Below are 56797 nucleotides of genomic sequence, written 5' to 3' on the forward strand. Positions count from 1 at the left end.
ACACGTGCAGCTGACGGATACTAATCGATCGAGGACTTAACCTTAAAGTTATGAAGTACGGTTGAACTTGAGTTCAGCGACAATGTTGGTTTTATCCGGTTTTGAGCGAACAAAATGATTTATTTTGAAAAAACGCTTGATTTATTCACCAGATTTGATATAATAAATCTTGTCTTGTGAAAAATAGTCCAGTGATGATGGCGAAGAGGTCACACCCGTTCCCATACCGAACACGGAAGTTAAGCTCTTCAGCGCTGATGGTAGTAGGGGGCTTCCCCCTGTGAGAGTAAGACGTCGCTGGGCTGTCATTTCTAAAATGACCGTGATGAGTGGAAAACACTTATTGCAGCATTATTCCGCAGTAGCTCAGTGGTAGAGCAATCGGCTGTTAACCGATCGGTCGTAGGTTCGAATCCTACCTGCGGAGCCAATTGGAGAGCTGTCCGAGTGGCCGAAGGAGCACGATTGGAAATCGTGTATACGCTAACCGCGTATCAAGGGTTCAAATCCCTTGCTCTCCGCCAGATTTATTACCTACTTACATATGGCCCCTTGGTCAAGCGGTTAAGACACCGCCCTTTCACGGCGGTAACACGGGTTCGAATCCCGTAGGGGTCACCATTTTACTAAAATGGTTAATCGCAGCTCCCGTTAAAATTGGGAGAAGCGAGCAGAACAAGGAAGCGATTGAGAGAGGGAAGGAGCGTACAAAACAGTACGTGACTGACCGAGCGAATGAAGCTGACGCAGTAATGAGAAGCTTATCGCAATTTTAACTTGGAGGATTAGCTCAGCTGGGAGAGCACCTGCCTTACAAGCAGGGGGTCGGCGGTTCGAACCCGTCATCCTCCACCATAATTTCTTAAACAGAATGCGTAGGATATAAAGTTCCTACAACTAACATTATCGCGGGGTGGAGCAGTGGTAGCTCGTCGGGCTCATAACCCGAAGGTCGCAGGTTCAAATCCTGCCCCCGCAACCAAAAGGTCCCGTGGTGTAGCGGTTAACATGCCTGCCTGTCACGCAGGAGATCGCCGGTTCGATCCCGGTCGGGACCGCCATTTTTATGTGGCTCAGTAGCTCAGTCGGTAGAGCAAAGGACTGAAAATCCTTGTGTCGGCGGTTCGATTCCGTCCTGAGCCACCATTTTATTTTAATAATGTTGCCGGTGTAGCTCAGTTGGTAGAGCAACTGACTTGTAATCAGTAGGTCGTGGGTTCGACTCCTATCGCCGGCACCATGCTCTTGGTGGGGTAGCGAAGTGGCTAAACGCGGCGGACTGTAAATCCGCTCCCTCCGGGTTCGGCGGTTCGAATCCGTCCCCCACCACCATTTTTTACAGGGGCATAGTTTAACGGTAGAATAGAGGTCTCCAAAACCTTTGGTGTGGGTTCGATTCCTACTGCCCCTGCCATTTCTGTTTAAACCAATACTATGGCGGTCGTGGCGAAGTGGTTAACGCATCGGATTGTGGTTCCGACACTCGGGGGTTCGATTCCCCTCGTCCGCCCCATTCTATGCAGTCTGCAATTTTAAAAATATTATTATGGCGGTCGTGGCGAAGTGGTTAACGCATCGGATTGTGGTTCCGACATTCGGGGGTTCGATTCCCCTCGTCCGCCCCATCTATACTTTGGGGTATAGCCAAGCGGTAAGGCAACGGACTTTGACTCCGTCATTCGTTGGTTCGAATCCAGCTACCCCAGTTATGCGGAAGTAGTTCAGTGGTAGAATACGACCTTGCCAAGGTCGGGGTCGCGGGTTCGAATCCCGTCTTCCGCTCCAACTTTCTTACGGCGGCATAGCCAAGCGGTAAGGCACGGGTCTGCAACACCCTTACCACCGGTTCGATTCCGGTTGCCGCCTCCATACTTCATGTATGTCGTAAGTAAATTTTTATTATGCCCGAGTGGTGGAATGGCAGACACGTCGCACTCAAAATGCGATGCCGCGAGGCGTGCCGGTTCAAGTCCGGCCTCGGGTATCCACAAGAAAAGATGCAACCTTGGTTGCATCTTTTCTCTTTTCCGTTTTGGGAATTGATTCAAACAACAACGCTCCTTCCGCTTTCACGGATAGGAGCGTTTTCTATGGAATGGAGTTATAACCTGAATGGGTCGGTTTTCTTTAGTAAGAGGGAAGGGTTCTTTTGATCAACCACATAGCAGGAAGCTTCCCCTCCGCTAATGGACGTGAACATATTACCGCATGCTGTTGTCAATTGCAGCGCTTCCTCCCGGGCCATTGAAGGACGTATAAAAAGTACATGCATTGCTTCTATTGACTCTTCGGTGACCGCCGTTCTGACAGAGTCTACATAAGGGCTGCCGAAAGGGCTGTAATCGTCTTTCAATTGAAGAATGTGGTTCAATGAATTGAAGCGGCCGTTCAAACCGTCGTAACCTTCATCTTCCCCTCCCACGGTCAAGTGGATATCTCCGACGATTTTAGTAAGATCGTAAATGCCCGCTGGAATTTCGTATTGCAGGGAGAAGAATGTATTGAGATCGACCGCTGTATGTACTGTCTGCAAGTAATTCTGTTTTTTGATCCTTCTGTATAGGGCTTCCACAGATGGGCGGTATCGATTAGGGTCTGCCCCAAAAGTTTTCCAAGTCTCACGCCATTCTTTGACTCCTTGGAAATCCGTTAATGGTTTCTTGTCCAATTCGAAATAGAGCTGTTCCTGGAATAATTGGAGCCTTCCTTTTAGCATTTGGGGAGATTCAGACACGGTAATTTTGGTATAATGGATAATGCCCAATTTCAAGCTGGGCACCTGTTGAAAGAGATTTTTATCAATAGTTATTTTCATTCACATCACCTTTGTCATCATTTTATTAATAATCCTATCATAAAGGAGGCGGAACGTTGTGAATGTCGCTCAGTTACAGTCGTCAATAAAAGAATATGCAGCGAGTATCGGTATCGATAAGATCGGCTTTACGACCGCAGCCCCTTTTCTAGAATTAAAAAACCGTTTGCGGCGTCAGCAGGAATTGGGTTATCAATCCGGTTTCGAGGAAAGCGATGTCGAGAAACGGACGGAACCGCTACTTTTGCTTGATCGCGCCGAAAGCATCATTTCCATAGCCGTCGCCTATCCTTCTAAAATGACAGACGCGCCGAGGGGGAAGAAGGGGGAAAGGCGAGGTATCTTTGCAAGGGCATCTTGGGGGATTGATTACCATCATGTCCTCCGCGAAAAGCTGCAACTTTTGGAAACGTTTATTTCCGAAAAGCTGCCGAATGCACAAATGCGTTCAATGGTGGACACGGGGGAGCTTGTCGACCGGGCTGTTGCCGTAAGGGCGGGAATCGGCTGGTCCGGTAAAAATTGTTCAGTGATCACCCCTGAATTCGGCTCGTATGTCTATCTCGGGGAAATGATTACGAATATCCCATTTGCGCCTGACGTTCCGATGGAGGACCAATGCGGGGATTGTACGCTTTGTTTGGATGCTTGTCCTACGGGCGCCCTCATTCAAGGGGGGCAGCTCAATGCGCAGAGGTGCATTGCCTTTTTGACACAGACGAAGAAGCCGGTTCCCGAGGAATTCCGTGCGAAAATCGGAAACAGGGTCTACGGCTGCGATACTTGCCAAACCGTTTGTCCGAAAAATAAAGGGAAATACAATTTACATCAGCCGGCATTTCAGCCGGAACCTGAATTGGCGAAGCCGCTCCTCTTGCCGATGCTTAGCTTGTCGAATCGTGAATTCAAAGAGACTTACGGTCATATGTCAGGGTCATGGAGAGGGAAGAATCCTATCCAGCGGAATGCCATCCTTGCGCTTGCTCATTTCAAGGATGAGACAGCCGTGCCGACATTGGCAGACCTGCTTGTAAAAGATCCTCGGCCGGTCATCCGGGGAACGGCTGCATGGGCACTCGGACAGATTGGAACGAGCGAAGGCATGGAAGCCGTTGAAATGGCGATGCAGAACGAAGAGGATCCGGATGTGCGGATCGAGATGGAAAAAGTATTGGAAACTAATTGAAGGAAGTGCTGAAATGGCGATACATGTCGCATTATTTGAACCACTGATTCCAGCGAATACCGGGAACATCGCCCGGACATGTGCAGGGACAGGAACGAAGCTGCATCTAATCAAACCGCTTGGATTTTCCACTGATGATAAAATGCTTAAGCGTGCAGGCCTTGATTATTGGCAATACGTTGATATTACGTATCATGAGGGCATTCAGGAGTTTCTGGAAGCATTTCCGCAAGCACAGTTTTTCTTCATTACAAAATTCGGGGAGAAGACCTACTCGGACTTTGATTTTTCGGACCCATCCAAAGATGTCTTTTTCGTTTTCGGAAAAGAGACGACCGGATTGCCTGATGAAGTGATTGAGCGGAACAAAGAGACTTGTCTGCGCATCCCGATGAACGATCATATCAGATCATTGAACCTGTCTAACACGGCAGCAATCCTCATATACGAAGCCTTGCGCCAACAGTCATTTTTAGAGTTGAAATAAAAAAACGGGACAGCCATTCAAGGCATGTCCCGTTTTTATTAATTCTTATTTTTTCACTTTACCTGGTTTATCTTCGTATCCACCTGTGAGAATCGCTGATAGGAATGCAAAGCAAACGCCCATGATAAGGATTAGTTTCATCAGATGTACCTCCTGTAAAATCATTAGTCCTTCATACAGTATACCCCAAACCATTATAAATTGAAATGACTGTACCTAAAAATTGTGTCAATCCGATTAACATTGAAATTCCTTCATTCGTCAAAGATACGGATTCAAGGTACAATGAAAGAAAACCTACTAGGAGGAATGCAGAATGAATATATTCGATGGCATGGTGACACTATCGAACGGCGTAAATATGCCCCAGCTTGGTCTTGGGGTATATAAGATGACTGATTCCGAAGAGACGATACGGGCGATCTCGTATGCCCTGGAGGTAGGCTGCAAGGCTATTGACACAGCCGCGATCTATGAGAATGAGAAAGAGACGGGCGAGGCAATCCGGCAATCGGGGATTCCTCGGGACCAGCTGTTCATCACGTCAAAAGTATGGAACACCGACCAAGGGTATGACGCTACACTAAGAGCGTTTGAAGCCTCTTTGGAAAGGCTCGGAATGGACTATTTGGATCTGTATTTGACCCACTGGCCTGTTGCGGATAAATTCGTGGATACATACCGTGCAATTGAGCGCCTTTACGAAGAAAAACTGATCCGGGCAACAGGCGTATCCAATCATCATATCCATCACCTTGAGGAAGTCTTCAATGTTGCCAATGTGAAGCCGATGGTGAATCAGATTGAATTGCATCCGCGCCTCACACAGGAGCCTTTGCGAAACTTCTGCAATGAACATGGCATCGCCGTCACTTCATGGTCGCCTCTGGCTAGGGGACAGCTCATGGAGGAGCCGACGTTGCAGCAGATCGGATTGACGTATGGGAAGACTCCCGCGCAAGTCATCATTCGATGGCATTTGCAGCATGGATTGATTGTCATTCCTAAGTCGGTGACGCCGGCACGGATCCTTTCAAATATCAGTGTGAATGACTTCGAGCTGACGCCGGAGGATATGATGAAGATCGATGCATTGAATCGCGATGAGCGGACGGGAACAAATCCCGAGAAGTTCGACGAAGAATGAATAGATCTATCAATAGAAAAAACCGCGGAATAGGATCCGCGGTTTTTCATTTGAGTTCAATTGTTGTCTGTTCTTCTGTAAATGGATGCTTGAAGGAAACTTTCTTCGCAATCAATCGATAGTTCCCATCTGCAGTTTCGCTCCCGCCATAAAGTGTATCGCCTATGACAGGATGCCCGATATGGGAAAAGTGGACGCGGATCTGATGGGTCCTTCCTGTTTCCAGACTTGCTTCCACGACTGTCGCCTCATCGTCCCGTTCAATGACTCGGAACCGGGTGACAGCATCCTGACCGCCAGGGGAGACCCGGCGCCTAGTTGGATGATGGCGATCCCGTCCTATCGGGTATTGAAGCGTCCCTCTCATCCGTTTTAATCGGCCATCGACTTCTGCATGATAGATGCGCGTGATGGCACGTTCCTCGATCATCCTGTCGAAAAGCGCTTTTGCAATCGGATGCTTCGCAACGAGGACAATCCCTTCCGTCCCTTTGTCGAGGCGGTGGATATGCTCGGCATAGGCGCCGCCGTTCCTTGCGACATGGGCAATGATGGCATTCATGAACGTCCCGCCTTCATCCTGTTCATCGGGATGGATGGCCATTCCAGCAGGCTTCAGACCGGCGATGAGATGTTCATCCTCGAATAGGATTGGAACTGTGGCATGTTCATCCGGCTTGTAAGATGATGCGGCATCGTTGAAATGAAAGACGAGTTCGGTCCCTGCTTCCAAGGGAGTCCTCCACTCGAGAGGTTGTCCGTCTGGATCCGTGACCGCTTTATCCATCCGTAATTGATGAACGATCTTTTTGCCGGCTTTCCAATCATCCCGAAGAAGCTCCTCAATTGTCTGTCCGTCCCGGATCATCCGGTAACGGAAGGCTGTAATCAACTTATCTGTCATTTTTTATCGTACTCATCAAAGAAGGCTCGGATATTTTCATCCACCGGTTCTGGCGGCAATCCAACCGAGCGGGAAACTTCTTTTCCATCTTCATAATGGATGAGTGTAGGCCATGATGTGATGCCGTACGGCTGCGATTCACTTGGAAACTCCAGCATATTGTATTGATACACATGGATCCCTTTCTCTTTCGCAATCGGCATGAGGATCGGCGTCATCTGCATGCAATACGGACATTCAGGAGAAAAGAAGTACGCAGTGACGGACTCTCCGGAAGAGACCTTTTCGTATAGTTCATCTGGTAGGACGATATTGCTGTAATTTTCATTGCCAAGCAAATCGATCGTTGCTTGTTTAAGTTTCTTAGTACCATATGGATTGTCCTTCAGCTTTTCTTTGTTCGCTTGGTTGTTCAATACGATGATTAACGCGAAGATGGCGACGATGACACCGCCGATGATCAGTAATTTCTTCAATTTAGTTAGACTCCTTTTGCCATTTCAATAAGAAGAGGCTTGTAATGAGGATCAGCACGAATGCCGTCAAAGCCATGAACGGGATAGTGATGAAACCAAGGTAATTCACATACTGGCCCGTACAGGAAACATTTCCGCAAGCCGGTGCGCTGTCTTGCAGAAAACTCAGTTTCTGGAGTCCATAATGGTATAGTGAAATGGAACCCCCGACAATCGAAAAGACGGCTGTCGTCAATGCAATTTTAGCGTTTTTCTGAAATAAAGCGACACCTGTCATCAAAACAATCGGATACATAAGGATGCGTTGATACCAGCATAGAGTGCAAGGTTCATAACCCCTTATGAGGGAAAAGTACAAAGATCCGAATGTTGCGATGAGAGAAATAGTAAAAATGAAAACAAGGCCATTCTCCAACCGTTTGTGCATATTGTCAACTCCTGTTTCTACGACTCCACTTTGATTATACGGTGTGGGTGTATTCATGTAAAATAATCGGAACCACATGACTTTTCATAGATGATTATGGGTAGATATTATGTAGAAAGGGTGAACTTTGGATGAGTGAAGAAATTGATTTATCATCATTTGAAATGAGCATGATCATCCGCGAGATGAAAGAGGATGACATCGAAAAGATATTAAGAATGCAAGAGGTGTGCTTCCCCGGCATGGAGCCTTGGGAGGAGGAACATTTGAAAAGCCATCTGTCCATCTTTCCGGAAGGGCAGTTCGTCGCTGAGCTCGATGGGGAAATCATCGGTTCCTGTTCAAGCTTGATCATCAATTTTGATGAATATGATGACCGCCACTCCTGGGACGATATTTCCGCAAAAGGCTATATTACGAATCATAACCCTGAAGGATACAATCTGTACGGAATCGAAGTGATGGTCCATCCTGACTACCGCAGGATGAAGGTCGGACAACGGCTGTATGATGCGAGGAAAGAGCTTGTAGAGCGGCTGAATTTGAAATCAATCATCATCGGCGGCAGGATACCGAATTATCATCGGTACGCTGCTGAAATGTCTGCGCGCGAATACGTGGAGGCAGTGACGCGGCATAAAATCTACGACCCTGTCCTCACATTCCAGCTATTGAATGATTTCACGCTAATGCGAATCAATCCGAATTACTTGCCCGACGATAAAGCTTCCAAACGATACGCGACGCTGATGGAATGGAATAATGTCGATTATAAGGCGACGACGAAACGGCATTATAAGACAAGCTATCCGGTCCGCATTTGCGTCGTCCAATATTTGATGAGGAAAATATCGTCGTTCGAGGAAATGGCGAACCAATGTGAATACTTTGTGGACGTCGCGTCAGATGCATATTCGGATTTCGTCGTCTTCCCTGAAATCTTTACGACACAGCTCATGTCCTTCCTGGACGAGCCGTCGCCAAGCAGGGCAGTGCGCAAGATGACGGAATATACGCCGCAGTACATCGAATTGTTCACAAATCTTGCTGTCCGCTACAATGTGAACATTATCGGCGGCTCCCATTTCGTCGAGGAAGAGGATGAGGAGATTTACAATATCGCCTACCTTTTCAGAAGGGATGGGTCGATCGAGAAGCAATACAAGATCCATATTACGCCGAATGAACGGAAATGGTGGGGGATCAGCCAAGGCGATGAAATCAAGGTGTTTGATACCGACTGCGGAAAAATCGCGATCCAAGTCTGTTATGACATCGAGTTTCCGGAGCTTGCGCGAATCGCTACTGATAAGGGAGCGAATATCATCTTCACCCCGTTCTGTACGGAAGACCGACAAGGATATCTGCGCGTCCGTTATTGTGCACAAGCACGCGCGATTGAAAACCAGATCTACACAGTCATTTCCGGGACAGTCGGCAATTTGCCGCAAACGGAAAATATGGATATCCAATATGCGCAATCAGCCATCTTTTCTCCATCCGATTTCGAATTTGCGAGGGATGGAATTGTAGGAGAAACGAATGCCAATTTGGAGATGGTCCTGATTGGGGATGTCGATCTCGAGATATTGCGCCGCCAGCGCCAGGATGGAACGGTGAAGCAGCTGAAGGATCGGCGACATGATGTTTACCGGGTCGTTTATAAGAAAGATCAGTGAAATCAAAAACGGCATCTCCCGCAGATAGAGGGAGATGCCGTTTTCATTTACGTCTAGACTCCGGGCGCCAGAAGCTCGGGTCATAAGTCAAAGCTGCTATGTGGCAAAAAGCGCCACGCCGCATCTTCGCCATATGCCCGTCGCCTCTAGGCAGGCGCCCTGCGCTTTTGTTATGATTCAACTTGCAAGTCAGCTGATCCATTCGTTTTTTCATTCTTCATCGCTTCCAAGTAAAGGATATGATGTCCTTCCACGTCCTTCACGGTGAACTCATACCCTTGTTCAATGATCTTTTCACCAGGGACCGCTTCGAAACGTTCGGACATGAACCATCCGCCGATCGTGTCGATATCCTCTTCATCGATATCGATGTCAAGGACGTCATTCACGTTTTCAATTAACATTTTCGCGTCCAATATATAATGGTTTTCATTGATCATCTGCACTTCAGGCACTTCGTCCATATCGAACTCATCCTGGATTTCTCCGACAATCTCTTCTAAAATATCTTCGATTGTCACGAGTCCGGAAGTTCCTCCGTATTCATCCATAAGAATGGCCATATGGATCCGTTCACGTTGGATTTTCAGCAATAGATCGCCGATCGCCATCGTTTCGATGACACGGATGATCGGTTGCATATATTCACTGACAGGCTGATCTCCCGTTGAAGGGTCTTTGATGAACGCCGTCAGCAAGTTTTTCATATTTACCAAGCCGATGACATGGTCCTTGTCGCCATCCGTGACAGGGTATCGTGTAAATTGCTCAACGCCCATCATTTCGAACATTTCACGCAATGTGACGTCTTTTTCAATCGTCATCATTTCGGTACGCGGCACCATAATCTCTTTCGCGACCCGGTCGTCGAACTCGAAAATCTTATTGACGAATTTATATTCCGACTGGTTGATTTCCCCGCCCTTTAGGCTGTCGGTCAGAATCAGTCTCAGCTCATCCTCGGAGTGAACCATTTCCGTTTCCGAAGCCGCTTTGAAACCGAATAGGCGGATGATGGAACGTGCTGCTCCATTCATCCCTTTAATGACAGGGAACATGAGGAAATAAAATAATATGAGCGGTTTCGCTGATGCGAGCGTAATGGCTTCCGCCCGTTGAATTGCGATCGTTTTAGGAGCCAATTCACCAACTACCACATGTAAAAATGTTACGACAGTAAATGCAATGATGAAAGATAGGATTGTCGCAGCATGCGGGGCAATTTCAAAATGGGAGAAAACCGGTTTCATAAGCAGTTTTACGGTTGGTTCACCAAGCATACCAAGTCCTAAAGCCGTTATCGTAATGCCCAATTGACAGGCTGATAAATATTCGTCAAGATTGCTGATGACTTTTTTTGCTGTGATCGCCCGGCGGTTTCCTTCCGCGACAAGCTGGTTGATCCGCGTTGTTCGTACTTTCACTATTGCAAATTCACTCGCAACAAAAAATGCGGTGAGTGCGATCAAGGCAGCAAAGGCTGCCAATCGTATGGCAATGTCCAAATAAGTTTACTTTGCTCCGCGCCCGAATGAGGGGTAGAACAAAGTGCACACCTCCTGTAAGGTTAAAATGGTTAGTTAAGATAATAATAAATTATTTACAAGAAAAAAACAAATGGTATTGCCTAAGTTTTGTATACTAGATGAAGTACGTTTGGAGGTGTCGGTGTGAAGAAGCAGAATAATGCATTAGAGATTTTGCGAACATCCCTGCTGCTTGGGCTGACGTCTTTCGGCGGTCCCGCAGCCCATATCGGTTATTTCCGGGATGAATATGTGAAGAAAAAGAAATGGCTCGACGATAAAATGTATGCGGATATCGTTGCATTATGCCAGTTCCTTCCCGGTCCAGCAAGCTCGCAAGTCGGGATTGCGATCGGGTTGATGCGAGGAGGTTTACTTGGCGGAATCTTTTCCTGGATCGGGTTCACGTTGCCGTCGGTGTTGCTGTTAATGGCATTTGCCTGGCTTATTTCCTCAACAGCAACGTTCGATATCGGATGGATCAAAGGATTGAAAATTGTCGCGGTCGCCGTCGTTGCGCATGCATTGGTCGGTATGAGCAAGTCATTGACCCCCGACCTGCCTAGAATAACAGTGGCACTTGTCGCGGCTGTCCTGACATTATTGATTCCGACTGCGGTTGGACAAATCGCCATCATCGTTGGCGCGGGGTTCATCGGTTATGCGATTTATCGGAAGGAAAAGGCGCCGAAGCCCGAATCAATTGATCTGTCATTTGGCAAGAGGACGGGAGTGGCGGCATGGACGATTTTTCTCCTGCTGCTCATCATCGTTCCCGCAATCAGGTCTTTCATTGAAAATACGTTCATTGCGATATTTGATATTTTCTATCGGGTCGGGTCAATTGTTTTTGGCGGAGGGCATGTCGTATTGCCGATGCTGGAACGGGAAGTCGTGCCGGCCGGCTGGATGGATGCCGAGACGTTCATCGCAGGATACGGTGCGGCACAAGCAGTACCTGGACCTCTCTTCACGCTGTCCGGGTATTTGGGACAGCTGATGAATGGACCTTCCGGAGCTGCGGTTGCGGTGATTGCCATGTTCCTGCCATCATTCCTGTTAGTGATCGGTACATTGCCATTTTGGTCCGCCATCCGTTCGAAGCCTGGCATTCAGGCGGCGTTGAAAGGCGTGAATGCTGCAGTTGTCGGGATTTTACTTGCTGCTTTGTATGATCCGGTTTTCACAAGTTCCATCGGTCATCCGGCAGATTTCGGGATCGCAATTATCGCTTTCGGTCTTTTAATGTATTACAAAATGGCGCCGTGGCTAGTTGTGTTCATCACGGCGGCTTTAGGCGCTCTATCCCATTTATTGATAGGGTGAATATGGTGAGCGTTTCGTGCATACAATGAAGAATGCCAGGAAGACTTCTCCTGGCATGCCTGTATTGAAACAATCTTTTTAAATATGTAGAAATGTATTGACAAATTGAAATTATCAGTGGTACTGTTGAATTATTCGAAAATCGAAATAGTGAGGAAGGTGCGGGAAATGCAAAGAGTCCTTTTTATCAAACAACAACCAAATATGATTTCCGTGCTGACCTGCTCTTTCTCTAGTCTATGAAATTTACCGGGGCGGCATGACTTAGTCGTCCCTTTTTCTGAGCACACGCTTATAGGAGGCGTGTGCCTTTTTTGTCTTTGGAATGAATTTCCGGTGTTTCCACGCAAAACGTGTGAAATATAAAAAAAATGAGGGAAAGGAGTGCTGATCATGCAAATTGTCAATCAGCAACGGAAACTATTAAAGAAGGAATCTCTAGAGAGTGGATAGTTTATAGAATTGAAGGAAGAAGGTTGAAATTATGTTTTCGGTTTTATTCAAATTAAAGTGGTTTTTCAAAGAAAATCGCAAAAGGTACACGGTTGCACTCGTTTTATTAATGATGACAAATGTGCTTGTCATTTTGCCGCCATGGCTAATCGGTAAGGCGATTGACACGATTTATACGCAGACGATGACGACGCATTTGCTTGCACTGTTCATCGGTGCGATGTTTCTCATCATGCTTTTTTCATATGTCGGGAACTTCGTCTGGCAATACCAGCTCTTCGGCGGGGCCTACGTCATTGAAAGGCAATTGAGGACCAGGCTCATGCGCCATTTCCTTAAAATGACGCCGACGTTTTATGAGAAAAATAAAACAGGCGACCTGATGGCGCGTTCGACGAATGACCTCCGGGCGATTTCAGAGACGGCAGGCTTCGGGATCATGACGCTCGTCGACTCGACTTTGTATTTAGGCACACTCATCATCACGATGGGGTTCGTCGTCTCATGGAAGCTGACGCTGGCAGCGATTCTGCCGTTGCCGATTTTGGCTTTCATTTTGCAAGTGCTCGGAAAGAAGATCCATGAACGGTATATGACGGCCCAAGAGGCATTCGGAGAATTGAATGATAATGTACTCGAGGCTGTGGCGGGTGTACGGGTCGTCCGTGCTTATGTGCAAGAACGTGCTTCGGAGCAACGGTTTGCGGATATGACGGAAGACGTGTACAAGAAGAATATGCATGTTGAAAAGATTGACGCGCTGTTTATGCCGTTTTCGAAAGTGTTGACGGCATTGACGTATATGATTGGGCTTGGGTATGGGGCCTATTTAGTGTCGGCGGGTGAAATGACGCTAGGGAATCTTGTCACGTTCAACGTTTACTTAGGAATGATCGTATGGCCGATGTTTGCAATCGGCGAATTGATCAACGTGTTGCAGCGCGGGAATGCGTCCTTGGACCGCGTCATGGAGACGCTCAATTATGAGGAAGATGTAAAAGATCCTGATGAGCCGGCAGACATCGATAAGCCGGAAAGTGTCGGCTTCAACGATGTCAGCTTCACATACCCGATGTCGCACGCGGTCAATTTGGATCATATCGAACTCCAGTTGGACCGGGGGCAGACGCTCGGCATCGTCGGGAAGACGGGAAGCGGGAAGACGACGTTCGTCAAGCAGTTGCTGCGTGAATACCCGGCAGGCGATGGGGAAATCGTCTTCTCGGATGTTGCCCTTCAGTCATTGAAGAAGGATCAAGTCCGCGATTGGATCGGCTATGTGCCGCAAGACCATGTGCTCTTCTCTCGTTCCGTCCGGGATAACATCCTGTTCGGACGTCCGGAAGCTACGGAAGAAGATATTGCGGAATCCATCCGCTTATCCTATTTCGAAAAAGATTTGCAGATGTTGCCTGCGGGATTGGATACATTGGTCGGTGAAAAGGGTGTTGCATTATCAGGTGGCCAAAAGCAACGGATTTCAATTGCCCGTGCGCTCGTGAAAAATCCTGAAATCCTCATCTTGGACGACTCGCTGTCAGCAGTCGACGCGAAGACGGAAGCGAAAATCATCGAGAACATCCAGTCGGAACGTTCAGGGAAAACGACCATCATTACGACGCATCGATTATCCGCCATCCAGCATGCAGACTGGATCATCGTGCTCGATGACGGGCGTGTCATTGAAGAAGGAAGACATGAAGACTTGCTTGCGAAGAACGGATGGTATAAAGAGCAATTCGACCGCCAGCAGATCGGGGAGGTTGAATAAGATGGGTACCGGAAAACGTTTAGTGCAGTATGCACTTGATTATAAGAAGCTTTTAATTACAGGAATCATCCTTCTCGCCTTCGCTGTGGCAGCGGACTTGATGGGACCGATGATTGCGAAGAAGATCATTGACGATCATATTGCGACGTCAGTTGATAAAACAATTAACTTTACACCGATTGCCAAGCTGTTAGCTGTGTTTTTCAGTTTGGCGGTCGTAACGGCCATCTTGCGGTATTTCCAATATTTATTGCTGCAAAATGCGGCAAACCGGATTATCCAGAAGATGCGGAACGAATTGTATGGGCATATCCAGACGCTGCCGATCCGTTATTTCGATAATTTGCCGGCGGGGAAAGTCGTCGCGCGGATTACGAATGATACGGAAGCGATCCGGAATTTGTATGTGACGGTCGTTTCGCAGTTTGCGATTAGCGGCATGTATATGCTAGGAATCTTCATCGCGCTCTTCTATTTGGATCCGAAAATGGGAGCTATCACGCTATTCGTCTTGCCAGTTCTATATATTTGGATGAAGTTATATAGAAGATTCGCGGCAAAGGTGAATCACATCATCCGGAGCAAAAACAGTGAGATGAACGCGATGATCAATGAATCGATCAACGGCATGACGATCATCCAGGCGTTCCGCCGGGAAAAGCAGATGGATGGCGAATTCAATGAATTGAATGATGAGCATTATAAGTATCAAAGCAAATTATTGAAAGTTGAAGCGGCGACGTCCCACAACCTTGTCGACATCATCCGCTCATTGGCTTTCGTCTTTCTGATCTGGTATTTCGGCGGTGCATCGCTGTCGGCGGAGAGCGTCATTTCTGTCGGTATGCTGTACGCATTCGTCGATTATATTACACGGTTGTTCAACCCGATTACGGGAGTCGTCAACCAGTTTGCGCGACTTGAGCATTCGCTTGTCGCCGCTGAGCGCGTGTTTAGTTTGATGGATCGCCAAGGAGAACCGGTGAGCGATGAAAAGATTGCTCGTTACCGGGGGAATGTCAGATTCGAGAAAGTCTGGTTCGCTTATAAAGATGAGGAATATGTGCTGAAGGACATTTCCTTCGAGGCAAAGCAAGGGGAGACCGTCGCGCTTGTCGGCCATACAGGCTCCGGGAAAAGCTCCATCATGAACTTGTTATTCCGTTTCTATGATGTATCGAAAGGGAAAATCACGATTGATGGAATGAATATCGGGAATATGTCGCGCCAGACGATACGCGATCATATGGGAATCGTCTTGCAGGATCCATATTTATTCAGCGGAACGGTGGAGTCCAACATCAGCTTGGGCGATGCACGAATTTCGCGTGAAAAAGTCCAGGAGGCGCTTGACGCGGTCGGCGGCGACAGGGTGCTGAAGCATTTGCCTGGCGGGATTGACGAGCCGGTCGTGGAAAAGGGCAGCACGCTGTCATCCGGCCAGCGTCAGTTGATTTCATTCGCACGTGCACTTGCCTTCGACCCGGCGATCTTGATATTGGACGAAGCGACTTCCAATATCGATACGGAAACCGAGGAGATCATCCAGCATGCGATGGACGTGTTGAAGAAAGGGCGGACAACGTTTATTATCGCCCACCGTTTGTCTACGATAAAAAATGCGGACCGGATTTTAGTATTGGACCGCGGCGAAATCGTCGAGCAAGGCAATCACGATGAATTGCTCGCGCTCGGCGGACAATATGCACAGATGTATAAATTGCAGGCTGGGAACGGCTCGAAAGTTGGTTGAAATCTAAATCGGAACTGTCACGGAAAGTCGGGAAGATGACTTTCTGTGACAGTTTTTTTGTAGTTGAGATGGTTGTGTGTCCAAAGTATGTCGCCTCGCGCTCAAGGCGTGTCGTTCTGCGCTCAATACGGGCCATTCCGCGCTCAAAGCAAGTCGACCTGCCGAGTTTATTGAAACTTTAACAGTTCCGAGCCGTAAATGTGAATAGAAACTGTTCAGAAAATATAGCAGCTATATAGAAGAAATGAGGAGATTATAGTGGCGAATTTAAAAGTGACTGAATGCCCGAAATGCGGCAGTCACGAGATCGGGAGAGGTAAGCAATCAGGATATGCTGGAGTGACACCTTACGAGAGAATGGGATTCAACCATAGTATGGTGCATCTAATTTGCACGGATTGCGGATGGATTGTTGGAAGCTACGTGGAAAACCCAAAAGCTTTTAAAAAGACAGTAAGTGATTACATCCGTAATATCTAGTTTGTAATGAATGAGTTGCTTTTATCTCATGTTCACTGTGATAGGAAAGCAACTTCTTTTTTATTCCTTCCAAAGATTTGATTATAATGAAAATTCCGTTGCCAAGTGTTTCAATAACACGTATATTTAGAGTATCGAAGTATTGGTTGCGGAAAGTTGGAAATGTGGATGAAATGGATCAGTGAATGGGGACGCAAATTTTCCTCTTTCAATCGGAATGTCAGGCTTTTTATCATAGGGAATGCGCTCATCCAGATCGGGATGGGTGTTTTCATGGTCATGTACAATTTATACATACGGGAGCTCGGAATGCCGGAAACGGTAAATGGCAAGGTGATTTCCATGACTGCGATGGCTTCTGCAATCATGCTTGTCCCAGCAGGATTTTTAAGCGATCGATTCGGCCGTAAATGGATGATTGTCGGCGGTGCCGTATTAACGGTGACGACTCTTTTCTATCGGGGAATCGCGGTTGCGGAGACTCCGATAATTACGGCTGCATTTTTGACGGGTTTATTCATGGCATTCGTTCAAGTATCGGGCATCCCGTTTCTTGCGGAGAACTCTTCTCCTACAGAACGGGTCAAGCTGTTCAGCGTCAACTTTGCAATCATCACCGTCGCGAATGTCATCGGCAGCTTGGCTGGCGGAATCATAGCGGATGTGTTGGAAACTGTGTTCAGGCTTAGCGCAACTGAAGCGATACGATATGCTTTGCTATTAGGTGCAGCCATTTTTTCAATCGGGCTGATTCCTTTATTCCAGCTGAAAGACAAGCCGGCCGAGACGGCGAAAGGGAAGAGGGAACACACTGAAGAAACTTCAACGGCAGATGATAGCCTTAAGCGGAATCTCATCGTCATCTTCCATTTTTCATTCGCAAGTCTGCTGATCGGTTTCGGATCGGGTTTGGTCATTCCGTATTTGAATTTGTATTTCGCGAACCGTTTTGATGCGACGAATTCATATATTGGGCTTGTATTATCATTAGGCTCCGCAATGACCGCGGTAGCTGCCATGATTGGCCCTGCGCTGTCGCGGAAAGTCGGCAAAGTGAAAGCGATCATTTTATTCCAAGTGTTGTCGATCCCGTTCCTGCTGTTGACGGCATACACGACGTCTTTATTCTTGGCTTCTCTTGGATTTCTCCTGCGCCAGGCGCTTATGAACGCGGGCAACCCAATCCAAAGTGCAGTGGCAATGGAAGTTGTGTCCGACAAATACAAAGGGCTCGCTAATTCAATGAATCAGATGGTTTTCAACCTTGGATGGGCCACGATGGGAAGTGTGGCGACAGGATTGGTCGTTGCGAACGGATCTTATTGGGGCTATGCGTATGCATTTACGATTACAGCGGGGCTGTATATTATTTCATCAGTTTATTATTATTTCATTTTCGGCAGAAGGAAATTGGCCGACGAAAAATAAAAGCGAAGGGCGCCTTAATTTTTGGCGCCCTTCGCTTTTGGTTATCATCTAGACTCCGGGCGCCAGAAGCTCGGGGTCATAAGTCAAATCTGCTCTGTGGCAAAAAGCGCCACGCCGCATCTTCGCCTTATGCCCATCGCCTCTAACCATGCGCCCTTCGCTTTTGGTTATTCCCCTCTTTGATACTGAGTTTCCCTCCAAGCATTTTGCTCGTTTGGCACCCGGCTTTTATCCTCAAAGACATTTTCTGTTTTCTGGTTTTGCACTTTTAATTGTTCTTTTTCTTTCTGCAATTGTTCTGGCGTTTTTTCCTTATCCACGTTCATCGCCTCCTTATCGAGGGATAGTATGTACGGAACAGAACCTATCATTCATAAACGTGGAACGTCATCAGCTCGTGGATCATTTTTTTGACGTTTTCCTCATCGGATGGTGTTCCGCCAGTCCAGACGATCGTGCCATCCGGCTTGTAGTCTCCAGTGAAACGTTCGTTTTGATAAAAAAATGAAAACGTCCAACCAGGCAAACTTCCGCCCGCAAACATCGGTTTATAGCTGAAATGCTGAAGCATATTGAATCGCTCCTTTCATAGACAAGCGCCCGTCCGCATAAAGTGTAAAAAAGGTGCGAAAGGGTGCTGACGTGTTTGTCGATCAATTAAAACAGGCTATCGAGAGTGAATACAAGGACTATTACTTTTACAGATCCATGTATGAGAAAACGGACGATCCGCTTTGGCGGGATTTCATCCAGCATGCATATGAGGATGAAAAAAGTCATTATGAAATGTTTCAGCAACTCTATTATATGATGACCGGGACGTTTGTACAAAATCCAAAGAAACCGATTCCGTGCTACAACTTCAAGGAATGCGTTATGCAGGCGCTTGTCGATGAGTTGGATGGAGTGGATACGTATAAGGAAATGTTGTTGACGATTCCATTTCAGCAAGCATACAACCCTTTGTTCATCGCTCTGCATGATGAAATGGAACATGCAATCCGGATGTCGACGATCTATAATTCATTATGAATAAAAAACACGAGACCATCTTCTTACGATGCTCCCGTGTTTTTTTATATATTCAAATACCGTTTGAAATAGCGTGCCGCATCTAGCATTCTCGGTCCGTACCAGAACATTTCCCCGTCGAATAAGATGGGTTCAGTGTCCGGGATCATGTCCAAAAACTCTTTGAAATGCTTTTCTTTAAAGGGGAAGGGCTCGGATGCCAGCAATACATAATCTAATTCGGCTTTCTTGAAATCTTCTGCCATGACGGCAGGATACCTGCCATTCGCCTCTACGAATGGGTTGATGAATCCCATCTTCTCTAATAGCGAATTGATATATGTATCCTTCCCGACGACCATATAAGGTTTCCGCCAAATGACATAGGCGACCCGCTTCCTGGTTCCTTTCGGCAAGGATTCGAATTGTTCATGGATGTTGGTAATTAACCTTGCGGCGGCATCTACCCGATCCGTCAGGCTTCCCATATCCTCGATCATCCGAAATGCGTCATCCACTGATTGGACTTCGGCGACATAGACGGGGAAGTGCTTCTCCAGTTCCTCCACGATTTCTTTCGTGTTTTCCTCTTTTTCGACGATGATGAGGTCCGGCCGAACGTCTTGGATCGCTTCCAGCTTGATGTCTTTTGTGCCTGCGACGGCTTGTACATTTTCAACTTTGCCTTTCGGGTGGATGCAAAAACGGGTCCTGCCGACAATTTCCGCCTCTAGGTCGAGCGCAAATAATGTATCCGTAATGCCGGGGCATAACGAGACGATCCTTTTTGGCGGATAATCGTAAGTGACAGTTCTTCCGACCCGATCGACGACTGTTTTATTCAAAAGTAATCAGCATTCCTTTCCTCAGAAGAACTTTGCTGCATTCCGGGCAACTTCTTCAGGTGCTTTCAATGTTAAAGGTTCACCGTGCAAATAATTGAAAACGTTCATATCGCTTGTCTCCAAAGCTCCGATCGTCATGCGGGGAATGAGCCGGAAGTGGACTTGCTCTGCCGCATGCTTGTTCACAGGAATGAACAATGCCGCATTGAAACTTTCCAACCCGATCTCCTTGAAATAGTGGAAGAAGCGGAGAAGGCTTTCTGCAAGATCGCCATAGCTGTCGGTTGTCAGTTCATTGAAAGTAGCCGCTTCGAAAACTCCGATGAAGTCGCAATGGCTCTTTGGGGCGAAGGCATGCATCCAGTCAATCGAACCCTCTTTCCCGATCCATCGTTCGCCAAGTGTGCTTTCTTCGGCTGCAAGCGAAGTGAAGTAATTCTTTCCTTCTTTTTCATAGAAAGCATGACTGTCCGATGTGACGGTCGCCTGATAATTCGTCGGCTGTTCGGAGGCGAGCACATGGATATGCGGATGAAGGATACTGCCTCCAGATGGCGGCAAGTAGTTCCAGTTGATGGACACATATTCGGTTTTCGAGTCGAACTCCAGGATGTTCTGGATGTACTGGTGTGGGGCATTGAAAGAGTCCGAAATAAGTTCTTTCGTAAATTCTTCAAGCTTCACATAATGTTGCTCGGACATGCGAACGACAGCATTATGCTTGCTGTATGGGAATAAATTCGGGAAAACGACCGCTTCTTTTCCGACGAACCGTCCGCCTTCCACAAGCTCATCAGGGAAACGGGGTGTGATTTTGGACACATTCTCAGCGCAGAACGGGCATTTTGCACCTTCCGTCTCTTTCGCGAGCTCCGAATAATCCTTCGGTACAAATGGTGCTCCCGGGTCGAAGATGATCCTGGAAGTTTCCCCGGTCAACGGATCAAATCTGATTTCCGTCTTTCTGTCAATCAACTTCCCATCTTGCATCGGGTCGTGGAAAGTGAAAAATTCTTCATGTTTGCGAAACGAAATCGGCATTATCGATATCCCCCTTATAATGATCTTTCTTCCATTCTATCGTTAACTGACAGAAAAGTCAGTTGGATGAATTATCGGAATGTCGTTTTGACGAAACCTTTTCCATGTTCAACAGACACTTTTCCGATTGCACCATTCACGAACGTGATTTGTGGAGGGACATGGCCGACATCTGCATCGTATACGATAGGCAATCCGGTCAGCTCTTTTATTCTTTCCATCGAATCAACCACGGTAAATCCTTTCACATCCTTGCCGGCAGGGGAGCGGCCGAAGATGATGCCCGCCGCATTCTTAAACCATCCAGCATAGACAAACTGAAGCATCGTCCGGTGAAAATCGGTTGCATTCATTTCACAGTTCTCGAAATACCACAAAATCGGCTCATCGTTCAAGAAGTTCTTCTGAAATGAAGCAATATCGCCATATGGCGTTCCGACGTGATGCCGAATCGTATCCATGCAGCCCCCTAACAGGCGTCCTTCCAATTCGATGTTAGGAGATCCGATCACCTTCCATTCTGTGGGCGAATCCAGTTTATACACATATGGATCATCCGGAGCGTCGTGCTGCCATTTTGATTGGAACTTTTCTGATGAGTGCTGCTCAATGCTTGATTCCGAATGGGTTTGTAGAACATCCATGAATTTACTTGCCACAGGTTCCCATTCATCGCTGCGCAATTCAACGAAGTTCGGTCCATGCGCAGTCGCAATGCCGGTTTTGACTGTCAACGCAAACAGGAAGGTGCTCATATCCGAATAACCCAAAATCCACTTAGGGTCAATTTCTTCCCAATCAATGAAAGGCAATATCTCCATTAGGATTTCCCCGCCCCAAGGAGGAATGATTGCATCGATTTCCGGATTCTTGAACATGGCCATTAGCTCAGCAGCACGGATTTCTTTCGGTGCTGAAGCTGACTTGTTTTCCGTCCATACGGTCTCGCCGATAGTCACTTCATACCCTCGTTTTTCAAATTGGCGTTTTGCATGATGGACGAGATGGTGAAGACTTTCGTCAACTCCTGACGAAGGGGCGGTCACGCCGATCGTGTCTCCTTGTTGCAAAGGTTTTGGATAGCGGATCATAAGAATCACTCCATTTTCTTTCATAGTCTATGGTAAGATAGTTGTAGAGTAGTTTAACAAGTATTCTTAAAAATGTCACTACTATAAAATGGGGATGATGAATGATGAAGCAGGGCATATCTCTAATCATCATGACTGCAATGTTGTTTTTATATGGATGTGGACAAAGCGAAACGAATGCAATCTACTTACTTCCTGAAGGCTACACGGGTTATGCAATGGCAGTCTACAATGTGAAGGATGCTCCGGCTCTCACTTATGAAGGGGATTTCACAATCCATCACATAAACGAAGACGGTTATTTTGCAACATCCTTGCCTGATATGCAATATGGAACGGTGACCGATCGCTATTATTACGTAGACCCAGCAGGAAACAGGACGCCAATCGACCCAACGTGCATCCATACTTTTGGAACAGGTGGATTTACTACAGATCAAGTAGATATCCTCTATACCGGAATAGAAGTGACCGACAGTTGTTCAGAGGAATTCGCCCATAGCACGGAAAACTTTGAAGACAGTCTGAAAATGGAAATTTTAAATAAAGTGACGAAAAAGTATTACGGCGTTGATCTGCATCCATAAAATTGAGGAAAGGCGGAATGGCATTGCTGAAATACAAAAAGATGTTTGCGCTGAGTGTCATCCTTGCAGCGGCCACAGCATTTATCCTTCCTGGAACTGAATTTGGATTTGGATGGCCATTTGCCTGGATCGAGTACAATGGGAGTTACTCCATCACATTGGTATCGGAACTATTTCAACCGAATAATTTCAGATATATTTCCTTCCACTTATGGAATCTAGTATTCGGGGCATTGGTAATCTACGCTGTCCTATTATTGATGTACAAAGGTTTGATTACATTAAATAAAGATGCAGAGATAGGGGAAAAGTGAAGATGATCAAATCAGCAACATTATATACAAACAATCTAAAAGCATTACGACGTTTTTATGTAAACATTCTGGAACTCGATCTGACAGAGTCGACAGCTGAGCAGTTCACAGTTCGGATCGGCGAATCGCATCTTACATTCAAACAGACCGACCAACCGGCTTTCTATCATTTCGCCATCAACATCCCGGGCAATCAATTCTCCATGATGAAATACTGGATAACGGACCGGCTCACGCTAAACCGTGAAGAGGGACGGGATGAAGTCTATTTCCCGAGCTTTGACGCGGATTCGATGTATTTCGAAGATCCCGCCGGCAATATCGTAGAATTGATTGGCCGAAGAAAACGTGATCTATTTGGAGATTTGACGAAAGAATCGTTCTTGAATATTAGCGAAATCGGCATGGCGACACCATATGTCGTTGAAGTGGGCGACCAGCTGCAAGATCTCGGTATCCCGTTGCGCAATGGGACCGAAGTGGAACCGGATGAGCTGAACTTCCTCGGACGTGGGGATGCGTTCATCGTCCTCGTCCCGTTAGGCCGCCGTTGGTATTTTTCAAAAAAGGTATCAGAATCCTACCCGCTAGAACTGACGTGGAATGATGAACTTATTACATTGGATCAAGACGGTAAGCTTATTTTTTAGATTTGAGGGGAGACCGGATGAGGCAATTCTTTCAGTTGATCGGAATCGGAATCGCAAGCGGAATCATTTTGGCTGTCCTCATGCAACTTGTTTTTGCACTGACAGGTAACGAAGCGTACATTCTACTGTATAATGTGGATTATTTTCCTATCATACATATCTTCAAGGACAGCGCCTGGTTTGGTTTTGCGTTTCATCTTGTTTTTTGCATCGCTAGTGTCGTTGGTATGTTTTATTTATTAACGTTCCTTGGTTGGCAATACAGCATTTGGCCATATGTCGCTGTGTATACCGCAGGCAGTGGAGTGCTGTACTTTTTGACGCTTCTCACGGATGAGCCGCCCGCTGCAGATGACAGGATGGCATGGATCTTCTGGACAGCCGGCCACTTCGTGTTCAGCCTCGCCGTTGGCTGGATGGTCCGATTGTTTGTGAAGCCGGATACGAAAGCAAGAGTATAATTGAGGTCGATGTACCGCAATAGCCGATTACCACTATAGGTGATCGGCTCTTTTCATGCGAGCTGTTGCCCCCAATCGAATACTTTTTCCACAAGCACTCCTTCTGTTATAATTGAAACCGAATGAATCGGAAATAAGGTGAAGCGATGGATTTCATATGGACATTGTTGTTTATGGCTTTTATCGGGGCATTGATCGGGGGATTTACGAATCACCTGGCGATCAAAATGCTGTTCAGGCCCCATGAGGCGAAATATATCGGAAGCTGGCGTCTTCCTTTTACACCAGGGTTAATTCCAAAACGACGTGACGAGCTTGCCGTGCAACTGGGGAGGACGGTCACGAATTATTTAGTGACGCCCGATGTGCTGCGCAATAAATTATTAACACCTGAAATGGAAAGAAAAGCGGAGGCATTCCTTCAAAGCAAGCTTGAAGAGCATGTGCTTCAATCGGACAAGACGTTGCATGATTGGCTGCAAGTGGCGGAAGCAACGGACATCGTCGAGAAGGCTGAGCAGAAAATCGAATCATTAATCGATACGCAGCTCGTAAACGTTCGAACGAAATTGACATCGGGCACGATTGAAGAAATTGTCCCGATGGAGTGGCAGGAAAGGGCGAAAGCACATATTCCTGAAATGACGAACTATATTCTGAAGCGTGCCGAGCTATTCGTGGATTCCTATGAAGGCAAAGTGATGTTCCAAAAACTGATCAACGATTTCCTCGAGTCGAAAGGGACGTTCGGTGGGATGTTGAATATGTTCTTTGGCGATTCCAACTCGCTCGTCGAGAAAGTGCAGCGGGAAGCGTTGAAGTTCATCAATGCACCTGGCACGTACGATCTTTTGCATTCATTGATTGACAAGGAATTTACAAAGCTGCAAAAACGTCCAATGGCGGAACTGCTTGCCGGATTCAATTGGGAAGGACTGTTCACTTCCATTAAAGCATATGCTAACAAGGAACTTGCGTTAAACTCACGTCTGGATAAAACAATCCAAGCGTACTGGCCTGCGGGTTCCGAATGGACAGCAGTAAACTTTACACCTAAAGTTACGCAATTCGCTTTTGATCAAGCACAAAAGCAGCTGGAGCAATCGTTGAAAAAGCTGAAGCTTGACGAAATTGTCAAGGAGCAGGTCGATTCATTCCCGGTTTCTGTCCTGGAAGATCTCGTCCTAGGCATTTCTAGACGCGAATTCAAAATGATTACTGTTCTTGGTGCGCTATTAGGTGGTATCATCGGGATTGTGCAAGGATTGATCGTCTTCTTTACAAACTTATCTTAGGGGGAATAAATGATGACTGTAAACATTTACGATGACTTGAACAAATTGGAGTCGACACTTCGGAAGACTGACGAATACGCAGAAGTGAAACACGCGATCGAGGAAGTGAAGAAAGATAAGCAGGCAGTTGAGCTGTTCAAGAGCTTCCGTAAAATCCAAATGACACTTCAGCAAAAGCAGATGCAAGGCGAAGAAATTGCGCATGAAGAATTGGAGTATGCGCAAAAAACAGCACAATTGGCTCAGCAAAATGATAAGATCATGCAAATGCTACAAGCGGAAATGAAGCTGAGCGGCTTGATCGAAGAAGTGAACCGTGTCTTGATGAAGCCGGTTCAGGAAATGTACGAAACGATGCAATAAAAAACCGGCTCAGCCGGTTTTTTTGTGTTATTATTTCAATTAGTTATTAATGAAAGTTGGATCAAACCATGCAAAAAATAATCCTTACAACATCATTCGAACAAGACTGGATACGGATGTTCACTCATCTTGCCAACCTTTTCTTCGAGCAATCCAAAGTCGTCACGGACATCGAAGAAGAAGGCATTCTTGTCGATCTCTCAATAAATAAAGACGGTGAAACAATCGTTGGCCACGCCAGTTTAACGCACGACGGCAATGAGTACAGCGCCACGTTTTCTGAAAAAGTGACAACCGACAATTCGGAAACCGGGACGCGCCAGCTGAAACGGATTTATTCCCACGTATTCCTCGAGGTTTTGGAGCAACTCACCGGAATGAAACAATCTTGGGGAATCCTGACCGGAATCCGTCCGATGAAACTTTTCCATAAATATCGCCAGCAAGGCCACAACGTCGAAGAGGCAAAACGTCTCTTAATGGAGAAGCACCGGATTTCTGAAGAGAAAAGCGAGCTGTTGGCAACGATTGAAGACGTCCAACTGGGGGCAATCCCGGATTTACATCAAATCCAAAATGACGTAAGCATCTACATCGGCATCCCGTTCTGTCCGACAAAATGCGCATATTGCACGTTTCCAGCTTATGCAATCCATCGGAAAAACGGTCGGGTCGAGTCTTTCCTCGACGGCCTGCATGAAGAGATCCGTGAAATCGGGAAATGGCTGACGGAACGGGACATCAAAATTACGACCATCTATTTTGGCGGAGGGACGCCGACCTCCATCGAAGCGGACGAAATGGACGCTCTCTATGAGACGATGTATGATTCATTCCCACATATGAAAGAAGTGAGGGAAGTGACCGTCGAGGCGGGCCGCCCGGACACAATCACGCCTGCCAAAATCGATGTGCTGAAAAAATGGGGCATCGATCGGATCAGCGTCAATCCGCAATCGTATACAGATGAAACATTGAAAGCGATCGGAAGGCATCATTCCGTCCAAGAAACGATCGATAAATTCTGGCTGTCCCGGAATATGGGCATGAAAAACATCAATATGGATCTCATCATCGGACTGCCGAATGAAGGGCTGGAAGAATTCCGCCATTCGCTCGACGAGACGGAGAAGATGCAGCCCGAATCGCTGACGGTTCATACGCTTTCATTCAAACGAGCATCCGAAATGACGCGGAACAAAGAGAAATATAAAGTGGCAGATCGCGAAACGGTTGAACAGATGATGAAGATGGGCGAGCAATGGACAAAGGAAAATGGCTATGTCCCCTATTATTTGTATCGCCAAAAGAACATCCTCGGCAACTTGGAGAACGTCGGATACGCGAAGCCGGGCGAAGAGAGCCTCTACAACATCATTATCATGGAGGAAGTGCAGACGATCATCGGGATCGGTTGCGGCGCATCCAGTAAATTCATGGATCCGGCTACCGGTAAAATTACGCAGTTCCAAAATCCGAAAGATCCCGCTGCCTATATCCTTACGTTTGAAGAATATATCGATAAGAAAATTGAACATCTTGAAAAGATTTTTCCTCAAGCCATTCAAGTAGACTGAAGAAAATGTAAACCTTTACACCCCAAAAGTGTTAAGGTTTTTATTTCGTTTTAAGAAGGATTTCTTCGTAAATTAAACGAATAAGTAATAATGAATGTTTATTCATATTTTAGAGGGGGTATTTATTTTGTGGTCTACTATTGAATTGACAATTGAAGGGCGGCTTGCGCGGCTGACTATGAATAGGCCGGATTCCATGAATGCAATGGACGACATAATGATGAAGGAACTGGCAGATGCCTTCGAATCTCTTGCATCCAATGATGAAGTACAAGTGTTGATCATTAATGGGGCGGGCCGCACGTTCTCGGCAGGCGGAGATATTAAGAAAATGATCGACCCGAATACACCAATGGATATCGGAGAAGTGATGATCGATGTGTCACGCCTTGCAAAGGCGTTATACAGACTTCCGCAAATTACGATTGCCGCAATCCACGGATCTGCTGCTGGACTTGGTTTTAGCTTGGCACTCGGCTGCGACGTTATCATAGCTGAAGAGAATAGTAAGCTTGCCATGAATTTCATCGGCATCGGTTTGATACCGGATGGTGCGGGCCATTTCTTCTTGAAAGAACGAATCGGCGTGCCGCAAGCGTTGCAGTTGATCTGGTCGGGAGAAGTGATGAATGCTCAAGCTGCGAAGGGGAAAAGGCTCGTCGATGAAGTCGTTCCGGATGGAAGCGTCGGTCAAGCTTCTGCAATGCTTGCACAGAAGTTCCTATCGGCTCCAATCGCAGCAATGATTGCTTCTAAAAAGATTTTGCATGAACAAAAATTAAGTGAGTTGGACAATGTTTTGCACATGGAGAGTGAGCAGCAAGTCGCCATGCGCAAAACAAAGGATCATCTAGAAGGAATTAATGCATTCGTAGAAAAACGAAAACCTGCTTTCGTAGGAGAATAATACACGTACAGCTGTTGTTTTCAATAGAAGGCAACAGCTGAATGCTGCTATTAAATATGGGATTGCACCGGAGGAGTTTTATGACAAGCGAATTTGAATTTGAGTTGAAAAAATACATCCAAGACAATGGGGAGAGTTTTGAAGAAGAACTACTTTACGAAGCGGCAACTGTAAGGGAGAAAATTAATACGATTCTCGAAGTGGGTAACATTGACTTAATCAACAATGCACATAAGCTTGTCAGTTATGCGTTGGAAACCAAATTGGATGAGCTTCGAAACTTCGCCCAAGTGGAAGGGATTGCTTGGGCGACCCATTCATTGACGCTGTCGTTCAAATTGGAGTGGGTGCAGGCAATCCGGAGAACATTATGGACTTTCCTGCAACGATATATCGCTGAGAACAATGTCGAAATCGAATTCTTTCAGTTGGAGAGACAGATTAACAGCTACATTGATCAATTCCTGAATGCATTTTTCATTAGTTACTCTGCTTATAAGGATGAGTTGTTGAAGGCGCAAAGGGAATTGGTTGAAAACCTTTCTGTACCGATCATTCCGATTACCCCGACGGTTTGTATCCTTCCTATTATCGGTTCAATCGATTACTACAGATCGAAAGTGATGGAAGAAAAAGTGTTGACGGAAGTTGGACGAAAGCATATTCAAACATTGTTAATGGATCTTTCCGGTATAGCGGACATGGAAGCTGAAGTGATTGACCAGTTAAAAAAGATTATTGATGGGGCGGCTATGATGGGATGTTCGACTGCAATAACAGGTTTGAGGCCAGATGTCGTCCGGAGCATGGTACGTCTAGGGGTGAAATTCGATAAAAATACGTTAACAGTCGGAACGCTTCAACAAGCATTGAGCATTTATTTTAAGAATTAAAAAGACTTAATCCTCTTCGGGATCAAGTCCTTTTGTTTTGTATTTATCCGCTGTATCGCGCCATGTGAAATAGCCTTTTTCCACTGCTGCAAGTAACAACTCAGCGGTCGCGATATTCGTCGCGAGCGGGATTCCGTATACATCACAAAGTCGCAGTAACGCGCTGACGTCTGGCTCATGAGGCTGGGCTGTCAATGGATCGCGGAAGAACAGGATCAAATCCAATTTTCCCGTGGCGACCATCGCACCGATCTGTTGGTCCCCGCCTAGAGGGCCTGACATCATCCGATGGACATGAAGCCCCGTCTCGTTCATGATCCGTTTTCCGGTTGTACCTGTCGCATACAGCTCATATTTTTCAAATACATGTTTGTACGCAATCGTGAAATTGACCATTTCGTCCTTCTTCTGATCATGGGCAATGAGTGCAATATTCAAGGAAAGCACCTCCATACTATGGCTTACACCTTTAACATATCATAGCCAGAAGATTGCCGCCAAACTTTACATCACACATGGAAAAGCAATAGTTTTCCTGCAGGCGAAGCCAGGCGATGTGTTTGTTCAAGAAGATTCTTCTCTTCGAGCAACGCATGGCCTTTTTCTTTTGCCAACTCATCATTTTCCGCTGTGAACGTTTCTTCCGTAATTAGTTTCCCCGTCTTTTCATATGCCGTCAGTTTATAAGTTCTCAAGCTTCTCATCCTTCCGTGCTTTTCTCCATTATACTATGACCGCATGAAAAATGAATAGTTATTCATTCCGAAAAATAAATTGTAAAGCTTACTTGACATCCTACATAAGGTAAAGTAAGCTTTACGTAAAGCGACCTTTACAATGAAAGGGGGAGCATGTAACTGAAAAACTTGATTAAAGAAATGCGGACAGAGATGGGATTTACGCAGGATGATCTTGCGGAAAAGTTGGAAGTCTCAAGGCAGACAATTATCTCACTTGAAAAGGGAAGGTACAATCCGTCATTGATTTTAGCGTTTAAAATTGCGAGGCTCTTTAATTGCCGTATTGAGGATATCTTTCAACCGGAGGAGGAATGAGGATGTACGAAGGGTTTGATATTTGGGCGTTTTTGTCTGGTCTGCCACTTGGCTTAGTCATATGGGGAATCGTCTGGTTTTTTGTGAGGAAAAAAGGAAAGAAAGAACGCATATTTGATGAAAGGTATACGAATATACACAGGCATGCAAGAGCAATTTCCTGGAAGGTGATGACCGTTGCAATCCTTGTTGCCTGGATCATTGTCATGATTGTTGAAGGTGCGAAATTGGCATTTTTCATCATGACAGCCCTCTGGATCATTCATATGCTTTCTTGGGCAATCGGAGCAGCAATTGCTAGCAAGAACCACTAAGTAGGAGGGAAACTATGATTCCGACAATCGAAAGTTTAGCAGGATTTATTACAGGCGCGGGTGTCGTCTTACTCATAGCGTTCCTCTATTTTAAGAAAGGGAACAAGGAACGCCGCTTCGATGAAAGGTACCAGGAAGTTCATGCGAAAGCGAGGACATTGTCATGGTCACTGACACTTGCCGTACTGATGCTGATGTGGTTAGGCTCTTTGATTTTCGAAGGTCCTAAACTTGCATTTCTTCTGCTGGCGTCTGCATATGGGGTGATGCTTATTTCATATGGTATCGGGGTTCTAATTATTAATAAACGGATTTAATGAAACTCCCATTCTAGTAAACACGTACTAGAATGAAGCGGGAAAAGGGAAGGGGATAAACATGGCATTACAATTGGAAAACGTCACGAAGCGGTTCGGTGAATTCACCGCCGTCGATCATTTGAATCTGACTGTGGAGAAAGGATCCATGTACGGCTTCCTCGGCGCGAATGGGGCAGGCAAGACGACTACATTTCGGATGATCTTAGGTTTGTTGAACGCAAATGAGGGACAGATCACTTGGAACAATAAAACGATCTCTTATGAAACGAGCCCTGAAATCGGCTATTTGCCGGAGGAACGCGGACTGTATCCGAAGATGAAAGTGGAAGATCAGCTCATTTTCCTTGGCGAGCTGCGTGGAATGAAAAAGGCGGATGCAAAGAAGTCGATCGATTATTGGCTCGAACGGTTTGAAGTGTCGCAAAACAAGAACAAAAAAGTGGAGGAGCTGTCGAAAGGGAATCAGCAGAAGATCCAAGTCATTGCAGCGCTTATGCATGATCCGAAGCTCCTTATCCTCGACGAACCGTTCTCAGGCCTCGACCCGGTGAACGTGGAAATGTTGAAGAAGGCGATCACCGATTTCAGGAATAACGGGGCTACCATCCTCTTTTCCAGCCACAGGATGGACCATGTGGAGGAATTATGCGAGAAGCTGAGCATCATCCATCATGGCAAGCAGATTGTGAGCGGCTCGCTCCGTGATGTGAAGCGGTCATTCGACAGGCAAAATGTGCGGATCCGATCTGATCATGATTTGACGGGGCTCGATAATGTGCCAGGCGTTCTTTCCGTCGCTCATTCGGTCGAAGGAGCTGTGTTCCAAATCGACGACGAAGAAGTCGCGAACGAATTATTGTCAGCTGCAGTGCAAGCAGGCCCGATCCGTCATTTTGAAATTGAAGAGCCTTCCTTGCAAGACATTTTTATCGCAAAGGTGGGGAAAGAGTATGCGTGAGTTTTGGATCATCTTTAAACAGGCATTTACGACAAAGGCCAAAGCGAAGTCTTTCATTATTACAACTTCAATAATGATAGCGGCAATCTTCCTCTTAGCGAACATGCCGAAGCTTATAGATACGGTCAAGCATGTGACAGGAGGGGACGCGAAAGACGTACTGTATGTCGTGGATACGAGTGGAGTGCTCGTTGATCGGCTGAAAGCGCAGTTGGAAACCGAGGACAGCGGAATAAAAATCGAAACGACCGGGAAATCCGAGAAGGAGCTTACTGATCAAGTGACGTCCAAGGAGATCGATTCCTTCCTGACTGTATCGGTCGATGAACAAGGGACAATCCACGCAAATTATACAACGATGAGTCTCATGGATTTCAGTTTGCCGGGACGGATTCAGGATGCATTGCAGTCCATGCAGACGGAAATGAAAGCGGAAGAGCTCAATCTATCCGGAGCGCAAGTCCAAACGCTGTTCACGCCTATCCAATTTGAACAGAAAAATGTTTCGCCTTCTGCAAAATCGGAAGAAGAGGTAATGACAGCGCAAATACTCGTCTATATCCTTATGTTCGTCATTTACTTCTCCGTCATCATGTACTCAAGCATGATTGCGATGGACGTTGCAAATGAAAAATCATCAAGGGTAATGGAAATCCTTATTTCAAGCGTCTCCCCTGTTAAACATATGTTTGCGAAAGTATTAGGGATAGGATCGCTCGGGATTTTGCAGATCGCCATATACGGTATCACAGGATACATTGCCTTTAAAACATCTGCAGCTGAAGTGCCGGGCGGGTTTACGGATTACTTCAGCCTCAAAAATGTAAGTGTCAGCACATTGGTTTACGCGGCGGTTTTCTTCATACTAGGCTATTTCCTCTATGCGACTCTTGCTGCATTACTAGGATCATTAGTGAGCAGAACGGAAGATGTCCAGCAGATGATCATGCCAATGTCTCTGCTCATCGTTGCAGCCTTCATCATTGCTGTGACAGGGCTTAGCAACCCGGAAATTGGCTATGTGACATATGCATCGTACTTTCCGTTCTTCGCCCCGCTTGTTATGTTTTTACGGGTAGGCATGCTGGAATTGCCGATGTGGGAACCTTTGGTGTCCATTGCCATTATGCTTCTTACGATCTTCATCCTCGGCTGGTTCGGAGCACGTGTGTACCGCGGAGGCGTCCTCATGTACGGACCTTCCCGTTCATTGAAAGACATTGGAAAAGCGATCCAATTAGGAAAAGAATGATAGAAAGCCGTTTTTCGTCGGAAAGTTCGACGGTGAACGGCTTTTTCAATTTCTCTTCCCCCTCATATATGGTAAAATTAGAACAAATATTCGTTTAGGAAGGGTGGATGATTTTTGACTACAATCCGGTTCATACATACGGCAGATTTGCATCTCGATAGCCCGTTCAAGGGGATGACAGGACTGCCGTCAGCACGTTTGAATGAATTGCGGGAAAGCACATTCACCGCATTCAACCGATTAATTGACTATGCAGTAGAAACGTCTCCGGATTTCCTATTGATTGTCGGGGATATCTATGACGGTGAGGACCGCAGCTTACGTGCACAGAGGAAGTTCCAGGAAGGGATGGAAAAGCTGCATGAAGCTCATATTCCCGTCTATATCACGTATGGAAACCATGATCATCTCAGCGGAAACTGGACCCGTTTCGAGCTGCCGCCGAATGTCCACGAATTTTCAGAGGAAGTGGAAGAAGTTCCATTGACTGTGAGAGGAATGGACGTCGTGCTCCACGGCTTCAGCTACCCGACGCGGCATGTCCGTGAAGAAATGATCAGCAAGTACCCGCCCGCTACAGACCCGCACTCCTTCCATATCGGATTATTGCACGGCAGTCTCGCCGGGAATGAAACGCATGCGGTCTATTCGCCTTTTACAATCGGAGAGCTGCAGTCCAAGCATTATGATTATTGGGCGCTCGGCCATATTCATCTGCGTCAGCATTTATCGGAGGACCCGCCGATCGTTTATCCGGGGAATATCCAAGGACGTCATCGGAATGAATCAGGGGAAAAAGGGTTTTACGAAGTGGAGCTCAGCAAAACGGATGCGGTCCTTTCATTCGTTCCGACATCCGCAGTTCAATTCGGACGAATTCAAATCCCGTGTGTCGATATCCGGCATGCGAATGAATGGCTTGCTGTTTGTGAAGAGGCTTTGCTTTCATTCGCTACGGAGCATGGGCCATCTGTCGTTGATGTTGAAATCCTGAACCTTGACGATGAAACAGCCGCCTTTTTTGCGCAGACTGCCGAAGACGTTTGGCTGGAGGCTATCCGCGAAGTGATGGAGGGACATGAACCATTTGTCTGGGTACAGGAATTGACCGTTACAAATCCTTCCCATAGGCAAGAAAGCAATTCGCTCATGGAAGCCGTACTAGGACAAGTCGACAGCTGGTCGGAAAATGAATGGAAACAGGTGCTTGGAGACGTTTATCAACATGTACGGACAGCCCGCTACCTTGAACCGCTGAAGGAAGAGGACATCCAAGAATTACGGCATGAAGTTGAAAAGCTGCTGTTGAATGAATTGCCGACCGTGTTGGAGGTGAACCGGTGAAAATTCGAAAGATAGTCATTTATGGCTTCGGAAAGCATGAAAACAAGACGATTGACTTCACGGATGGCATTAATATAATTTACGGCCATAATGAAGCGGGCAAGACGACAATCCAGCAGTTCATTCTCCAAACGCTTTTCGGTTTTCCGCAAAAGAATAGCGCGCAACTTCGATATGAACCGAAAGCGGGCGGCAAATATGGCGGCCAAGTCCATTTATATGATGAAGTCCATGGCAATTGCATCGTTGAACGGGTGCAAGGAAAATCCTCGGGGGATGTCACAGTTCTTTTTGAAGACGGAACGCAAGGCGGGGAAGAAGCTTTAAACGCTTTACTCAGACAGTATGACCGTGCTTCGTTCGAATCCATTTTCTCTTTCTCGCTTCTTCAGCTGCAAGGCTTTGAGCGTATGGACGAAACGGAATTGAGCCGTACGCTCCTTTCGTCGGGCACAACAGGTGTCGATACCTTATTGCGCGTTGAAAAAAAGATGGAGAAGGAGATGGGGGATTTATTCAAAAGGACAGGCCGTAATCCTGAAATGAATGTCCGGGCAGCTGAGTTGAAAGATATGGAAAAAGAGCTGAAACATGCGCAGGAACAGATCTCGGCATATGCCCCGAAAATGAACCGGCTCCATGAAATCGAAGGAGAATGGAAGGAAGCGAAGCGAGCGTCTGATGCATTGCGGGAGCAACAGCGGGCACTCGAAACGGAGCTGCAAGTATTGCCACTGAAAGAGAGAAGGCGGAAACTTGCAAGCAGATTGGATGAAGTAAGGACAACCTCCTTTCCTTCAGACGGGATCCGCCGCTTTGAAATGATCAGCAGCAGGCTGACGGAGATGGAAGCGAAGAAACGTGGCCTGGCCGCTGAGCTGACAGCGATGGAAGAGAAAATGCCAGAACGTCCGCTGCCGGAAAGGCTCACGGAAATCGAGCGACTGCTTGCACGTGAACAGGAATGGCATGATTGGCGGTCGACGTTAGGCTCGCTTCACGAAAATAGGACCCGGTTGAATGCGAACCGTCTCCGGACGCTTGACCGTTTAGGATTGGATGAACCGGAAGAGCTGCTAGGGGCGGATGTTTCGATCCATCAGGAAGAGTATTTATATGCTCAACTGCAGGAATTAGCTGAAATGGAACGGCAAATCGGGTATATGGATCGGCAGCTTTCCCAATTGGAGAATGAATTGCGGGACATTCGAAACGAGCAGTTTGCAATGCAAAAGCATTCCCCTTCTGAAGAGGAGAGGAAGCAAGCTGAAGAGTGGCCATCCATCCGCGGCAGATTAGCCGAAGCTAAAGCATATGTTCAAATGAGCGGATCAAAAACGGCAGGTAGAGACGGGCAATTAATTTGGGGGCTTCTCCTCGCGGCAGTCGCCATCTCAATCGTAGGCTTGATCATCGACCAATGGATACTTGTCGGCTTAGGTGCGTGTCTAGCGATTATCGCAGCAATTTCAAAGCTTTGGAAACGTGGCGGTCAGCCGTCACAAATGGATATGGAAATGGAGCGTTTCGTAAAAGCTTATGCCGGACAGGAAGCGGTAATGGAAGCGCTCGTCGGAAAGGTGCATGACTATGGTCAGAAGCAAAACCGGCTAGCGGAGGCGGCCAGTGCCATCGAGCGGAAAATGGGAGTGCTTGAGGAAGAATACGGGGCAGCAATGCAGGGGAAGGAACATCTTGACCGATCCTTAAGCGGATTCTTTCTAGCGTATGGCTTGCGGAAAATCCCGAATTCCGGCATCCTTCATGAGTTTTTCGGCATGGCGCGCTCGCTGCAGGAGATTGAACGGGAGCTGGAAGAGATGGATCGGCAATCCGAAGCGATTCAAGAACAAATCTGTTCGAGGCAATTGGAGTTAGAAGAGCTTGTTCCGACCGGCACGCCCGAATCATCCATCTATGACAAATTGCGATCGGAATATATGTCTTTGAAAGAAGAAGCACAATCATTTCAAACATTGACCAATAGGATCGAAGAATTCCAAATGCATAAGCAGGAAGCGGAAGAGCTGCTTTCCTCCTTGCGCAATCAACAACGAGAGTTATACCTAGAAGCCGGAGTGGAGACGGAAGAGCAGTATTATAAAGCGTATGCCGATTTTCAGGAAACGCTGACGTTGACCCAGCAAATCAACGATGTCGAATCCCAATTGTCCATACATGGCGTCACTGGGGAGGAGTCCGGCCGTTCTGAAAGCGAGTTGCGAAAAGAAATCGAGCAAGCTGAAACGGATCTTTCTGTACTGGAAGAAGAAATGGGTTCGCTCGTAAAGGAAAAAACCGCATTGGAAGTCGAAACGGAGAGGCTGTTGACGGATGACTCCTATCAACGGAAACAGCAACTCTTTGAAATGAAGAAGGCGGAGTTTGCGGAGCTTGCGAAACAATGGTCGGTCCGCCAAGCGGTTGTTGAGGCAATCAAAGGCATGTTGGAGGAATTGAAGGAGAAAAGACTGCCTGAAGTGCTGGATCGGGCTGAAAAATTGTTCAGTGAACTGACGGGCGGCACTTATACGTCACTCGTATTATCGGAAAATGGTTTATTCCAAGCGGTCGGAACAAATGGCAAACGCTATCCGATCATTGAGCTAAGCCAGGCGACGAAGGAACAGGCGTACATTGCTTTACGGTTGTCATTGGCAAGTGCGAAGGAAAAAACAGCTCCTTTTCCATTGCTGCTTGATGATCCTTTTGTTCACTTTGACGAAACGAGATTTTCACGTATGATGAAAATAATGGAACGGCTAAGTGAAAAGCATCAGTTCATCTACTTCACCTGTCATGATAAGATAGTAGAATACTGGGCAAATGCAACGGTTATTAACGTTTCCGACATTGGAAGCGCCAAGGGGGCGATAACAAGATGAAAAAAATAATGGAACATCAAGTCGGGGAGCCGGTTGATCTCTTTTTACTCATCAAACAATCAACGAAGGGCATTACCCAACAGGGCAGCCCATTCATGACGCTCATTCTGCAAGATAAAAGCGGCGACATCGAGGCGAAGCTTTGGGATACGGGCGAAGAGCAGGAGCGCCTGTACGCGGCTGCAACAATCGTCAAAGTCGGCGGAGAAGTACATGAGTACAGGGGGAAAAACCAGCTGCGCATCAAAAGCATCCGTCCGGCGAAGGAAGAGGAAGGCATTACGATTTCAGATCTCGTCCCTTCTTCCGCAAAAAGCAAGGAAGCGCTTTTCGAAGAGCTTATGCAATACTTCTTTGAAATGAAAAATCCGCATATCCAGCGGATTACGAGACATCTGTTGAAGAAACACCAGGCTGATTTTCTCGTTTACCCGGCTGCAACGAGGAATCATCATGATTATGTATCGGGCTTGCTCGATCATGTCGTATCCATGCTGAAGCTCGGCAAGGCGATTGCCGAACTATATCCGACATTGAACAAGGACCTGCTTTACGCTGGCATCATCTTGCATGACATCGGGAAGGTAGTGGAACTGTCCGGCCCTATCGGCACGCAATATACCGTAGAAGGGAACTTGCTCGGCCATATTACGATCATGGTGAATGAAATTTCGAAAGCTGCGGATGAACTCGAAATTCAAGGGGAGGAAGTGATGCTTCTTCAGCATATGGTCCTCTCCCACCATGGCAAGGAAGAATGGGGAAGCCCGAAACGTCCGATGCTTATGGAGGCCGAAATCCTTCATTATATCGACAATATCGATGCGAAAATGAATATGCTCGATCGGGCAATGTCCAAAACTGCAAATGGTGAATTCACCGAAAGGATTTTCCCGCTGGACAACAGATCATTTTACAAACCGAATATGGATTGAAAAAAAGGGCTGCTGCAATTCGATGGTTGATCGAGTTGCACGCAGCCCTTTTCTTTCTTATTTCTCTTCTTTATCAGCCTTTGCTGGCAAATAAGCGTCCAACGCTTTTTTGAACTCATCGACTTTGATATCGACGTCAGCAGCTTTGATCAGTTCTTGGAGCTTCTCTTCGAATTGGACTCGTTTCAATCCGTCTTCGATTTCCGCTTTAATTTCTTCTTCCGACTTATCTGTTTCAGCCTTGCGAGTTTCGAGCAATTCAATGATATGGTAACCGAAGCTTGTCTTTACAGGCTCACTGATTTCACCTTTTTTAAGAGCGTAAACCGCATCTTCAAACTCCTGCACCATTTTCCCAGGGCCGAACCATCCAAGGTCTCCGCCCGTTTGCTGTGCAACAGGCTCAGTAGAGTATTCCTTCGCCAATTCAGCGAAATCTCCGCCATCCTTCAATTTCTTCAATACTTCATTTGCTGTTTTTTCGTCATCAACGAGGATATGACGTGCATGAACTTCCGTTTTCGCACGTTCCACGCCTTTAGCGATATCTTCATCGGACACTTTCAATGAATCGATCATTTTCTTCTGAAGCATTTGCGATTTTACATTCTTCTCAAAAAATCTTTCAGTGATGCCTTGTTGTTGGAGATATAGTTCAAAATTATCGCCAAACGCTTCTTTTTGAGCTTTGATTTCATCTTTCAATTCCTTATCGGAAATTTTATATTCAGTTTCCAACGCTTGTTGAAGAAGCAAGTTTTCAACGACTTGTACGCCGATTGCATCCTTCATCTCTTCATATAGATCTTCTTTTGTAATATTTCCGACTTTGGTTGTCGCGATGATCTCATCATCAGCCGCCTTTTGGTCATTACATGCTGCTAAAGCTAATACAGAGGCAGCCATGGTAATAGCAAGGACTGTTTTTTTCATGTTTGTTTTCTCCCCTAACTTTTCTGTACAACAATTGAAACTATACCATAAAAACGATCATAAAACAAAAAGGTTCCTTACCAAATGCCTAAAACGAAAAATGTCATTTGCATAGGATACAAGGAGAGGGGAGGTGCTCCAATGAGTGGAATTGGCTACGGAGGTACATCTGGCTTCGCTTTGATTGTTGTGTTGTTCATCTTGTTGATCATCGTAGGAGCTGCGTTTATTTACTAATAGAAACAGCCCAACCCCTTCATGAAGGGGTTGGGCTTTTCAACTCTTATACATTCAGCAGTACTTCCAGATAGAACGAAAGAATCAGGATCGTAATCAGGATATTGACAGTGCGATATATTTTTGGTTGCTTTTCTTCTGGTATTTCACGCGATTGACAAAGCGCGAATGTCATCTTGTTGATTTGGAATAAATAAAACAATGAAAACATGACAGTAACGATAAGGATCAAATCAATTCCTCCTCTTTAAACCTTCACTTCATCATAGCAGACTCATGGGGAAAATGACATTATTTTTCTTCGACGGTCTGTAATTCAGCGGTCTCCCGCGATTCAAGGTTGGTGCGGTCCAATGAGGCCAAATCATCGTCGAAGGAATTATCGATCCGTTTGAAACCAAGTTCAAAGATTTCCATGAAGTCTTCTCCGTAGATATTCCGGATAACTGCCATGACTTCTAAAAATTCAGGAAACTTCCCATAAATGCTTTTGATCGGAAGTGATCCGTCCAGGATTCCATGATCCGAATCATAATAGTGTTCATTCATGCCGTTAAGCAGGTCCTCGCCTTGTTCTGTTACCGATACATATGTATTACGACGGTCGTCGTCTTTCTTGAAGAATTGCAAGTATCCCCGTTCTTCAAGTTTCTTTGAAAAGTTGAAAGCAGTTGACACGTGCATGACACCGAATTTTGCGATGTCAGATATTGTTGCGCCTTGAAGGTGGTAGGCGATCCATAGAATATGGTGTTCATTAATATTCAAGTCATAAGGTTTTATCCATTGCTGCCAATCCTTTTCGACTGCTTTCCAGAGCGCTTTTGACATCTGCGCAACGCGTTGACTATAAATCATTGCTTCTTTTTGGGAAAATTTTTGCTCAGTCATGAAATACCTCCAACATCAAATAGTTAATCTTTTTTCATTATAGCAGGAAAACTTCAAATAAAAAAGTTGAAATTCCAAAAATACTATATATTCATAAATGATTTGATGCATCCACTGTTGAATTGGTGGGGTTTTCCAAGTGGTTGGGGGTATAATAATTATTTTGTGCATACGTTGATTTTCGTTTCAGGCGGACGCTTTCCGCGGGCACGGCTTCAGCCGCTTCCCTCGCTGCGCTCAGTCCAGGGTCTTCAGCTCGCGCTGTTCCCGCTGGAAAAGCCGTCACGAAGAACGGCTTTTGCGAACATAAGCGAAGCGTTGAGAGCACATCTTTGCACTTCGCCGCCTTACACTCCAATCAACTAGGAATCGTTTTGTAAATGAATATAAGGTCTATGCATACAGCATATAAATACTTGAGTGGTAATGAATGGAATGTCTATTAATTAGAATTAATCAAGTAGGGGGGCGAAAAAATGAAGAAATCCTTTTTACTGCCATTATTACTCTTAATCATGACAGGTTGTAGTTTTAATAATGATGGTTATACTTTTACCGAAATTTCGTCGTTGGACAACTTAGACGATAATGCACAAGAATTTTTTATACGTAACGTCGAGGATAAGAGTGGAATAGGCATTTTTGTTAATAAAGTTAATGATGAAAACTTCTATTTGTATCTTAGCCCAGAATTTATAGCTAATAACGGGAGAAATTTCATAGTCGATGTAAAGACGGAAAAGGATTCATTTAACCTTTATATAACTGATACTTTTCGGAAAGAAGATATACGTGAATATCGGTTATATGAGGTTTTTGTTGAAAAAGAATATGAGTATTTAAGGACGTTCAAAAATGGTAAAGAGATTGATATGCAGGTAATAGGGGAAAATCCTCAGCGATAATAAGGACACTATCAATAGATATTTCTTCGTTAATCAATTTTATTAGGACAACAATAGGAACAATATCATAACAATTCAAAGAGTATTTCCATTTTATTTCAAGTCGTGTTACATTTAGATAAATCCAGATATTTCATAATAAGGTGTAAGTGGGGTGTTCAGCATGGTCACATTCATAATGTTGGGTGTGCTTTTTATTGTGAACTTCATTATTTGCAGTTTCGTGAGTATTTTGTTCGGCCAAACGAGGAAGTTCGATTGGGGAATGTCGCTTGTCATAAGTTTTGTGATCTCGATTGCTGCCATAGGGATATTGGGAGCATGATCATAATCGTAACACCTTCGATGACTATCACTTAACAAGTGTTAAATCGAAGGTGTTTGTTTGTATTAGGGGGAAGGGAAATTTGAGACTATACTTAGCATTAACGGCATGTTTGATGTTCTTCGTTGTTGGTTGCACAAATAACCAGAATGTAGAGGATAAAACTTATGCAGATGGTTATGAAAGTGTTAGAAAAATTGCGTGGGAATTTATCGAAGAACAAGGTTGGAATAGTACAGCAAAAGAAGACTGGAAAAGTGCTGAGGTTAAGAAGATTGCTGCTCAAAATAGCTATGAACTTTTCAATGAAACTTATGTTGGGAAAGAGGTATTGGCAATTATATTTGAAGACAAAGAGAATGTTGTTGTCAGTACACCAGTCATACTTGTCAGTGAGGAAACCGATGAGGTAATTGGATATATAGCTGGAGAATAAAAAGTATTCTTAATTTAGGGAACGCGAATAATTGGAAAACGTCAGGATAGTGAGTTTGAATTTCGTTGCTATAGAAAAGGGGAGTGCTGGATTGGTAAAGCGGATAGCAGTACTTTTAATTTCGCTGGCGTTGCTGATCGGGTGCAGTGACAACAATATTAATCGAAACAATGAGTTAGAAGAGGTTATTCATTCATTTATTATTATGGTGTCTGATGATAGTGACAGTGAAATTCATATAAGTGGTTTCATCGATCTCGACTGGGATAAGGCGTTTTTAATAACTCCTTATACCTCACAAGAAGAGATAGAAAAACAAGTAGGCGTAAAGCTAAAAGATCTCAGTAATATAAGTTTGCGGGATGATATCTATTTATTGGTATTCCTAAATAACGACTCGGTAGTTCAATATGCGGAAATAAATCGTTTGCAAACTTCTTTCTCGCTAGGTGATCATGAGTATCTTTCACCTGCAAATGATGTAATTTACATAGAAAGGTAACGACACAACAAATCCTGTTTTCGAGCTGCTTGGAAGACCCTTATTTTACGTGTGGAGGTGAAGAAAGATTGAAGGGAAAGGGCTTTTTAAAAAACGATATTTTATTATCTTACTACTGCTTGTGGCATTAATTTATTTCGGACCTTTCTTCTTTGGAGGATATTATTGGACAGAGCGTTCTGCAATTAGAGATTCATTTCCGAATGAAGATGGGCTTGTAGTCTTTGGAAAGGATATTGAAAACAAAAAGGTAGTTATTTGGGATACAGGGAGAAATAAATTTATCAAACTTATAGAAAATAACTTTTGGATTCTGTACCGTCCTATCTCAGTGGGTGGGATAGATACTGAAACAGCAGATGAAAGGATGCAAATAACTTGGTCTGCAACTCATCAGGAAGGAGAAATCTACCATACACTCTTTGCGGCAGAAGTTCTTGATGAAGACATTGTAAAAGTTATTGTTAGTAATGAAATAAATTCAGAAAAAGATTTGTCATTAAAAGAAGTAGAAGAACAATCAACTATATTTTTTGAAATGGATGTTGAAAATGGAGTTGCGGCACATTATACCTTAATTCCTAATTATGATGTTGGAAATTTTAAATTCCGTGGTGTTGATGCAGAAGGTAATGTTGTGTCTATTTATTAATCTAGTTTATTTAAAGATGCGACTCGTTTAGACAGCTCTTTACGCAGCAGGTGAGCGCAAACAGAATCAAATGGAAAAAGGAATGTTCCAAAGGGAGTAATGCTTTGAAAAGATTTCACAAAATAACAGGGGTTTTATTTATTATGATAAACTTCTGCTTTATTTGGGTTTCTACTAAAATTGCTGAAATACTTGTTGCGATAAGTAGGCTTGACGAAAGTAAAGGGTACATGATAACCGAAGCTGAGGAATTTATTCTTTTTCTTGTTATCAGTATCTCAATGTTATTGATACAATTTCTTTTCTTACTTTTCATCTTAATTTATTTGAAAAAGAAGCTATACAAAAAATCTTTAATCCTACTGAACTTAATAGCACATTTTCTTCTTTTTTTGTGGTTCGTCTATAACGTATATCAATTCACAATAAATGGTTATTAAACGATTGGGTGCTTTGCTTCAAAAAGGAGCATTTTAGATCAATTTTTACCTGATACAGAAAGATTACCAAAAGGAAATAACACAGAGACCATAAACATCTTTTTTAAGAGGAAAGGGAAATTACATGTCTATTTACCATAAAGTAATTGGAGAAGGCTATCCAATCGTCATGTTGCATGGCTGGTCGCTTGATCATCAAGTAATGTTTCATGCAATGGAACCTTTATTCGAGAAACGGAGCGGTTGGAAAAGAATATATATAGACTTGCCTGGTATGGGGCATTCCAAGTCACAACCATCTATTAAGAGTTCAGATGATATTTTAGAAGCGGTAGTACGTCTGTTGGACGAGATGATTCCTGGACAACCGTTTGTTATCTGTGGTAATTCATATGGTGGTTATGTTGCCAGGGGAATAGTCCGTTTACGGCAGGATCTGGTTCATGGATTACTGCTGATGGCACCAATGATCATACCCGAATTCGATGAAAGGGAAGTACCTCAGCAAACAGTTCTAAAAAGAGACGCCAACTTGCTATCACAATTGCCTACGGAAGATGCCGATGTATTTGGCGCCATGGGGGTAGTGCTAGGTCAAATTGAGTGGGAAAGGTTTCGAAAAGAAATCTTACTTCCTTCTAAACAAGGCAATTTAGAATTTATAAATGACGTTCGTCAAAATGGTTATGGCTTTACTTTCGATATCTCATCTAAATTTGAGTATCCCACGCTAATTATCACGGGGCGTCAGGATAATGTGGTCGGATACCATTATGCATGGCGACTACTTGATGACTACCCAAGGGCAACTTTTGCTGTGCTTGATATGGCTGGTCACAACTTACAAATCGAGCAACCCGATGTATTTAATGCATTAGTTCATAACTGGTTAAATAGACTTGAATCGGACGGTTTTCGACTCTGTTGAATAAGTTAGTACAGGGGAGGGAATTAAGCTGAAGAAAATAATTACTTTCTTGTTTACGATATTAATTTTAACAGCTTGTTCAGAAACTACGAACAATGATTATACATTTAGTGGAGAAAGTGAGCATTGGGAAGCTGAATACGCCTATAATGGAACAGAAAAATGGGGAGAAAAAGACGGGCAAAGAACTTACTCGAACGAACATAGCTTTAGGTTTATATTAAAATACAAAGGGTCTTTAGAAGAGTTGTCTTCACTACAAAAAATTGAATACTCCTATGAAACCAATAGTGGTCATGGGGGTGGCACTGAAGAGTTCGCGGAACCCCCAACGACAGGGATATTTACGCTTTCAGGAGGTTCAAAAGGCGGGGCAAAAGTACATGAAGATGCAGTTATCAAAGTAAATGTAAAATGGGATGACTTTGAAGAGTCATTTGAGCTGCAAAATAATAGTAAGTAACTTTGTAGAACAGGTGCTTTTGTTCAACATGGCAATCATTTGTTTTGATTTCATATCCTATGGAGGGTTTTATGAAAAGAACCAAACTACTTTATATTACCTTATCATTTTTTTTACTCCTTATAACTTCTGCATGTAACAAACAACCAGACATCGATATAAGCGAAACGCTTCGAAAAACAGAAGAGTTCTTTAGACAAGCCGAAAAGATAGATGCCACGGCCTCTTCGTTTGATGGTAAAAAAGACGTCAAGTTTCGACTTATGGTTGAAGGGAAATTAACAGAAGACGAAGCAATCCTTTTATTTAATAAAATATCCGACAGTTTAATAAAATACTCAAATCAAAGTGATATTTGGAATTACTATAACGGTTATTTCGATATAAAAAGCTATGATAGCGGTGTCATTTTTGAAGCTACAAAGCTAATTGGTGAAGATTTAGAAGCGGGATACAAGCAATAATATAATATTTTTTATCAACTCTCATGATCGGCGCCTAAAGCAAGCCCTTCCAGCCATAGAAAAAAGACAAACTCAATCAAAATGAGTTTGTCTTAAGTCATATCTATCACTTCTGTTGTTCCGCGATGGATTTCTCCAAGTCGGCGAGCGACGATTGGATCGCCGAGAGTTCCTTCTCTAGCTTGAGTCTGTTGTTCTCCGTCGAGAGCTGCCATTGTTCGATCGAGCCTTTAATTCCATTGACGGCTTCCGGAACCATTTCTTTTGCTTCCTTCGTCATATGTGTGATGGAGGTTTTCAACTCGGCGAGTTTTCCTTTGACGTCGTTCAATTTATGCTTCATGTCAGCTGAAGCGCTTTTAACGGACGAGCGGATTTCGCTGCCTGTTTGTGGAGTGGAAAATAACACAGTGACAGCGGCTGTCACCGATCCTGCAAGTAGTCCTGCCAAAAATGTAGATGCTTTCATGGAGAGCACTCCTTTCATTTTGAATAGTATTCCTTTTCATAGATTTATTAAAACATGGCAAACTGTTTTGGGCAAATGAAAAAAGCTTTCCCGCTTGGGGAAAGCTTTTGTTATCAATTGGATAATGCTGTTTTGAATGAAGTGCGTTTCAACAATGTTTTGATGATCGGGTAGATGATGAAGAATACTATCCCGTTCATAGCGATTGCGGGTAGAACGACTGTTACGAACAATAATCCGAAAGGTACTTTTGCGCCCATTACGAAAATGGCGACGGAAAGGAAGATTGTCCCGGATAGCACTGTTCCACAGCAAGCGATGATAGTCGAAACGATCATATTGTTTGCGGCTTTCTTTAGCAGTATGATGACTGCGAAAACAACAAACGCCGTAATGAACTTATCGATGATATTTGGAATGAATCCTCCTGGGAAGCTTGTGAAAAGCCCTGAAAGGACTCCGGTCGTTGCTCCAAGCAAGAAGACGCTCTTCACGTCAGGGAATAAAAAGATGCCGATGAACATCATCGTCAGCATGAAGTCTGGCTTCATGCCCTCACCATAACCCGGAATGACCAAGTACAAAGCCGCGCCTACTGAAACTAGCAGCGCCATCAACATAAGATTTTTCGTATTCAATTCTCATCTCTCCTCAACTGGACTCTATTTTTCGTTCTCCTGCCGTATCCTCGTGATCGTCAGCGAAAACTTACATAAATTATACAGGTAATTTTATGAAATAGCAAGAGCTATTAATTTCCGAAGCGGCGACGAATCTGCTCCGCGATTTCCTGGATGCGCTCTTGCGGGAACTCTTCGACCTTTGGATTCCAATTTGAATCGTAACCGTCCGTTTGATCATATCTTGGAATGAAATGCATATGGAAGTGGAAAACGGCTTGTCCTGCTGGAGCGCCATTGTTTTGCAGCAAGTTCATCCCGGCAGGCGTAAACTCTTCTTTTAGGACGTTCGCGATTTTCGGGGCGACCGAAAATAGGTGGGATGCTTCTTCTTCAGTCATTTCATAAATGTTTTCGCAGTGGTTTTTCGGGATTAGCAAAACATGTCCTTCGGTTACAGGCATGACATCCATAATCGCGATAACGTGTTCATCTTCATAGATTTTCTCGCTAGGGAGAGTGCCTTCTACAATTTTGCAAAAAATACATGATGTCAATTAAGGTCATCCTTTCCGATTCTCAGCCTTCTAAAAGGGAGAAATATTCATTAATGACACAAGTGTAGCATATTTTCATGTGAATGCATGAAAGATGGACAAGGCATTCCCGACCGATTTTTGGTAAAATGGAAACAAGAATGGAGGATGGCTATGACGATTCTAGAAGTGAAAGACGTAACAGGCGGATATACACGGAAGCCTGTTCTGCATGATTTATCATTTAATATCGGCAAAGGCGAGCTTGTCGGGCTGATCGGCTTGAACGGTGCCGGAAAAAGTACGACGATCAAACATATTATCGGGCTGATGAATCCGCATCAAGGCGAAATTGTAGTGAATGGCGTCACGTTTCGTGAAAACCCTGAAGCTTACCGAAAAGCGTTCACATATATACCGGAAACTCCGATTTTGTATGAAGAGCTGACGTTGAAAGAACATCTTGAGCTGACGGCGATGGCGTATGGATTGGATCGGGAAGCGTTCGAGGCGCGTACAGAAATTCTGTTGAAAGAGTTCATGATGGAGAAGCGGTTGAATTGGTTCCCGTCGCATTTCTCCAAAGGGATGCGGCAAAAGGTCATGATCTTATGCGCATTTTTAGTGGAGCCTTCCCTGTACATTATCGATGAACCGTTTGTCGGTCTCGATCCGATTGGGATCCGTTCATTGCTCGAGCAGATCTCCGAAAGGAAGGCGAACGGCGCTTCCGTATTGATGTCGACGCATGTTTTATCCACTGCGGAAAAATATTGCGATCGAATCATTGTTCTCCATGAGGGACGCGTGAGGGCGCAAGGGACGATGGATGATTTGCGGAAAGCCTTCAACAGACCGGGTGCTTCTTTGGACGAGCTTTATATTTCAATGACCGAGGATAATGACAATGAACAGCTTGCGTGAGATTTGGGGCAATCGTTTCATCCATTACATGAACGAACTGCAAAAATACATGAGGTTCGTTTTCACTGGCCATTTGGCAATTGTCCTGCTCTTTACGATCGGCGCGGGCGGTTACGCATACAGTGAATGGCTGAAGGAAGTGCCATCCGGATTCCCTTCTGCACTCATTGCGGCTGTCCTCATCGGAGCGGCACTATCCATCTGCTCGCCAGTTACATTGCTGAAGCCTGCTGATATCGTCTTTTTCCTTCCAATGGAGAACAAGCTTGAGGAATATTTGAAACGGGCTTTGCGGTATTCGCTCTTTTCCCAGCTACCGGTTCCGTTCATTTTATATATCGTCCTCTTGCCGTTGTTGGCGGCAACGGATGTTGGAGGGAAACCGCAATTCATTCTGACGGCGGCCGTCATTTTACTTGTGAAATGGAAGTATGTAGAGTCGGAGTTCTATTACCGCCGTGCAAATGAAGGGGAAGGTGTGTGGAAAGATCGTATAGTCCGGTTTGTGTTGGCAGCTGTTCTCATATACGCGGTGCTTATAGGGATTTCTTATTTAATACCTTTAATCCCATTAATGGGTTTGCTGATGTCCCTCTATTATTCATTCTGGAAGAAAAGAAGTGCAGCAAATCCGTTTCCTTATGAACATTTCATAACGCTCGAGCAAAATCGGATGATGCGTTTTTACCGATTCGCGAATTACTTCACGGACGTACCGCATTTGAAAGGGTCGGTCAGCCGCCGTGCTTGGCTCGGATTCCTTCTGCGATCAGCACAATTCGGACAGACATCGCCTCAACGCTATTTGCTGCGGAGGACGCTCATCCGGACGGATGATATATTTTGGCTCTGGGTCAGATTGACTGGATTGGCGGTACTCGGCGTGATTCTTATCCCGTTCCCGATTGTCGTATATATCTTTACCGGGGCTTTGGCATTTGCTTCATCCATCCAGTTGGTCCATGCATTGCGGGCGGGGGATGACTTCCGGATGGATATGCTTTTCCCGGAAATGGAAAACACGAGGATCCCTGCCATCCGCAAAACGGTTAGCGGCGTTCAGTTACTTCAGTCCATTTTTGTTCTTGTGACAGGTCTGATTGTAATCGGAATATCGCTGACGCCTGTCATTATGGCGGTAATTGTCGTCATCGTTTCCGAAGTGACAATCCGTGCTTCCAATGAAAAAACGGAAGAAGCTTGAATATTCATCGTGAAAAAATAATAATAGAATATTCCCAAAAACCTTGCAACTGATGCCCCATGTTAGGTATAATGAAAAAAAGGCATCAGGGGTGAGGGAGATGGAAAACAATTATTCATATGCCGAGTTCTTAAAAGCCGTGGGGAAAAATAGTACTTCGCTTCAAGCGGAGAGATTATTGAATGATATTTATATGGATCTATTCCTGAACCATATTCATCGGGAGCAAACGAAAAAACGCCTCTTGAAGCTGATTGATGTTGCGCTTGATGAAAAGGACGAGTACGCCTTCAACAATCTGACGGATGAACTGATGAAACTTGAAGAGAATTAATTGATCTGCAGCGGGCTGCCCGCTAGTCGTATACCGATTAGCCGTGCAGACCCGCTTTTTAATATTTGTAAAGGCTAGGAAAAGATGTGCTCGTAACGCTATGCTTTTACTCGCAAAAGCCGTTCTTCGCTGCGGTTTTTATTTTTATTTTGAACATACGTTCTCTTATTTCTTTGGACTTCGACTTGACTATGTTAAAATGAAGATAATTCATTTTGGGAGGGGCTTGTATGGTCCAAAAATTCGATTTAAAAGCTCCCTATGTTCCGTTGGGCGACCAACCTGCTGCCATTTCGAAGCTAGTAGAAGGCATACAGAAAGGCAAAAAGCACCAGACTCTATTAGGTGCAACCGGAACAGGGAAGACGTTCACCGTTTCAAATGTTGTAACTGAAGTTAATAAACCGACATTAGTCATTGCACATAATAAAACGCTTGCTGGCCAATTGTACAGCGAGTTCAAAGAATTTTTCCCGAATAATGCGGTCGAGTATTTCGTCAGCTTCTATGATTACTACCAACCGGAAGCATACGTGCCGCATACGGACACTTATATAGAAAAGGATGCAACGATCAACGACGAGATCGACAAGCTGCGCCACTCCGCGACGTCTGCCTTGTTCGAAAGGAATGATGTACTGATTGTCGCCTCCGTATCTTGCATTTACGGCCTAGGTTCACCGGAGGAATATGGAAAGCATGTCGTCTCGCTCCGGACAGGGATGGAGATTGGTAGAAATGAACTTCTTCGTCGATTCGTCGATATTCAATACTCTAGAAACGATATCAATTTCACAAGGGGTACATTCCGGGTGAGAGGGGATGTCGTTGAAATATTCCCTGCATCACAGGATGAGAACTGCATCCGCATCGAATTTTTCGGCGATGAAATCGACCGCATCCGTGAAGTGGACGCACTGACAGGGGAAATCTTAGGCGATCGTGAACACGTCGCCATCTTCCCGGCATCCCACTTCGTCACGGGCGAAGAGAAAATGGTGAAGGCGATTGCGAATATCGAAGCCGAATTGGAAGAACAACTCGCCAAATTGCGCAAGGAAGATAAGCTTTTGGAAGCGCAGCGGCTCGAACAGCGCACGCGCTATGATTTGGAAATGATGCGGGAAATGGGATTCTGCTCCGGAATCGAGAACTATTCGAGGCATCTGACATTAAGGCCGGCAGGGGCTACCCCCTATACATTGCTTGACTACTTCCCGGATGATTTCCTGATTGTCATCGATGAAAGCCATGTCACCTTGCCGCAGATCCGCGGTATGTATAACGGCGACCAGGCCCGAAAGCAAGTGCTGGTCGATCATGGTTTCCGCCTGCCTTCCGCTTTGGACAACAGGCCGCTCATGTTCGAAGAATTCGAGCGGTACGTCCACGAAGCGATCTACGTATCTGCAACCCCCGGTCCATACGAAATCGAGCATACGCCTGAGATGGTTGAACAAATCATCCGGCCGACCGGTTTGCTAGATCCGATCATTGACGTACGGCCGATCGAGGGCCAAATCGATGATTTGATCGATGAAATCAATGAGCGTACAAACCGGAACGAAAGGGTATTGATTACTACATTGACGAAAAAGATGTCCGAAGACCTTACCGATTATTTGAAGGATATCGGCATCAAAGTCCAATACTTGCATTCGGATGTCAAAACGCTGGAGCGAATTGAAATTATCCGTGAGCTCCGTTTGGGCAAGTACGATTGTCTCATCGGCATCAACTTATTGAGGGAAGGACTCGACATTCCTGAAGTGTCGCTCGTCGCCATATTGGATGCGGATAAGGAAGGGTTCCTCCGTTCCGAACGTGCCCTCATCCAGACGATCGGCCGGGCAGCGCGTAACTCCGAAGGAAAGGTCATCATGTATGCGGACCGTTACACGGATTCGATGAAAAAAGCGATCGATGAAACAACAAGGCGCCGGGAAATTCAAATGGCCTACAATGAAAAGCATGGCATCACGCCGACGACTATCAAAAAAGAAGTGCGCGATGTCATCAGAGCTACCCAAGTAGCCGAAGAGGAAATATCGGCATTGGAAAAAGTGACGAAAGGCAAGAAACTGTCGAAAGACGACAAAGTGAAATTGCTCGCGTCTCTCGAGAAGGAAATGAAAGAGGCGGCAAAAGCGCTTGATTTCGAAAGGGCTGCCGAATTGCGCGATACGATATTAGAATTGAAGGCTGAAGGGTGAAAATGCGATGAAAAATACGGAAATAGTCATTCAAGGGGCAAGAGTGCATAATCTGAAAGATATTGATGTCCGCATTCCTCGCGACAAGCTCGTCGTCATGACCGGCTTGTCGGGTTCGGGGAAATCGTCCCTTGCATTCGATACGATTTATGCGGAAGGGCAAAGACGGTATGTCGAATCGCTTTCCGCTTATGCGAGACAGTTTTTAGGACAGATGGACAAGCCGGATGTGGATGTGATCGAAGGACTATCGCCTGCGATTTCCATCGACCAGAAGACGACGAGCCGGAATCCGCGTTCCACAGTCGGAACGGTGACTGAAATCTATGATTACTTGAGGCTGCTATTTGCACGGGTCGGCAAGCCGATCTGTCCGAATCACGGAATTGAAATCTCCTCACAAACGATCGAGCAGATGGTCGACCGGATCATGCAGCTGCCGGAACGTTCACGGCTGCAAATCCTAGCTCCTGTCATTTCGGGCAGGAAAGGGACGCATGCGAAGCTGATTGAGGATATTAAAAAACAAGGATATGTACGGATCCGTGTCAATGGAGACGTGATGGATCTTGATGACAATATTGAGCTAAATAAAAATAAAAAACATACGATCGAAGTCGTTATCGACCGGATTGTCGTGAAAGAGGGAATCGAAGCACGACTAAGCGATTCTCTCGAGTCGGCGTTGCGATTGGCGGAAGGAACTGTGCTCGTCGATGTGATTGATGTGGAAGAATTGCTGTTCAGCGAGCATCATGCTTGTCCGATATGCGGATTTTCCATCGGAGAGCTGGAACCGCGCATGTTTTCATTCAACAGTCCATTCGGGGCTTGCGCTGATTGCGATGGATTGGGGACGAAACTCGAGGTCGACCCCGATCTAGTCATTCCGGACACGTCCCTCTCTTTAAATGAAAACGCAATTGCGCCTTGGATTCCGACGAGCTCCCAATACTACCCGGAATTGTTGAAGACGATCTGCAAGCATTTCAAAATACCGATGGATGTACCGGTGAGCGATTTGGCTGATGAGGATTTGAATATCATCCTCTATGGTTCAAAGGATCAAAAAATCAATTTCAAATATACGAATGAATTCGGAAATACACGGGTGAACAACATCTATTTTGAAGGTGTTCTCGCAAATGTGGAGCGCCGGTTCAAGGAGACATCTTCTGATTATATCCGTGAACAAATGGAGAAATATATGGCGAGCCGGGCTTGCCCGACTTGTCACGGGTACCGATTGAAGGAAGAGACGCTTGCGGTCAAAGTGAATGGCACGCATATCGGTGAAGTGACTGCATTGTCCATTACGGAAGCAGACCGTTTCTTCAGCAATCTCGTCCTATCTGAAAAGGATATGCAAATCGCAAGGCTGATCTTGCGGGAAATTGCCGAGAGACTAGGATTCCTCATCAATGTCGGGCTTGATTACTTGACGTTATCAAGGGCTGCGGGGACATTATCCGGCGGTGAAGCGCAGCGGATCCGGCTGGCGACCCAGATCGGCTCCAGATTGACCGGCGTCCTTTATATATTGGATGAACCGTCAATCGGTCTCCATCAGCGGGACAATGACCGTCTCATCGGCACGCTGCAAAGCATGCGGGATATCGGGAATACGCTTATTGTCGTTGAGCATGATGAAGACACGATGATTGCAGCGGATTATTTGATCGATATTGGACCTGGGGCAGGTGCTGCGGGAGGGCAAATCGTATCTGCAGGAACTCCGGAAGAAGTGATGAACGATCCGAATTCATTGACCGGCCAATATTTGAGCGGCAAGAGGTTCATCCCTTTACCAATCGAACGGAGGCAGTCCGATGGCAGGATCGTATCGATCAAAGGTGCATCGGAAAACAATTTGAAAAATGTCGATGCGGACTTCCCATTGGGGCAGTTCATCGCGGTGACGGGCGTTTCAGGTTCCGGCAAGAGTACGCTTGTGAATGAAGTGCTTTACAAAGTGCTTGCGCAGAAGTTGAACCGATCTAAGCAGAAACCAGGACAATTCAAGTCTGTAACAGGTCTTGAGGAATTGGAAAAGGTTATTGATATCGACCAATCCCCGATCGGGCGGACGCCAAGATCGAACCCGGCGACCTATACAGGCGTCTTTGATGACGTGCGGGATGTCTTTGCCATGACGAACGAGGCGAAAGTGAGAGGCTACAAAAAAGGCCGTTTCAGTTTCAACGTAAAAGGCGGGCGCTGTGAAGCTTGCCGAGGAGACGGAATCATCAAGATCGAGATGCATTTCCTCCCGGATGTGTACGTGCCTTGTGAAGTGTGCCACGGGAAAAGATATAACCGCGAAACCCTTGAAGTAACCTATAAAGGGAAGAATATTGCGGATGTCCTCTCCATGACTGTCGAGGACGCACTCGTTTTCTTTGAAAATATCCCTAAGATCAGCAGAAAACTGCAAACGATTGTTGACGTCGGTCTAGGCTACGTCCAACTAGGACAGCCTGCCACGACGTTATCAGGCGGGGAAGCGCAAAGGGTGAAGCTTGCTTCGGAATTGCATAGACGTTCCAACGGGAAATCCTTTTATATTTTGGACGAACCGACGACGGGTCTCCATGTCCACGATATTGAAAAGCTGCTTCTCGTTTTGCAGCGGCTCGTTGATACAGGGAATACCGTCCTTGTCATCGAACATAATTTGGATGTCATCAAAACCGTCGACCATATTATCGATCTCGGCCCGGAAGGCGGAGACAAAGGCGGACAAATCATTGCAACGGGAACTCCCGAGCAAGTGGCGGAAAGTGAAGTCTCCTACACAGGCCGCTATTTGAAGCCGATCCTGGGACGCGACCGACAAAGAATGAAAGAACGGATTGAAGCCGCAGCTGGAAAAGAATGAAACCTTCTCATAGATGAATCGTATATATAGGTAGTGTTGAAGAAGTCTCCAACGGTTTTGAAATGGCGGGGACTCTTATACGAAAAGAATATCTCAAGCATACCTAGGAGGCGGAAAGATGCAGAATGAACGCAAACGTATCTTGACAATGTTGGAAAACGGCACAATCTCTATGGACGAAGCTTTGACCCTTTTGGAAGCGATGGAGAAGAAACAATCCACGACGGGAACTTCCCAAGCGGAGGAGAAGAAAATCTTCACGGAAGAGCCTACAAGCCAAGATTTCTCCGGAAAATCGGAGGACAAAGATTCATCTATGGATGACTTCATTGAAGATATCCGGAAAGACTTCGTAACCGTAGGGGATCGTTTTATGCAGTTTATGCAATCGACTGTGGAGAGAATGAAAGGATTCGATTTCGACGCGCCATTCGGCAATAGCTCCACATTCCATCATACGATTGTGAAGCAAGCGGACGGTTTGGATGAAATCCTCGTCGACGTCGATCACGGCAGCGTTTCGATCCATGCGACGGATGAACCGGAAGTTCGCGCGGAATTCACTGTGAAGTCGTTTAACGGAAGATCGGAAGAAGATGCGAAAAAGGAATTTCTCGATAAATTGATCTTCCTGAAAGACGAAGGCAAACTGCGCTATTTAAGCGATTTGAAATTAAGCCAGGTGAATGTCGACCTATTCGTCCCGAAACAGGATTATCGAAAGATTTCCGTACGACTTCTAAACGGACATTTCAACTTGAAGGATGTTGCCGTCGAGCGCCTGTATACGAAAACGGCGAACGGAAAAGTGGATGTCGAGCGGATTGAATTCAAAGAAGCTGAGCTGGAAGCGGGCAACGGATCGATCCGCTTGAATGAAAGTACTGGTGAAACGTTGGAAGCCGAAACAATCAACGGCCGTGTATACGTTTCAGGTAAGTTGAAGGACGTCGAGGCGAAATCGCTTAATGGTCATGTTGTCGTTACTACGACGGATGACGCGGCACAAAAAATTGATGCGAAAACAGTGAGCGGTTCCGTTGAGCTGTATATTCCATCCGATGTTGCCCTTCGCGGGGAAATCTCGACGAACATGGGACGTTTGGATCTTCAGCTGAACGACGTCAGCAAAACGACGGAACAGGAACAGTTCCTGCACCGCACGATCATTTTCAACAAAGATGCAGAAGGCGAAGCTGCGCCACTACATGTTCATGGAGAAGCGAAAACGGGCTCTGTGATCGTTTGTTATAATGTGAAGCATAATTAATGTAAAAAGACTGCCTAGAAGTCAGTGAAAACTGACTTCTGTGGCAGTCTTTTTTAATGAAATATGTGTCGAGCTCAAAGCCATCAGCTCCGCGCTCAAGAATTCCGTCCCCGCGCTCAAGAAATCGAAACCGCGCTCAAAGTCGGCCGTTCCGCGCTCAAGAAAATCAGCCCCGCGCTCTATGCGAGCCGCCGATCAGATGATTTTCTCACGATAAAGCCAATTCAATATCCCAAAGCTGATCGCCCGCGCGCATTGAACGCGGTATGCCCTCGATAGCAACACCCCCGCCTCTTCGCGATTCGTCATGAAACCGCACTCCACTAACACCGCCGGCATCTTCGTCTCCCTTAACACCGCGAAATTTGCGGTTTTCACCCCCCGATCTTTTCGTCCGCATGCGGAGATCATTGAACGGTGGATCAGCTCAGTCAATGCGGCCGTCTTTTTGCTCGCGTACGGGTACATATACGTTTCGATGCCTTGCGCGTCATTCCAATCGCTACCGAATGCGTTTGCATGGATGGACACGAAAGCATCCCCGTCGAGCCTGTTTGCGACCCGTGCCCTTTCCGTTAAAGGGACATCCCTGCTGTTTTCATGCGAATAAAAGACATCCACCCCTTCCAAAACCAAATACTGCCTGACACGTTCGGCCACATCCGCATTAAAATGGAACTCAAGCAGCCTGCCATCCGGTGACCGTTTCCCCGGCGTATTCGGTCCGTGCCCCGCGTCAAGTATGATCGTTGCCATCTCATCTCCCCCTTGCCATCTATATAGTCTGTTTCGCATCATTAGTGGACAAATTCGGACGAAATTATTTCAAATGAGTTTGTTCATGGTAAAATGGGGGTTAGGGATGACTTGACGTGACTGAATTCCGCCGTTTTGCGAAGCGGTCGGATGCATGTCAATAAAGATAGGGGGCGAGCTAATGTCGGTTGTTACAGTAGAAGACGTTCAAAATCGTTTTGGGCTTGAAATTGTTGCAGGCGGAGAAGGTATTGAACGTAATATCCTTACGAGCGACATATCCCGGCCGGGGCTCGAAATGGCCGGCTATTTTGATTTTTACCCGGCTACGCGGATCCAATTGCTCGGAAAAACGGAGCTTTCCTTTTTCAATAAATTGAATGAGGCGGAACGGCGGGATCGGATGGATCGCCTTTGTACAACAGATACACCGGCTTTCATCCTGGCGCATAATATCGAAT

At 45.6% G+C, this 56797-nt stretch carries 60 protein-coding genes, 16 tRNA genes and 1 rRNA gene (1 of these 77 cut by a window edge); 58 read left to right on the top strand and 19 right to left on the bottom strand.

Annotation, left to right across the window (positions count from 1 at the left end):
* Positions 1-187: 187 nt before the first annotated feature.
* The 17 genes from rrf to ACFPTP_RS03885 all read left to right on the top strand — a co-directional run bounded on the left by rrf (position 188) and on the right by ACFPTP_RS03885 (position 1984).
* Positions 188-303, top strand: a 5S ribosomal RNA gene (rrf, locus tag ACFPTP_RS03805).
* 52 nt (positions 304-355) lie between these two features.
* Positions 356-430: transfer RNA gene (locus ACFPTP_RS03810), tRNA-Asn, on the top strand.
* A gap of 3 nt (positions 431-433) precedes the next feature.
* Positions 434-524, top strand: a tRNA-Ser gene (locus ACFPTP_RS03815).
* Positions 525-546: 22 nt separating this feature from the next.
* Positions 547-621 (top strand) — tRNA-Glu (locus tag ACFPTP_RS03820).
* A gap of 158 nt (positions 622-779) precedes the next feature.
* Positions 780-855 (top strand) — tRNA-Val (locus ACFPTP_RS03825).
* A gap of 52 nt (positions 856-907) precedes the next feature.
* Positions 908-982: transfer RNA gene (locus ACFPTP_RS03830), tRNA-Met, on the top strand.
* 3 nt (positions 983-985) lie between these two features.
* Positions 986-1061 (top strand) — tRNA-Asp (locus tag ACFPTP_RS03835).
* Between the two features lie 9 nt (positions 1062-1070).
* Positions 1071-1146 (top strand) — tRNA-Phe (locus ACFPTP_RS03840).
* 18 nt (positions 1147-1164) lie between these two features.
* Positions 1165-1240 (top strand) — tRNA-Thr (locus ACFPTP_RS03845).
* Between the two features lie 7 nt (positions 1241-1247).
* Positions 1248-1332: transfer RNA gene (locus tag ACFPTP_RS03850), tRNA-Tyr, on the top strand.
* 8 nt (positions 1333-1340) lie between these two features.
* Positions 1341-1414 (top strand) — tRNA-Trp (locus tag ACFPTP_RS03855).
* Between the two features lie 23 nt (positions 1415-1437).
* A tRNA-His gene (locus ACFPTP_RS03860) sits at positions 1438-1513 on the top strand.
* Positions 1514-1549: 36 nt separating this feature from the next.
* Positions 1550-1625: transfer RNA gene (locus tag ACFPTP_RS03865), tRNA-His, on the top strand.
* Between the two features lie 9 nt (positions 1626-1634).
* Positions 1635-1706: transfer RNA gene (locus tag ACFPTP_RS03870), tRNA-Gln, on the top strand.
* Between the two features lie 4 nt (positions 1707-1710).
* Positions 1711-1785: transfer RNA gene (locus ACFPTP_RS03875), tRNA-Gly, on the top strand.
* A gap of 10 nt (positions 1786-1795) precedes the next feature.
* Positions 1796-1869 (top strand) — tRNA-Cys (locus ACFPTP_RS03880).
* Positions 1870-1903: 34 nt separating this feature from the next.
* A tRNA-Leu gene (locus ACFPTP_RS03885) sits at positions 1904-1984 on the top strand.
* Positions 1985-2101: 117 nt separating this feature from the next.
* Here ACFPTP_RS03885 and ACFPTP_RS03890 read toward each other — a convergent pair.
* Entirely contained in the window at positions 2102-2815 is a 714-nt protein-coding gene (locus ACFPTP_RS03890) for a B3/B4 domain-containing protein (RefSeq protein ID WP_381442355.1), read from the bottom strand.
* A 58-nt stretch (positions 2816-2873) separates the two neighbouring features.
* Between ACFPTP_RS03890 and queG the strand changes: the two genes are divergently transcribed.
* From queG to ACFPTP_RS03905, 3 genes are all read left to right on the top strand, one after another.
* Positions 2874-4001 carry a tRNA epoxyqueuosine(34) reductase QueG gene (gene queG, locus ACFPTP_RS03895; RefSeq protein WP_381442356.1) on the top strand — a complete coding sequence of 376 codons (1128 nt, stop codon included), beginning with the start codon at positions 2874-2876 and terminating at the stop codon, positions 3999-4001.
* Between the two features lie 13 nt (positions 4002-4014).
* Positions 4015-4488, top strand: a complete 474-nt coding sequence (gene trmL / locus ACFPTP_RS03900) for a tRNA (uridine(34)/cytosine(34)/5-carboxymethylaminomethyluridine(34)-2'-O)-methyltransferase TrmL (protein WP_381442357.1) — start codon at positions 4015-4017, stop codon at positions 4486-4488.
* Between the two features lie 316 nt (positions 4489-4804).
* Positions 4805-5635 carry an aldo/keto reductase gene (locus ACFPTP_RS03905; protein WP_381442358.1) on the top strand — a complete coding sequence of 277 codons (831 nt, stop codon included), beginning with the start codon at positions 4805-4807 and terminating at the stop codon, positions 5633-5635.
* Between the two features lie 46 nt (positions 5636-5681).
* Here ACFPTP_RS03905 and ACFPTP_RS03910 read toward each other — a convergent pair whose 3' ends face one another.
* From ACFPTP_RS03910 to ACFPTP_RS03920, 3 genes are read right to left on the bottom strand one after another with little or no spacing between them, the layout of a single operon-like run.
* Entirely contained in the window at positions 5682-6539 is an 858-nt protein-coding gene (locus ACFPTP_RS03910) for an RluA family pseudouridine synthase (RefSeq protein ID WP_381442359.1), read from the bottom strand.
* Positions 6536-7015, bottom strand: a complete 480-nt coding sequence (locus ACFPTP_RS03915; protein WP_381442361.1) for a thioredoxin family protein — start codon at positions 7013-7015, stop codon at positions 6536-6538. The genes ACFPTP_RS03910 and ACFPTP_RS03915 overlap by 4 nt, the downstream gene beginning before the upstream one ends.
* Before the next feature lies 1 nt (position 7016).
* Positions 7017-7442 carry a disulfide oxidoreductase gene (locus ACFPTP_RS03920; protein WP_381442364.1) on the bottom strand — a complete coding sequence of 142 codons (426 nt, stop codon included), beginning with the start codon at positions 7440-7442 and terminating at the stop codon, positions 7017-7019.
* 131 nt (positions 7443-7573) lie between these two features.
* On the opposite strand from ACFPTP_RS03920, the gene ACFPTP_RS03925 reads away from it, so the two are divergent.
* Positions 7574-9121: a GNAT family N-acetyltransferase gene (locus tag ACFPTP_RS03925; protein WP_381442366.1), complete on the top strand. Its 1548-nt coding sequence runs from the start codon at positions 7574-7576 to the stop codon at positions 9119-9121.
* A gap of 170 nt (positions 9122-9291) precedes the next feature.
* On the opposite strand, the gene ACFPTP_RS03930 is transcribed toward ACFPTP_RS03925, so the two are convergent.
* Positions 9292-10626 (bottom strand): hemolysin family protein, encoded by a 1335-nt coding sequence (locus ACFPTP_RS03930; RefSeq protein ID WP_381442367.1) that lies wholly within the window; start codon positions 10624-10626, stop codon positions 9292-9294.
* 165 nt (positions 10627-10791) lie between these two features.
* Here ACFPTP_RS03930 and chrA point away from each other — a divergent pair, with 165 nt between their 5' ends.
* From chrA to ACFPTP_RS03950, 4 genes are all read left to right on the top strand, one after another.
* Positions 10792-11973, top strand: coding sequence for a chromate efflux transporter (gene chrA, locus ACFPTP_RS03935; RefSeq protein ID WP_381442369.1), 1182 nt, complete (start codon positions 10792-10794; stop codon positions 11971-11973).
* Between the two features lie 484 nt (positions 11974-12457).
* Complete coding sequence (locus tag ACFPTP_RS03940; protein ID WP_381442372.1) at positions 12458-14197, top strand: ABC transporter ATP-binding protein; 1740 nt, start codon at positions 12458-12460, stop codon at positions 14195-14197.
* Position 14198: 1 nt separating this feature from the next.
* Positions 14199-15950 (top strand): ABC transporter ATP-binding protein, encoded by a 1752-nt coding sequence (locus tag ACFPTP_RS03945; RefSeq protein WP_381442373.1) that lies wholly within the window; start codon positions 14199-14201, stop codon positions 15948-15950.
* Positions 15951-16598: 648 nt separating this feature from the next.
* Complete coding sequence (locus tag ACFPTP_RS03950) at positions 16599-17858, top strand: MFS transporter (RefSeq protein WP_381442376.1); 1260 nt, start codon at positions 16599-16601, stop codon at positions 17856-17858.
* 167 nt (positions 17859-18025) lie between these two features.
* Here ACFPTP_RS03950 and ACFPTP_RS03955 read toward each other — a convergent pair whose 3' ends face one another.
* Both ACFPTP_RS03955 and ACFPTP_RS03960 read right to left on the bottom strand, forming a co-directional pair.
* On the bottom strand, positions 18026-18178 hold the full coding sequence (locus ACFPTP_RS03955; protein WP_381442379.1) for a hypothetical protein: 153 nt from the start codon (positions 18176-18178) through the stop codon (positions 18026-18028).
* 47 nt (positions 18179-18225) lie between these two features.
* The gene (locus tag ACFPTP_RS03960) at positions 18226-18429 is read right to left on the bottom strand and encodes a YheE family protein (RefSeq protein WP_251629013.1); all 204 of its coding nucleotides are present in this window, start codon (positions 18427-18429) and stop codon (positions 18226-18228) included.
* 53 nt (positions 18430-18482) lie between these two features.
* Here ACFPTP_RS03960 and ACFPTP_RS03965 point away from each other — a divergent pair, with 53 nt between their 5' ends.
* Positions 18483-18890: a ferritin-like domain-containing protein gene (locus ACFPTP_RS03965; protein ID WP_381442382.1), complete on the top strand. Its 408-nt coding sequence runs from the start codon at positions 18483-18485 to the stop codon at positions 18888-18890.
* Positions 18891-18934: 44 nt separating this feature from the next.
* On the opposite strand, the gene ACFPTP_RS03970 is transcribed toward ACFPTP_RS03965, so the two are convergent.
* The 3 genes from ACFPTP_RS03970 to ACFPTP_RS03980 all read right to left on the bottom strand — a co-directional run bounded on the left by ACFPTP_RS03970 (position 18935) and on the right by ACFPTP_RS03980 (position 21846).
* The gene (locus ACFPTP_RS03970; protein WP_381442384.1) at positions 18935-19714 is read right to left on the bottom strand and encodes an ABC transporter substrate-binding protein; all 780 of its coding nucleotides are present in this window, start codon (positions 19712-19714) and stop codon (positions 18935-18937) included.
* 21 nt (positions 19715-19735) lie between these two features.
* Positions 19736-20755, bottom strand: coding sequence for a hypothetical protein (locus tag ACFPTP_RS03975; RefSeq protein ID WP_381442385.1), 1020 nt, complete (start codon positions 20753-20755; stop codon positions 19736-19738).
* A gap of 71 nt (positions 20756-20826) precedes the next feature.
* A complete protein-coding gene (locus tag ACFPTP_RS03980) occupies positions 20827-21846 on the bottom strand; it encodes a S66 family peptidase (RefSeq protein WP_381442387.1) in 1020 nt (339 codons plus the stop codon).
* Between the two features lie 101 nt (positions 21847-21947).
* Here ACFPTP_RS03980 and ACFPTP_RS03985 point away from each other — a divergent pair, with 101 nt between their 5' ends.
* The 9 genes from ACFPTP_RS03985 (at position 21948) to ACFPTP_RS04025 (ending at position 28893) form a co-directional block, all read left to right on the top strand.
* Positions 21948-22433, top strand: coding sequence for a DUF6843 domain-containing protein (locus tag ACFPTP_RS03985; RefSeq protein ID WP_381442389.1), 486 nt, complete (start codon positions 21948-21950; stop codon positions 22431-22433).
* A gap of 23 nt (positions 22434-22456) precedes the next feature.
* Positions 22457-22747, top strand: a complete 291-nt coding sequence (locus tag ACFPTP_RS03990) for a hypothetical protein (protein WP_381442391.1) — start codon at positions 22457-22459, stop codon at positions 22745-22747.
* Positions 22748-22749: 2 nt separating this feature from the next.
* Positions 22750-23397 carry a glyoxalase gene (locus tag ACFPTP_RS03995; protein WP_381442394.1) on the top strand — a complete coding sequence of 216 codons (648 nt, stop codon included), beginning with the start codon at positions 22750-22752 and terminating at the stop codon, positions 23395-23397.
* A 17-nt stretch (positions 23398-23414) separates the two neighbouring features.
* Positions 23415-23858, top strand: coding sequence for a hypothetical protein (locus tag ACFPTP_RS04000; protein WP_381442395.1), 444 nt, complete (start codon positions 23415-23417; stop codon positions 23856-23858).
* Between the two features lie 146 nt (positions 23859-24004).
* Positions 24005-25153, top strand: coding sequence for a DUF445 domain-containing protein (locus ACFPTP_RS04005; protein WP_381442396.1), 1149 nt, complete (start codon positions 24005-24007; stop codon positions 25151-25153).
* Positions 25154-25165: 12 nt separating this feature from the next.
* On the top strand, positions 25166-25516 hold the full coding sequence (locus tag ACFPTP_RS04010) for a YlbF family regulator (RefSeq protein WP_381442399.1): 351 nt from the start codon (positions 25166-25168) through the stop codon (positions 25514-25516).
* 68 nt (positions 25517-25584) lie between these two features.
* The gene (locus tag ACFPTP_RS04015; RefSeq protein ID WP_381442401.1) at positions 25585-27093 is read left to right on the top strand and encodes a coproporphyrinogen III oxidase; all 1509 of its coding nucleotides are present in this window, start codon (positions 25585-25587) and stop codon (positions 27091-27093) included.
* Positions 27094-27217: 124 nt separating this feature from the next.
* Positions 27218-28000: an enoyl-CoA hydratase gene (locus ACFPTP_RS04020; RefSeq protein ID WP_381442722.1), complete on the top strand. Its 783-nt coding sequence runs from the start codon at positions 27218-27220 to the stop codon at positions 27998-28000.
* An 80-nt stretch (positions 28001-28080) separates the two neighbouring features.
* On the top strand, positions 28081-28893 hold the full coding sequence (locus ACFPTP_RS04025) for an STAS domain-containing protein (RefSeq protein WP_381442403.1): 813 nt from the start codon (positions 28081-28083) through the stop codon (positions 28891-28893).
* A gap of 6 nt (positions 28894-28899) precedes the next feature.
* Here ACFPTP_RS04025 and mgsA read toward each other — a convergent pair whose 3' ends face one another.
* The gene (gene mgsA, locus ACFPTP_RS04030; RefSeq protein WP_381442406.1) at positions 28900-29346 is read right to left on the bottom strand and encodes a methylglyoxal synthase; all 447 of its coding nucleotides are present in this window, start codon (positions 29344-29346) and stop codon (positions 28900-28902) included.
* Between the two features lie 56 nt (positions 29347-29402).
* A complete protein-coding gene (locus ACFPTP_RS04035; RefSeq protein WP_381442409.1) occupies positions 29403-29588 on the bottom strand; it encodes a YhzD family protein in 186 nt (61 codons plus the stop codon).
* A gap of 162 nt (positions 29589-29750) precedes the next feature.
* Between ACFPTP_RS04035 and ACFPTP_RS04040 the strand changes: the two genes are divergently transcribed.
* The 8 genes from ACFPTP_RS04040 (at position 29751) to yhaM (ending at position 37956) form a co-directional block, all read left to right on the top strand.
* Positions 29751-29948 (top strand): helix-turn-helix transcriptional regulator, encoded by a 198-nt coding sequence (locus tag ACFPTP_RS04040; RefSeq protein ID WP_381442723.1) that lies wholly within the window; start codon positions 29751-29753, stop codon positions 29946-29948.
* Between the two features lie 2 nt (positions 29949-29950).
* The gene (locus tag ACFPTP_RS04045) at positions 29951-30262 is read left to right on the top strand and encodes a DUF2178 domain-containing protein (protein ID WP_381442410.1); all 312 of its coding nucleotides are present in this window, start codon (positions 29951-29953) and stop codon (positions 30260-30262) included.
* Positions 30263-30276: 14 nt separating this feature from the next.
* Positions 30277-30579, top strand: coding sequence for a DUF2178 domain-containing protein (locus tag ACFPTP_RS04050; RefSeq protein ID WP_381442412.1), 303 nt, complete (start codon positions 30277-30279; stop codon positions 30577-30579).
* A gap of 61 nt (positions 30580-30640) precedes the next feature.
* Complete coding sequence (locus ACFPTP_RS04055; RefSeq protein WP_381442415.1) at positions 30641-31540, top strand: ABC transporter ATP-binding protein; 900 nt, start codon at positions 30641-30643, stop codon at positions 31538-31540.
* Positions 31533-32792, top strand: a complete 1260-nt coding sequence (locus tag ACFPTP_RS04060; protein ID WP_381442416.1) for an ABC transporter permease — start codon at positions 31533-31535, stop codon at positions 32790-32792. Before ACFPTP_RS04055 ends, ACFPTP_RS04060 begins: the two co-directional genes overlap by 8 nt.
* Before the next feature lie 114 nt (positions 32793-32906).
* Positions 32907-34136 (top strand): metallophosphoesterase, encoded by a 1230-nt coding sequence (locus ACFPTP_RS04065; RefSeq protein WP_381442419.1) that lies wholly within the window; start codon positions 32907-32909, stop codon positions 34134-34136.
* Positions 34133-37021 carry an ATP-binding protein gene (locus ACFPTP_RS04070; RefSeq protein ID WP_381442421.1) on the top strand — a complete coding sequence of 963 codons (2889 nt, stop codon included), beginning with the start codon at positions 34133-34135 and terminating at the stop codon, positions 37019-37021. Before ACFPTP_RS04065 ends, ACFPTP_RS04070 begins: the two co-directional genes overlap by 4 nt.
* Positions 37018-37956, top strand: coding sequence for a 3'-5' exoribonuclease YhaM (gene yhaM / locus ACFPTP_RS04075; protein WP_381442422.1), 939 nt, complete (start codon positions 37018-37020; stop codon positions 37954-37956). The genes ACFPTP_RS04070 and yhaM overlap by 4 nt, the downstream gene beginning before the upstream one ends.
* Before the next feature lie 57 nt (positions 37957-38013).
* On the opposite strand, the gene ACFPTP_RS04080 is transcribed toward yhaM, so the two are convergent.
* Positions 38014-38889, bottom strand: coding sequence for a peptidylprolyl isomerase (locus tag ACFPTP_RS04080; RefSeq protein ID WP_381442424.1), 876 nt, complete (start codon positions 38887-38889; stop codon positions 38014-38016).
* A 141-nt stretch (positions 38890-39030) separates the two neighbouring features.
* Between ACFPTP_RS04080 and ACFPTP_RS04085 the strand changes: the two genes are divergently transcribed.
* The gene (locus ACFPTP_RS04085; RefSeq protein WP_381442426.1) at positions 39031-39126 is read left to right on the top strand and encodes a YjcZ family sporulation protein; all 96 of its coding nucleotides are present in this window, start codon (positions 39031-39033) and stop codon (positions 39124-39126) included.
* A gap of 46 nt (positions 39127-39172) precedes the next feature.
* Here ACFPTP_RS04085 and ACFPTP_RS04090 read toward each other — a convergent pair whose 3' ends face one another.
* Both ACFPTP_RS04090 and ACFPTP_RS04095 read right to left on the bottom strand, forming a co-directional pair.
* The gene (locus tag ACFPTP_RS04090; RefSeq protein ID WP_060210602.1) at positions 39173-39358 is read right to left on the bottom strand and encodes a hypothetical protein; all 186 of its coding nucleotides are present in this window, start codon (positions 39356-39358) and stop codon (positions 39173-39175) included.
* Between the two features lie 59 nt (positions 39359-39417).
* Positions 39418-40017: an HTH-type transcriptional regulator Hpr gene (locus tag ACFPTP_RS04095; protein ID WP_381442428.1), complete on the bottom strand. Its 600-nt coding sequence runs from the start codon at positions 40015-40017 to the stop codon at positions 39418-39420.
* Between the two features lie 476 nt (positions 40018-40493).
* On the opposite strand from ACFPTP_RS04095, the gene ACFPTP_RS04100 reads away from it, so the two are divergent.
* The 7 genes from ACFPTP_RS04100 to ACFPTP_RS04130 all read left to right on the top strand — a co-directional run bounded on the left by ACFPTP_RS04100 (position 40494) and on the right by ACFPTP_RS04130 (position 45132).
* Positions 40494-40922 (top strand): hypothetical protein, encoded by a 429-nt coding sequence (locus ACFPTP_RS04100; protein WP_381442431.1) that lies wholly within the window; start codon positions 40494-40496, stop codon positions 40920-40922.
* A 407-nt stretch (positions 40923-41329) separates the two neighbouring features.
* On the top strand, positions 41330-41683 hold the full coding sequence (locus ACFPTP_RS04105) for a hypothetical protein (RefSeq protein ID WP_381442434.1): 354 nt from the start codon (positions 41330-41332) through the stop codon (positions 41681-41683).
* Between the two features lie 55 nt (positions 41684-41738).
* Positions 41739-42185, top strand: coding sequence for a hypothetical protein (locus ACFPTP_RS04110; protein WP_381442437.1), 447 nt, complete (start codon positions 41739-41741; stop codon positions 42183-42185).
* A gap of 121 nt (positions 42186-42306) precedes the next feature.
* Positions 42307-42837, top strand: coding sequence for a hypothetical protein (locus tag ACFPTP_RS04115; protein WP_381442438.1), 531 nt, complete (start codon positions 42307-42309; stop codon positions 42835-42837).
* 564 nt (positions 42838-43401) lie between these two features.
* Complete coding sequence (locus tag ACFPTP_RS04120; protein ID WP_381442440.1) at positions 43402-44205, top strand: alpha/beta fold hydrolase; 804 nt, start codon at positions 43402-43404, stop codon at positions 44203-44205.
* 49 nt (positions 44206-44254) lie between these two features.
* On the top strand, positions 44255-44668 hold the full coding sequence (locus tag ACFPTP_RS04125) for a hypothetical protein (protein ID WP_381442443.1): 414 nt from the start codon (positions 44255-44257) through the stop codon (positions 44666-44668).
* Between the two features lie 71 nt (positions 44669-44739).
* Entirely contained in the window at positions 44740-45132 is a 393-nt protein-coding gene (locus ACFPTP_RS04130) for an IolE/MocC family protein (protein WP_381442445.1), read from the top strand.
* 106 nt (positions 45133-45238) lie between these two features.
* On the opposite strand, the gene ACFPTP_RS04135 is transcribed toward ACFPTP_RS04130, so the two are convergent.
* The 3 genes from ACFPTP_RS04135 to ACFPTP_RS04145 all read right to left on the bottom strand — a co-directional run bounded on the left by ACFPTP_RS04135 (position 45239) and on the right by ACFPTP_RS04145 (position 46778).
* Positions 45239-45601 (bottom strand): YtxH domain-containing protein, encoded by a 363-nt coding sequence (locus ACFPTP_RS04135; protein WP_381442447.1) that lies wholly within the window; start codon positions 45599-45601, stop codon positions 45239-45241.
* A 113-nt stretch (positions 45602-45714) separates the two neighbouring features.
* Entirely contained in the window at positions 45715-46239 is a 525-nt protein-coding gene (locus ACFPTP_RS04140; protein WP_381442449.1) for a tryptophan transporter, read from the bottom strand.
* 113 nt (positions 46240-46352) lie between these two features.
* Positions 46353-46778 carry an HIT family protein gene (locus tag ACFPTP_RS04145; protein ID WP_381442450.1) on the bottom strand — a complete coding sequence of 142 codons (426 nt, stop codon included), beginning with the start codon at positions 46776-46778 and terminating at the stop codon, positions 46353-46355.
* A 153-nt stretch (positions 46779-46931) separates the two neighbouring features.
* Here ACFPTP_RS04145 and ACFPTP_RS04150 point away from each other — a divergent pair, with 153 nt between their 5' ends.
* From ACFPTP_RS04150 to ACFPTP_RS04175, 6 genes are all read left to right on the top strand, one after another.
* Positions 46932-47681: an ABC transporter ATP-binding protein gene (locus ACFPTP_RS04150; protein ID WP_381442453.1), complete on the top strand. Its 750-nt coding sequence runs from the start codon at positions 46932-46934 to the stop codon at positions 47679-47681.
* Positions 47665-48885: an ABC transporter permease gene (locus tag ACFPTP_RS04155; protein ID WP_381442455.1), complete on the top strand. Its 1221-nt coding sequence runs from the start codon at positions 47665-47667 to the stop codon at positions 48883-48885. Before ACFPTP_RS04150 ends, ACFPTP_RS04155 begins: the two co-directional genes overlap by 17 nt.
* Before the next feature lie 100 nt (positions 48886-48985).
* On the top strand, positions 48986-49219 hold the full coding sequence (locus ACFPTP_RS04160; protein ID WP_381442458.1) for an IDEAL domain-containing protein: 234 nt from the start codon (positions 48986-48988) through the stop codon (positions 49217-49219).
* A 230-nt stretch (positions 49220-49449) separates the two neighbouring features.
* A complete protein-coding gene (gene uvrB / locus ACFPTP_RS04165) occupies positions 49450-51432 on the top strand; it encodes an excinuclease ABC subunit UvrB (protein WP_381442461.1) in 1983 nt (660 codons plus the stop codon).
* 7 nt (positions 51433-51439) lie between these two features.
* Complete coding sequence (gene uvrA / locus ACFPTP_RS04170; RefSeq protein ID WP_381442464.1) at positions 51440-54310, top strand: excinuclease ABC subunit UvrA; 2871 nt, start codon at positions 51440-51442, stop codon at positions 54308-54310.
* A gap of 118 nt (positions 54311-54428) precedes the next feature.
* Positions 54429-55580, top strand: a complete 1152-nt coding sequence (locus tag ACFPTP_RS04175) for a DUF4097 family beta strand repeat-containing protein (RefSeq protein WP_381442466.1) — start codon at positions 54429-54431, stop codon at positions 55578-55580.
* Positions 55581-55775: 195 nt separating this feature from the next.
* On the opposite strand, the gene ACFPTP_RS04180 is transcribed toward ACFPTP_RS04175, so the two are convergent.
* Positions 55776-56336 carry an N-acetylmuramoyl-L-alanine amidase family protein gene (locus ACFPTP_RS04180; RefSeq protein WP_381442469.1) on the bottom strand — a complete coding sequence of 187 codons (561 nt, stop codon included), beginning with the start codon at positions 56334-56336 and terminating at the stop codon, positions 55776-55778.
* Between the two features lie 181 nt (positions 56337-56517).
* Between ACFPTP_RS04180 and hprK the strand changes: the two genes are divergently transcribed.
* Positions 56518-56797 carry the start of an HPr(Ser) kinase/phosphatase gene (gene hprK / locus ACFPTP_RS04185; protein WP_381442470.1) on the top strand. It continues 671 nt past the right edge of the window, so only the first 280 of its 951 coding nucleotides appear in the window; the start codon lies at positions 56518-56520; its stop codon lies off the right edge, out of view.

This window comes from Sporosarcina koreensis (genome assembly GCF_042655825.1).
GTDB classification, from domain to species: Bacteria; Bacillota; Bacilli; order Bacillales_A; family Planococcaceae; genus Sporosarcina; species Sporosarcina koreensis.

Bases quoted from the DNA above. Each gene is read 5' to 3' on its own strand.
- ACFPTP_RS04095 (WP_381442428.1), bottom strand. From the start codon at position 40,017: ATGACTGAGCAAAAATTTTCCCAAAAAGAAGCAATGATTTATAGTCAA.
- ACFPTP_RS03925 (WP_381442366.1), top strand. From the start codon at position 7,574: ATGAGTGAAGAAATTGATTTATCATCATTTGAAATGAGCATGATCATC.
- ACFPTP_RS03910 (WP_381442359.1), bottom strand. From the start codon at position 6,539: ATGACAGATAAGTTGATTACAGCCTTCCGTTACCGGATGATCCGGGAC.
- ACFPTP_RS04135 (WP_381442447.1), bottom strand. From the start codon at position 45,601: ATGAAAGCATCTACATTTTTGGCAGGACTACTTGCAGGATCGGTGACA.
- trmL (WP_381442357.1), top strand. From the start codon at position 4,015: ATGGCGATACATGTCGCATTATTTGAACCACTGATTCCAGCGAATACC.
- ACFPTP_RS04025 (WP_381442403.1), top strand. From the start codon at position 28,081: ATGACAAGCGAATTTGAATTTGAGTTGAAAAAATACATCCAAGACAAT.
- ACFPTP_RS04130 (WP_381442445.1), top strand. From the start codon at position 44,740: ATGAAAAGAACCAAACTACTTTATATTACCTTATCATTTTTTTTACTC.
- ACFPTP_RS03940 (WP_381442372.1), top strand. From the start codon at position 12,458: ATGTTTTCGGTTTTATTCAAATTAAAGTGGTTTTTCAAAGAAAATCGC.
- ACFPTP_RS04055 (WP_381442415.1), top strand. From the start codon at position 30,641: ATGGCATTACAATTGGAAAACGTCACGAAGCGGTTCGGTGAATTCACC.
- ACFPTP_RS03975 (WP_381442385.1), bottom strand. From the start codon at position 20,755: ATGCCGATTTCGTTTCGCAAACATGAAGAATTTTTCACTTTCCACGAC.
- ACFPTP_RS04050 (WP_381442412.1), top strand. From the start codon at position 30,277: ATGATTCCGACAATCGAAAGTTTAGCAGGATTTATTACAGGCGCGGGT.
- yhaM (WP_381442422.1), top strand. From the start codon at position 37,018: ATGAAAAAAATAATGGAACATCAAGTCGGGGAGCCGGTTGATCTCTTT.
- ACFPTP_RS03905 (WP_381442358.1), top strand. From the start codon at position 4,805: ATGAATATATTCGATGGCATGGTGACACTATCGAACGGCGTAAATATG.
- ACFPTP_RS04085 (WP_381442426.1), top strand. From the start codon at position 39,031: ATGAGTGGAATTGGCTACGGAGGTACATCTGGCTTCGCTTTGATTGTT.
- ACFPTP_RS04150 (WP_381442453.1), top strand. From the start codon at position 46,932: ATGACGATTCTAGAAGTGAAAGACGTAACAGGCGGATATACACGGAAG.
- ACFPTP_RS03945 (WP_381442373.1), top strand. From the start codon at position 14,199: ATGGGTACCGGAAAACGTTTAGTGCAGTATGCACTTGATTATAAGAAG.
- ACFPTP_RS04155 (WP_381442455.1), top strand. From the start codon at position 47,665: ATGAACAGCTTGCGTGAGATTTGGGGCAATCGTTTCATCCATTACATG.
- ACFPTP_RS04005 (WP_381442396.1), top strand. From the start codon at position 24,005: ATGGATTTCATATGGACATTGTTGTTTATGGCTTTTATCGGGGCATTG.
- ACFPTP_RS04000 (WP_381442395.1), top strand. From the start codon at position 23,415: ATGAGGCAATTCTTTCAGTTGATCGGAATCGGAATCGCAAGCGGAATC.
- uvrA (WP_381442464.1), top strand. From the start codon at position 51,440: ATGAAAAATACGGAAATAGTCATTCAAGGGGCAAGAGTGCATAATCTG.
- ACFPTP_RS04060 (WP_381442416.1), top strand. From the start codon at position 31,533: ATGCGTGAGTTTTGGATCATCTTTAAACAGGCATTTACGACAAAGGCC.
- ACFPTP_RS04120 (WP_381442440.1), top strand. From the start codon at position 43,402: ATGTCTATTTACCATAAAGTAATTGGAGAAGGCTATCCAATCGTCATG.
- ACFPTP_RS03920 (WP_381442364.1), bottom strand. From the start codon at position 7,442: ATGCACAAACGGTTGGAGAATGGCCTTGTTTTCATTTTTACTATTTCT.
- ACFPTP_RS03985 (WP_381442389.1), top strand. From the start codon at position 21,948: ATGATGAAGCAGGGCATATCTCTAATCATCATGACTGCAATGTTGTTT.
- ACFPTP_RS04045 (WP_381442410.1), top strand. From the start codon at position 29,951: ATGTACGAAGGGTTTGATATTTGGGCGTTTTTGTCTGGTCTGCCACTT.
- ACFPTP_RS04160 (WP_381442458.1), top strand. From the start codon at position 48,986: ATGGAAAACAATTATTCATATGCCGAGTTCTTAAAAGCCGTGGGGAAA.
- ACFPTP_RS04015 (WP_381442401.1), top strand. From the start codon at position 25,585: ATGCAAAAAATAATCCTTACAACATCATTCGAACAAGACTGGATACGG.
- mgsA (WP_381442406.1), bottom strand. From the start codon at position 29,346: ATGGAGGTGCTTTCCTTGAATATTGCACTCATTGCCCATGATCAGAAG.
- ACFPTP_RS03980 (WP_381442387.1), bottom strand. From the start codon at position 21,846: ATGATCCGCTATCCAAAACCTTTGCAACAAGGAGACACGATCGGCGTG.
- ACFPTP_RS03890 (WP_381442355.1), bottom strand. From the start codon at position 2,815: ATGAAAATAACTATTGATAAAAATCTCTTTCAACAGGTGCCCAGCTTG.
- ACFPTP_RS03995 (WP_381442394.1), top strand. From the start codon at position 22,750: ATGATCAAATCAGCAACATTATATACAAACAATCTAAAAGCATTACGA.
- ACFPTP_RS04080 (WP_381442424.1), bottom strand. From the start codon at position 38,889: ATGAAAAAAACAGTCCTTGCTATTACCATGGCTGCCTCTGTATTAGCT.
- ACFPTP_RS04180 (WP_381442469.1), bottom strand. From the start codon at position 56,336: ATGGCAACGATCATACTTGACGCGGGGCACGGACCGAATACGCCGGGG.
- ACFPTP_RS03960 (WP_251629013.1), bottom strand. From the start codon at position 18,429: ATGCTTCAGCATTTCAGCTATAAACCGATGTTTGCGGGCGGAAGTTTG.
- ACFPTP_RS04175 (WP_381442466.1), top strand. From the start codon at position 54,429: ATGCAGAATGAACGCAAACGTATCTTGACAATGTTGGAAAACGGCACA.
- ACFPTP_RS04010 (WP_381442399.1), top strand. From the start codon at position 25,166: ATGACTGTAAACATTTACGATGACTTGAACAAATTGGAGTCGACACTT.
- ACFPTP_RS03950 (WP_381442376.1), top strand. From the start codon at position 16,599: ATGAAATGGATCAGTGAATGGGGACGCAAATTTTCCTCTTTCAATCGG.
- uvrB (WP_381442461.1), top strand. From the start codon at position 49,450: ATGGTCCAAAAATTCGATTTAAAAGCTCCCTATGTTCCGTTGGGCGAC.
- ACFPTP_RS04100 (WP_381442431.1), top strand. From the start codon at position 40,494: ATGAAGAAATCCTTTTTACTGCCATTATTACTCTTAATCATGACAGGT.